The organism is Streptomyces sp. NPDC006476 (assembly GCF_040612015.1).
GTDB classification, from domain to species: Bacteria; Actinomycetota; Actinomycetes; order Streptomycetales; family Streptomycetaceae; genus Streptomyces; species Streptomyces griseorubiginosus_B.
Window position 1 is genome coordinate 55,241 of sequence record NZ_JBEXPK010000032.1, and the last position, 53,511, is coordinate 108,751.

Annotated in this window: 53 protein-coding genes and 1 tRNA gene (1 of these 54 running past the window's edge); 38 read left to right on the top strand and 16 right to left on the bottom strand. The window is 69.8% G+C overall.

Annotation, left to right across the window (positions count from 1 at the left end):
- The 4 genes from ABZZ74_RS31415 to ABZZ74_RS31430 form a co-directional block, all read left to right on the top strand.
- Positions 1-808 carry the 3' portion of a hypothetical protein gene (locus tag ABZZ74_RS31415; protein ID WP_356770666.1) on the top strand. The gene continues 71 nt to the left of window position 1, outside the view, so only the last 808 of its 879 coding nucleotides appear in the window; the start codon falls outside the window, past its left edge; the stop codon is at positions 806-808.
- Between the two features lie 231 nt (positions 809-1,039).
- A complete protein-coding gene (locus ABZZ74_RS31420; RefSeq protein WP_356770668.1) occupies positions 1,040-1,615 on the top strand; it encodes an FABP family protein in 576 nt (191 codons plus the stop codon).
- 16 nt (positions 1,616-1,631) lie between these two features.
- Positions 1,632-2,069 (top strand): transcriptional repressor, encoded by a 438-nt coding sequence (locus tag ABZZ74_RS31425; RefSeq protein ID WP_356770670.1) that lies wholly within the window; start codon positions 1,632-1,634, stop codon positions 2,067-2,069.
- Between the two features lie 9 nt (positions 2,070-2,078).
- Positions 2,079-3,044, top strand: coding sequence for a folate-binding protein (locus tag ABZZ74_RS31430; protein ID WP_356770672.1), 966 nt, complete (start codon positions 2,079-2,081; stop codon positions 3,042-3,044).
- Between the two features lie 71 nt (positions 3,045-3,115).
- On the opposite strand, the gene dtd is transcribed toward ABZZ74_RS31430, so the two are convergent.
- Entirely contained in the window at positions 3,116-3,541 is a 426-nt protein-coding gene (dtd, locus tag ABZZ74_RS31435) for a D-aminoacyl-tRNA deacylase (protein ID WP_356770674.1), read from the bottom strand.
- 159 nt (positions 3,542-3,700) lie between these two features.
- On the opposite strand from dtd, the gene ABZZ74_RS31440 reads away from it, so the two are divergent.
- The 3 genes from ABZZ74_RS31440 (at position 3,701) to ABZZ74_RS31450 (ending at position 6,710) form a co-directional block, all read left to right on the top strand.
- The gene (locus ABZZ74_RS31440; protein WP_356770676.1) at positions 3,701-4,330 is read left to right on the top strand and encodes an aerial mycelium formation protein; all 630 of its coding nucleotides are present in this window, start codon (positions 3,701-3,703) and stop codon (positions 4,328-4,330) included.
- A 22-nt stretch (positions 4,331-4,352) separates the two neighbouring features.
- On the top strand, positions 4,353-5,351 hold the full coding sequence (locus tag ABZZ74_RS31445) for an asparaginase (RefSeq protein ID WP_356770678.1): 999 nt from the start codon (positions 4,353-4,355) through the stop codon (positions 5,349-5,351).
- Between the two features lie 105 nt (positions 5,352-5,456).
- Entirely contained in the window at positions 5,457-6,710 is a 1,254-nt protein-coding gene (locus ABZZ74_RS31450; protein WP_356770680.1) for a GNAT family N-acetyltransferase, read from the top strand.
- Positions 6,711-6,947: 237 nt separating this feature from the next.
- On the opposite strand, the gene ABZZ74_RS31455 is transcribed toward ABZZ74_RS31450, so the two are convergent.
- Positions 6,948-7,133, bottom strand: coding sequence for a hypothetical protein (locus tag ABZZ74_RS31455; protein ID WP_208785886.1), 186 nt, complete (start codon positions 7,131-7,133; stop codon positions 6,948-6,950).
- 188 nt (positions 7,134-7,321) lie between these two features.
- Between ABZZ74_RS31455 and ABZZ74_RS31460 the strand changes: the two genes are divergently transcribed.
- A complete protein-coding gene (locus tag ABZZ74_RS31460) occupies positions 7,322-8,236 on the top strand; it encodes a GntR family transcriptional regulator (RefSeq protein ID WP_356770682.1) in 915 nt (304 codons plus the stop codon).
- Positions 8,237-8,281: 45 nt separating this feature from the next.
- On the opposite strand, the gene ABZZ74_RS31465 is transcribed toward ABZZ74_RS31460, so the two are convergent.
- Positions 8,282-8,470: a hypothetical protein gene (locus ABZZ74_RS31465; RefSeq protein ID WP_133045728.1), complete on the bottom strand. Its 189-nt coding sequence runs from the start codon at positions 8,468-8,470 to the stop codon at positions 8,282-8,284.
- 233 nt (positions 8,471-8,703) lie between these two features.
- Here ABZZ74_RS31465 and ABZZ74_RS31470 point away from each other — a divergent pair, with 233 nt between their 5' ends.
- From ABZZ74_RS31470 to ABZZ74_RS31500, 7 genes are all read left to right on the top strand, one after another.
- Positions 8,704-9,579, top strand: coding sequence for a winged helix-turn-helix domain-containing protein (locus ABZZ74_RS31470; RefSeq protein ID WP_356770684.1), 876 nt, complete (start codon positions 8,704-8,706; stop codon positions 9,577-9,579).
- A gap of 29 nt (positions 9,580-9,608) precedes the next feature.
- On the top strand, positions 9,609-10,316 hold the full coding sequence (locus ABZZ74_RS31475; protein WP_356770686.1) for an HAD family hydrolase: 708 nt from the start codon (positions 9,609-9,611) through the stop codon (positions 10,314-10,316).
- 344 nt (positions 10,317-10,660) lie between these two features.
- Positions 10,661-11,533, top strand: a complete 873-nt coding sequence (locus ABZZ74_RS31480) for a winged helix-turn-helix domain-containing protein (RefSeq protein ID WP_356770688.1) — start codon at positions 10,661-10,663, stop codon at positions 11,531-11,533.
- A gap of 280 nt (positions 11,534-11,813) precedes the next feature.
- Positions 11,814-14,009: an aminoglycoside phosphotransferase family protein gene (locus tag ABZZ74_RS31485; RefSeq protein WP_356770690.1), complete on the top strand. Its 2,196-nt coding sequence runs from the start codon at positions 11,814-11,816 to the stop codon at positions 14,007-14,009.
- A gap of 83 nt (positions 14,010-14,092) precedes the next feature.
- Complete coding sequence (locus ABZZ74_RS31490) at positions 14,093-14,923, top strand: hypothetical protein (RefSeq protein ID WP_356770692.1); 831 nt, start codon at positions 14,093-14,095, stop codon at positions 14,921-14,923.
- A gap of 42 nt (positions 14,924-14,965) precedes the next feature.
- Positions 14,966-15,571 carry a TetR/AcrR family transcriptional regulator gene (locus tag ABZZ74_RS31495; protein ID WP_356770694.1) on the top strand — a complete coding sequence of 202 codons (606 nt, stop codon included), beginning with the start codon at positions 14,966-14,968 and terminating at the stop codon, positions 15,569-15,571.
- 69 nt (positions 15,572-15,640) lie between these two features.
- Positions 15,641-17,674, top strand: coding sequence for an AAA family ATPase (locus tag ABZZ74_RS31500; RefSeq protein ID WP_356770696.1), 2,034 nt, complete (start codon positions 15,641-15,643; stop codon positions 17,672-17,674).
- A 50-nt stretch (positions 17,675-17,724) separates the two neighbouring features.
- Here the strand turns inward: ABZZ74_RS31500 and ABZZ74_RS31505 are convergent, their stop codons facing one another.
- A complete protein-coding gene (locus ABZZ74_RS31505; RefSeq protein WP_356770698.1) occupies positions 17,725-18,567 on the bottom strand; it encodes a nitroreductase/quinone reductase family protein in 843 nt (280 codons plus the stop codon).
- Positions 18,568-18,724: 157 nt separating this feature from the next.
- On the opposite strand from ABZZ74_RS31505, the gene ABZZ74_RS31510 reads away from it, so the two are divergent.
- From ABZZ74_RS31510 to ABZZ74_RS31530, 5 genes are all read left to right on the top strand, one after another.
- A complete protein-coding gene (locus ABZZ74_RS31510) occupies positions 18,725-19,354 on the top strand; it encodes an RraA family protein (RefSeq protein ID WP_356770700.1) in 630 nt (209 codons plus the stop codon).
- 11 nt (positions 19,355-19,365) lie between these two features.
- The gene (locus ABZZ74_RS31515; protein ID WP_356770702.1) at positions 19,366-19,878 is read left to right on the top strand and encodes an HAD domain-containing protein; all 513 of its coding nucleotides are present in this window, start codon (positions 19,366-19,368) and stop codon (positions 19,876-19,878) included.
- 219 nt (positions 19,879-20,097) lie between these two features.
- On the top strand, positions 20,098-20,691 hold the full coding sequence (locus ABZZ74_RS31520) for a helix-turn-helix transcriptional regulator (RefSeq protein ID WP_356770704.1): 594 nt from the start codon (positions 20,098-20,100) through the stop codon (positions 20,689-20,691).
- A 59-nt stretch (positions 20,692-20,750) separates the two neighbouring features.
- Complete coding sequence (locus ABZZ74_RS31525) at positions 20,751-21,419, top strand: hypothetical protein (protein ID WP_356770706.1); 669 nt, start codon at positions 20,751-20,753, stop codon at positions 21,417-21,419.
- Between the two features lie 125 nt (positions 21,420-21,544).
- The gene (locus ABZZ74_RS31530) at positions 21,545-21,889 is read left to right on the top strand and encodes a DUF2516 family protein (protein WP_208784864.1); all 345 of its coding nucleotides are present in this window, start codon (positions 21,545-21,547) and stop codon (positions 21,887-21,889) included.
- A gap of 87 nt (positions 21,890-21,976) precedes the next feature.
- Here the strand turns inward: ABZZ74_RS31530 and ABZZ74_RS31535 are convergent, their stop codons facing one another.
- The 3 genes from ABZZ74_RS31535 to ABZZ74_RS31545 all read right to left on the bottom strand — a co-directional run bounded on the left by ABZZ74_RS31535 (position 21,977) and on the right by ABZZ74_RS31545 (position 25,506).
- Positions 21,977-23,272 carry a SpoIIE family protein phosphatase gene (locus tag ABZZ74_RS31535; protein ID WP_356770708.1) on the bottom strand — a complete coding sequence of 432 codons (1,296 nt, stop codon included), beginning with the start codon at positions 23,270-23,272 and terminating at the stop codon, positions 21,977-21,979.
- 250 nt (positions 23,273-23,522) lie between these two features.
- Positions 23,523-24,569 (bottom strand): NlpC/P60 family protein, encoded by a 1,047-nt coding sequence (locus ABZZ74_RS31540; protein ID WP_356770710.1) that lies wholly within the window; start codon positions 24,567-24,569, stop codon positions 23,523-23,525.
- 142 nt (positions 24,570-24,711) lie between these two features.
- Positions 24,712-25,506 (bottom strand): class I SAM-dependent methyltransferase, encoded by a 795-nt coding sequence (locus ABZZ74_RS31545; RefSeq protein ID WP_356770712.1) that lies wholly within the window; start codon positions 25,504-25,506, stop codon positions 24,712-24,714.
- Positions 25,507-25,895: 389 nt separating this feature from the next.
- Here ABZZ74_RS31545 and mshA point away from each other — a divergent pair, with 389 nt between their 5' ends.
- The 3 genes from mshA (at position 25,896) to ABZZ74_RS31560 (ending at position 29,617) form a co-directional block, all read left to right on the top strand.
- Positions 25,896-27,233, top strand: coding sequence for a D-inositol-3-phosphate glycosyltransferase (gene mshA, locus ABZZ74_RS31550; protein WP_356770714.1), 1,338 nt, complete (start codon positions 25,896-25,898; stop codon positions 27,231-27,233).
- The gene (locus ABZZ74_RS31555; protein WP_356770716.1) at positions 27,226-27,786 is read left to right on the top strand and encodes a YbjN domain-containing protein; all 561 of its coding nucleotides are present in this window, start codon (positions 27,226-27,228) and stop codon (positions 27,784-27,786) included. Before mshA ends, ABZZ74_RS31555 begins: the two co-directional genes overlap by 8 nt.
- A 142-nt stretch (positions 27,787-27,928) precedes the next feature.
- Positions 27,929-29,617 carry a glycosyl hydrolase family 28-related protein gene (locus ABZZ74_RS31560; RefSeq protein WP_356770718.1) on the top strand — a complete coding sequence of 563 codons (1,689 nt, stop codon included), beginning with the start codon at positions 27,929-27,931 and terminating at the stop codon, positions 29,615-29,617.
- Here ABZZ74_RS31560 and ABZZ74_RS31565 read toward each other — a convergent pair.
- Positions 29,596-30,402 carry an AraC family transcriptional regulator gene (locus tag ABZZ74_RS31565; protein WP_356770720.1) on the bottom strand — a complete coding sequence of 269 codons (807 nt, stop codon included), beginning with the start codon at positions 30,400-30,402 and terminating at the stop codon, positions 29,596-29,598. The two genes, ABZZ74_RS31560 and ABZZ74_RS31565, sit on opposite strands and share 22 nt — an antisense overlap.
- Before the next feature lie 49 nt (positions 30,403-30,451).
- Between ABZZ74_RS31565 and ABZZ74_RS31570 the strand changes: the two genes are divergently transcribed.
- Together ABZZ74_RS31570 and ABZZ74_RS31575 are read left to right on the top strand one after the other, a co-directional pair.
- Positions 30,452-30,877 (top strand): DUF2000 domain-containing protein, encoded by a 426-nt coding sequence (locus ABZZ74_RS31570; protein ID WP_208782073.1) that lies wholly within the window; start codon positions 30,452-30,454, stop codon positions 30,875-30,877.
- Positions 30,878-31,199: 322 nt separating this feature from the next.
- Entirely contained in the window at positions 31,200-31,424 is a 225-nt protein-coding gene (locus ABZZ74_RS31575) for a hypothetical protein (RefSeq protein WP_356770722.1), read from the top strand.
- A 120-nt stretch (positions 31,425-31,544) separates the two neighbouring features.
- On the opposite strand, the gene ABZZ74_RS31580 is transcribed toward ABZZ74_RS31575, so the two are convergent.
- Positions 31,545-32,816 (bottom strand): MFS transporter, encoded by a 1,272-nt coding sequence (locus tag ABZZ74_RS31580; RefSeq protein ID WP_356770724.1) that lies wholly within the window; start codon positions 32,814-32,816, stop codon positions 31,545-31,547.
- Between the two features lie 152 nt (positions 32,817-32,968).
- Here ABZZ74_RS31580 and ABZZ74_RS31585 point away from each other — a divergent pair, with 152 nt between their 5' ends.
- The gene (locus tag ABZZ74_RS31585) at positions 32,969-33,730 is read left to right on the top strand and encodes a phosphoglyceromutase (protein ID WP_133045704.1); all 762 of its coding nucleotides are present in this window, start codon (positions 32,969-32,971) and stop codon (positions 33,728-33,730) included.
- 110 nt (positions 33,731-33,840) lie between these two features.
- Here ABZZ74_RS31585 and ABZZ74_RS31590 read toward each other — a convergent pair whose 3' ends face one another.
- The 3 genes from ABZZ74_RS31590 to phoU all read right to left on the bottom strand — a co-directional run bounded on the left by ABZZ74_RS31590 (position 33,841) and on the right by phoU (position 35,566).
- A complete protein-coding gene (locus ABZZ74_RS31590; protein ID WP_208782077.1) occupies positions 33,841-34,089 on the bottom strand; it encodes an SCO4226 family nickel-binding protein in 249 nt (82 codons plus the stop codon).
- A 230-nt stretch (positions 34,090-34,319) separates the two neighbouring features.
- The gene (locus ABZZ74_RS31595; RefSeq protein ID WP_356770727.1) at positions 34,320-34,472 is read right to left on the bottom strand and encodes a hypothetical protein; all 153 of its coding nucleotides are present in this window, start codon (positions 34,470-34,472) and stop codon (positions 34,320-34,322) included.
- Positions 34,473-34,864: 392 nt separating this feature from the next.
- Entirely contained in the window at positions 34,865-35,566 is a 702-nt protein-coding gene (gene phoU / locus ABZZ74_RS31600) for a phosphate signaling complex protein PhoU (protein WP_356770729.1), read from the bottom strand.
- A 223-nt stretch (positions 35,567-35,789) separates the two neighbouring features.
- Here phoU and ABZZ74_RS31605 point away from each other — a divergent pair, with 223 nt between their 5' ends.
- Together ABZZ74_RS31605 and ABZZ74_RS31610 are read left to right on the top strand one after the other, a co-directional pair.
- On the top strand, positions 35,790-37,055 hold the full coding sequence (locus ABZZ74_RS31605; protein ID WP_133045701.1) for an ATP-binding protein: 1,266 nt from the start codon (positions 35,790-35,792) through the stop codon (positions 37,053-37,055).
- Entirely contained in the window at positions 37,052-37,732 is a 681-nt protein-coding gene (locus ABZZ74_RS31610) for a response regulator transcription factor (RefSeq protein WP_007382946.1), read from the top strand. The genes ABZZ74_RS31605 and ABZZ74_RS31610 overlap by 4 nt, the downstream gene beginning before the upstream one ends.
- Before the next feature lie 141 nt (positions 37,733-37,873).
- Here ABZZ74_RS31610 and ABZZ74_RS31615 read toward each other — a convergent pair whose 3' ends face one another.
- A complete protein-coding gene (locus ABZZ74_RS31615) occupies positions 37,874-38,533 on the bottom strand; it encodes a DUF461 domain-containing protein (RefSeq protein WP_356770731.1) in 660 nt (219 codons plus the stop codon).
- Between the two features lie 580 nt (positions 38,534-39,113).
- Between ABZZ74_RS31615 and ABZZ74_RS31620 the strand changes: the two genes are divergently transcribed.
- The 6 genes from ABZZ74_RS31620 to ABZZ74_RS31645 all read left to right on the top strand — a co-directional run bounded on the left by ABZZ74_RS31620 (position 39,114) and on the right by ABZZ74_RS31645 (position 45,458).
- The gene (locus tag ABZZ74_RS31620) at positions 39,114-39,596 is read left to right on the top strand and encodes a CarD family transcriptional regulator (protein ID WP_003953493.1); all 483 of its coding nucleotides are present in this window, start codon (positions 39,114-39,116) and stop codon (positions 39,594-39,596) included.
- Positions 39,597-39,869: 273 nt separating this feature from the next.
- Positions 39,870-40,622, top strand: coding sequence for a 2-C-methyl-D-erythritol 4-phosphate cytidylyltransferase (gene ispD, locus ABZZ74_RS31625; RefSeq protein ID WP_356770733.1), 753 nt, complete (start codon positions 39,870-39,872; stop codon positions 40,620-40,622).
- On the top strand, positions 40,612-41,109 hold the full coding sequence (gene ispF / locus ABZZ74_RS31630; protein WP_356770735.1) for a 2-C-methyl-D-erythritol 2,4-cyclodiphosphate synthase: 498 nt from the start codon (positions 40,612-40,614) through the stop codon (positions 41,107-41,109). Before ispD ends, ispF begins: the two co-directional genes overlap by 11 nt.
- 69 nt (positions 41,110-41,178) lie before the next feature.
- Positions 41,179-42,576, top strand: coding sequence for a cysteine--tRNA ligase (gene cysS / locus ABZZ74_RS31635; RefSeq protein WP_356770737.1), 1,398 nt, complete (start codon positions 41,179-41,181; stop codon positions 42,574-42,576).
- Positions 42,577-42,674: 98 nt separating this feature from the next.
- Complete coding sequence (rlmB, locus tag ABZZ74_RS31640; protein WP_356770739.1) at positions 42,675-43,616, top strand: 23S rRNA (guanosine(2251)-2'-O)-methyltransferase RlmB; 942 nt, start codon at positions 42,675-42,677, stop codon at positions 43,614-43,616.
- Positions 43,617-43,847: 231 nt separating this feature from the next.
- A complete protein-coding gene (locus tag ABZZ74_RS31645) occupies positions 43,848-45,458 on the top strand; it encodes a DoxX family protein (RefSeq protein WP_356770741.1) in 1,611 nt (536 codons plus the stop codon).
- 150 nt (positions 45,459-45,608) lie between these two features.
- On the opposite strand, the gene ABZZ74_RS31650 is transcribed toward ABZZ74_RS31645, so the two are convergent.
- The 3 genes from ABZZ74_RS31650 to ugpC all read right to left on the bottom strand — a co-directional run bounded on the left by ABZZ74_RS31650 (position 45,609) and on the right by ugpC (position 49,152).
- The gene (locus ABZZ74_RS31650) at positions 45,609-46,340 is read right to left on the bottom strand and encodes a nucleotidyltransferase family protein (protein ID WP_356770743.1); all 732 of its coding nucleotides are present in this window, start codon (positions 46,338-46,340) and stop codon (positions 45,609-45,611) included.
- Between the two features lie 968 nt (positions 46,341-47,308).
- Positions 47,309-47,764, bottom strand: coding sequence for a hypothetical protein (locus ABZZ74_RS31655; protein WP_356770745.1), 456 nt, complete (start codon positions 47,762-47,764; stop codon positions 47,309-47,311).
- A 251-nt stretch (positions 47,765-48,015) separates the two neighbouring features.
- Positions 48,016-49,152, bottom strand: a complete 1,137-nt coding sequence (gene ugpC / locus ABZZ74_RS31660) for a sn-glycerol-3-phosphate ABC transporter ATP-binding protein UgpC (protein ID WP_356770747.1) — start codon at positions 49,150-49,152, stop codon at positions 48,016-48,018.
- A 217-nt stretch (positions 49,153-49,369) separates the two neighbouring features.
- Here ugpC and ABZZ74_RS31665 point away from each other — a divergent pair.
- From ABZZ74_RS31665 to ABZZ74_RS31680, 4 genes are all read left to right on the top strand, one after another.
- Positions 49,370-49,443, top strand: a tRNA-Thr gene (locus tag ABZZ74_RS31665).
- A 564-nt stretch (positions 49,444-50,007) separates the two neighbouring features.
- Complete coding sequence (locus tag ABZZ74_RS31670; protein WP_356770749.1) at positions 50,008-51,315, top strand: ice-binding family protein; 1,308 nt, start codon at positions 50,008-50,010, stop codon at positions 51,313-51,315.
- A 288-nt stretch (positions 51,316-51,603) separates the two neighbouring features.
- The gene (locus tag ABZZ74_RS31675) at positions 51,604-52,158 is read left to right on the top strand and encodes a DUF5819 family protein (protein ID WP_356770751.1); all 555 of its coding nucleotides are present in this window, start codon (positions 51,604-51,606) and stop codon (positions 52,156-52,158) included.
- The gene (locus ABZZ74_RS31680) at positions 52,148-53,311 is read left to right on the top strand and encodes an HTTM domain-containing protein (RefSeq protein ID WP_356770753.1); all 1,164 of its coding nucleotides are present in this window, start codon (positions 52,148-52,150) and stop codon (positions 53,309-53,311) included. The genes ABZZ74_RS31675 and ABZZ74_RS31680 overlap by 11 nt, the downstream gene beginning before the upstream one ends.
- Positions 53,312-53,511: the final 200 nt, after the last annotated feature.

Genomic DNA, 53,511 nt, shown 5'->3' on the forward strand with positions numbered 1-53,511 from the left:
CCCACCCACCGCCCACCAAGATCCCGGGGCCGCCTCCGCGGGGAAGGAACGACGAGTGCTCCGCGCCGCGCTCCGCTGGACCGCCGCCGTGGTCGTCTTCGCGGTGGTCGGGGCCGGGACGGCGTACGGGATCGCCGGGATGAAGCGGTCGGACGTGCCCGGACTCGGGACCGCGTCGGACGGACGGTGGGACTACCCCACGCTCAGCAGGCCGCCGCTGCCTGCGGGCAGTCCGGGACCGTTCGCCGAGGAGAACAAGGCGGAGTCCCACTTCGCGGACCTGCGTGCGCTCGTGTTGCCCGCGCCGAAGGGCGCCGTCGACGACAAGGCGCTCGACGGGACGGACGGATGGCTGGCCACCAAGGGCTTCCTGGCCGAGTTCTCGTCCAAGGACGACCGGGACGAACTCGCGCAGAAGCTGACCGACGACGGCCTGCGGCACATCGCCGCGCGCGGCTGGACCACCCCGGACGGCTCCCGCACCCGGATCTACCTGCTCCAGTTCGACACGGCGACCGTCGCCGACGACCTGGTCGCGAAGAACCTGGGCGGATACGCGGCGCCCACCCGCCCGGTGGGTGGCGCCGACAGCTATGAGGAGGACGCGGACTTCCCGGACGCGGCCAAGGTCACGAACATCTCGCTGCTCGCGTACGTCGAGAAGAAGCCGTACGGCGCCGAACAGGTCAGGCAGGCGTTCCTCACGGCCGGCGACACCGTCGCGATGATCGTGCAGTCCAGGAAGGGCACCGCGAAGGCCGTCCCGTTCCAGCAGACGGTCACCTTGCAGGGCCAGCTGCTCGGCTGAGCGCGCAGGAGCGGACCTGGCCAAGAGGGCCGGGCCCCGGCCGACTAAGCTGGGGCCCGGCTCTTGTGTACTCACCCCGCTCAACCCGCTCAACAAGGAGCACCCCGTGCTTGAGGCATTCTTCGAAGCCCTGCTGGTCCTGGTCTGCGTCGGCGTCCTGGGCTTCGCCTACCTGACCGTGAAGAAGCTGTACCAGGGCCAGCGCTGACCCCCGTCTAGGAACCCCACCTCATGATCGAGATCCCGTCCGACCTCCACAAGGACCTCGTCCCCCTCGCCTTCCTGCTCGGCGACTGGGCGGGCGCGGGCGTCCACGACTTCCCCGGCGACGAGAAGTGCAACTTCGGGCAGGAGGTCAGCTTCACCCACGACGGCCGCGACTTCCTGGAGTACCGGTCCCACACCTGGGTCCTGGACAACGACGGGAACAAGGTCCGCCCGCTGGAGTCGGAGTCCGGCTTCTGGCGCGTCGACGCCGAGCGCAAGGTCGAGGTGACGATGACCCGCGACGACGGCGTCATCGAGATCTGGTACGGCGAGCTCGCCGCCCAGAAGCCGCAGATCGACCTGGTCACCGACGCGGTGGCCCGCACGGCCGCCTCCCGCCCCTACAGCGGCGGCAAGCGCCTGTACGGCTACGTCAAGAGCGACCTGATGTGGGTCGGCGAGAAGCAGACCCCGGACGTCGAGCTGCGCCCGTACATGTCGGCCCACCTGAAGAAGGTCGTCACCCCCGAGGACGTCGAGCGCTGGGCCAAGGCCCTCCCGGACGACCTGCCGGACGACGGGATCGCGTTCTTCAAGTAGGCCTAGACTCGTCGGTGTGGTGAGCACCGACTGGAAGAGCGACCTCAGGCAGCGCGGCTACCGGCTGACGCCGCAGCGCCAGCTTGTCCTCGAAGCAGTGGACACCCTGGAGCACGCGACCCCCGACGCCATCCTCACGGAAGTGAAGAAGACGGCGTCGGGGGTCAACATTTCCACCGTGTACCGGACCCTGGAGCTCCTGGAGGAGCTCGGGCTGGTCAGCCACGCCCATCTCGGGCACGGCGCGCCCACGTACCACCTCGCCGACCGCCACCACCACATCCACCTGGTCTGCCGGGACTGCGAGAACGTGATCGAGGCGGACGTCTCGGTGGCCGCGGAGTTCACCGCGAAGCTGCGCCGGGAATTCGGCTTCGAGACGGACATGAAGCACTTCGCGATCTTCGGCCGGTGCCGGAACTGTTCCCTGCAGGGTTCAACTACCGAGTCGTAGGCTTGTCCCATGAAGAGCCCCCTGCTGTCCCTGCCCGGCGCCGTCCCCGCCGAGGGCCCGGACGAAGGCGTAGCCGCCCACTACGGCGACCTGTTCCGTGAGCAGCGCGCCCTCGCCGACGGCACCGGCTTCGTCGACCTCTCGCACCGCGGCGTGATCACCGTCACCGGCGAGGACCGGCTGAGCTGGCTGCACCTGCTCCTCACCCAGCACGTGAGCGAGCTGCCGACCGGCCAGGCCACCGAAGCCCTCGTCCTGTCCGCCCACGGCCACATCGAGCACGCGCTCTACCTGGTCGACGACGGTTCGACGGTCTGGGCCCATGTGGAACCCGGCACCCAGGACGCGCTGATCGCGTACCTGGAGTCGATGAAGTTCTTCTACAAGGTCGACGTCGCCGACCGGACGGACGAGTTCGCGGTCGTCCACCTGCCGGCCGGTTCGATCGCGGAGGTCCCCGAGGGGGTCGTCGTACGCGAGACGCCGTACGGCCGTGACCTGTTCCTGCCGCGCGCGGACCTGGAGTCCTTCGCCGAGAAGGCCGGTCCGCCCGTCGGGATCCTCGCCCTCGAGGCCTTCCGCGTCGAACAGCACCGGCCCCGCCTCGGCTTCGAGACCGACCACCGCACCATCCCGCACGAACTGGGCTGGATCGGCACCGCGGTCCACCTCCAGAAGGGCTGCTACCGCGGCCAGGAGACGGTCGCCCGGGTCCAGAACCTGGGCAAGCCCCCGCGCCGCCTGGTCTTCCTGCACCTGGACGGCAGCGAGGTCCATCTGCCCACCCCGGGCACCGAGATCCGGCTCGCCGACGAGGACGCCGACGGCCGCAAGATCGGCTTCATCACGACGTCCGTACGCCACCACGAGCTGGGCCCGGTCGCCCTGGCCCTGGTGAAGCGGAACGTCCCGGTGGACGCCCGGCTGGTGGCGGGGGAGACGGCGGCGGCACAGGAGACGGTCGTCGAGCCGTAGGGCCCCGGCGGAGTCGAGTCCTGGATTGCCACCGGTACTAGATCTCCACCGGTACTAGATCTCCACCGGTACTAGATCTCCACCAGCACGGTGAACGGGCCGTCGTTCGTCAGGGACACCCGCATACGTGCCCCGAAGCGGCCCGTGGCCACCGTCGCGCCCAGCGAGCGCAGCTGGGCGACGACCTCGTCGACGAGGGGCTCGGCGACATCGCCGGGGGCGGCGGCGTTCCAGGTGGGGCGGCGGCCCTTCCTGGCGTCGCCGTACAGGGTGAACTGGCTGACGACGAGCAGCGGGGCGTCGACGTCGCTGCACGACCTCTCGTCCTGGAGCATGCGGATCGACCAGAGTTTGCGGGCCAGTTGGGCCGCCTTCTCCTTGGTGTCCTCGTGCGTGACCCCGACCAGGACGCACAGCCCCTCGCCGGTGATCTCCCCGACCGTCTCGCCGTCCACGACGACGCTCGCGCCGTCCACCCTCTGCACCACAGCTCGCATACGACCATCATGCCGGGCGGTCCGGAGCGGACCGTGCGCGGGTTTGTTTCTGATGCTTAACCGGCCATCTGGGGCTGTTCGGGGGCACTCGGTCACATAGCGGCCACTTGGGGTGGCACGATGCTTCCCACACGCCGGTCGAGGGGACGGTTGAGGCACATGAGCACACCGAGCACCGGGCAGCAGCCCGTCTCGTGCGCGGGAGAACGGACGGTGGCCCGTCCGCCCGCACAACGCACCGACAGCCCGTGCGACCGGGGCGGTGCGGCGGGCGGCACGGGCGGTCCGCAGCGGTCCGTCGACCCGCCCGAGCACGACCTGGCCGTGCTGAGCCTGGCGGAGCTGCGCACCCTGCGCCGGGACGCCCAGCGCGACGAGGCCGATCTCAGTTACGTACGGCGGCTGCTGCAGGGCCGTATCGACATCCTGCGCGCGGAACTGGCGCGCAGGTCACCGGCGGGCGCGGCGTCCGTGGTCGACCGGCTCCCGGAGATCCTGACCGACGCCCCGGCCCGGCACCGCTCCTCGGCCCGCCATGTCACGCTGGGCACACCGCACAACGAGGAGTACCGCCGTCTCGCCGCCGACATGCTCGCCGAGGTCGAGCTGTCCGACCTGGCGGCGCGCACGGACCTGGAGTTGAACACCGCGATGGGCCGACTCGTGCGGTACGAGCAGCAGGTCTCCCGGCGCCGGCAGCGGCTGCAGCGGACCACGGACGACTGCAGCGCGGAGATCACGCGCCGGTACCGTGAGGGGGAAGCGCAGGTCGACGACCTGCTCCTGTGACGACTCCGGAGGGCCAGTGCCGATGTCCGAGCCCGTCGTGCCTGCCGCCGCTCCGCCTGTCATACCGCCCCTTCCGCCTGTCGCACCGCCCGTTCTCGCCGAGGTCGTACGCTCCGGATTCGTCGAGGGCAGGCACCGCGGCAGCCTCGTGCTCCTGGCGGCGGACGGGACGGTGGACCTCGCGCTGGGCGATGTGACGTCCCCAGTCTTCCCCCGCTCCTCCAACAAGCCGATGCAGGCGGCGGGCGTCCTGCGCGCGGGCCTGGAGCTGTCGGGGGAGCGGCTGGCGCTGGCGGCGGCCAGTCACTCGGGCGAGCCGTTCCACCGCGAGCTGGTCGCCGCGATGCTGCGCGAACACGGCCTGACCGAAGCGGACTTGCAGTGCCCGCCCGACCTTCCCCTGGACGGGGAGGAGCGGGAGACCTACCTGGCCTCCGGCGCCGTACGCTCCCGGATCGCCATGAACTGCTCCGGCAAGCACACGGCGATGCTGGCCGCGTCGCTCCACCGCGGCTGGCCCCTGAAGACGTACCTCGACCCCTCCCACCCCCTCCAGCAACTCATCCACGGCGTCGTGGAAGAGGCGTCGGGCGAACGGGTCACGGCCACCGCCACGGACGGCTGCGGCGCCCCCCTCCTCTCGCTCAGCCTGACCGGCCTGGCCCGCGCCTACCGCACCTTCGTCCTGTCCCCGCCCACCACCCCGGAACGCCGCGTCGCGGACGCCATGCGCGCCCACCCCGAGTACGTCGCCGGCACCCACCGCCACGACACCTGGCTGATGCGCGATCTCCCGGGCGCCCTGTCGAAGATGGGCGCGGAGGCGGTCCAGGCGCTCGCCCTCCCCGACGGCCGAGCCCTGGCCTTCAAGATCGAGGACGGAGCGCCCAGGGCTCTGCGGCCGGTGCTGGGGCGGGCGTTGGGGCTGATGGGGGTGGACGGGGCGGTGGCGGAGCGGATCGGAGCCGTACCGGTGCTGGGAGGGGGGCGGGAGGTGGGGGAGATCCGAGCGGTGTTCTGAGCACGGCTGGTGCGCATGGGGCGCTGGCGCCTCATGCCCCCTGGCGCTCGCGCGCACCGTGAAATCCCCGCGACACCCTCCCCACCGTCCGCCTACCGTGATCCCATGAGCCGAGCCGCTGACATCGACGTCCGTCCGGTCACCGAAGGGGAGTTCCCCGAGTGGATACGGGCGGTGAACACCGGTTTCCTGCGTCCGCCGACCCCGTCGGAGGCCGAGCTCGAGGCCCGGCGCGGGCAGTTCGAGGCCGGTCGCTATCTCGGGGCCTTCGACGGGGACCGCTGCGTCGCGACGTTCCGGTCCTTCGCCCAGGAGGTCACCGCGGTCGGCGGCGCGTCCGTGCAGGCCAACGCGGTCTCCGGCGTCACCGTCACCGCCACCCACCGCCGCCGCGGACTGCTCACCCGCATGATGACCCAGGACCTCGCGACCGCCAAGGAGCGGGGCGACGTCGTGGCGACGCTCATCGCCGCGGAATACCGGATCTACGGCCGCTACGGCTTCGGCCCCGCCACCACCTCCACCGAGTGGATCGTCGACGTCCCCCGCACCGGCCTCGACCCCCGCTGGTCCGGCCCGGCCGACGGCGCCCGCGTCGACCTCGTGGACGGCGACGACGTACGGAAGATCGGCCCCGAACTCCACGACCGCTTCCGCCGCGTCACCCCGGGCGCCGTCAGCCGCGGCGACTGGTGGTGGCAGCTCAACACCGGCGCCGTCCGTGTCGACCCGAAGTGGACCGAGCCGTTCTTCGCCGCGTACCGGGCGCCGGACGGCACGCTGGAGGGCCTGGTCGCCTACGAGGTGGACGACAAGTGGGGCGACGCGGGGCAGCCGCTGGACACGGCGACCGTACGGGGCATGATCGCGACCACCCCGGCCGCCGAGCGGGCCCTGTGGTACCACCTCTGCTCGATCGACTGGGTGACGCAGGTGAAGACCGGCCAGCGCGCCCCGGACGACCTGCTCACCGACCTGCTCCCCGACCCGAGGGCCGCCCGCGTCGTCTCGCAGGCGGACTGGCTGTGGGTGCGGATCCTGGACGTCGTACGGGCCATGGAGGCGCGGACGTACGAGGGTACGGGCTCGCTGGTGCTGGAGATCACCGACCGCGCCGGTCATGCGGGCGGCCGCTACCGGCTGGAGGCGTCACCGCAGGGCGCGTCCTGTACGCCGACGCGGCAGAGCGCGGAACTCTCCCTGGACGTCTCTGAGTTGGCGGCGCTGTGGCTCGGCGACCAGTCGGCGGTACGGCTGGTGTCGCTCGGGCGGGTCCAGGAAGAACGAGCGGGCGCCGGCCGGTCGGCCGACGCCCTGCTGCGTACGTCCAGGCGCCCTTGGTGCCCGGACATGTTCTGAACCTCCTGACCCTCGACGGCAGTTGATCTCTGATCTCTCATCCGTAGCTGTGCTGTTCAGTTGTGACTGTGCTGATGGAGCTGTTCAGTTGTGGCTGTGCCGGTGCGGCTGTTGAGCCGCCGATGTTGAGTTGTCGATGTTGAGTTGTGACAGTGCGCTTGGTGCAGACTGACCGGGCTCCCGGCTCCCCTCCGGAAGGGAGCCCGGTCAGCCGAACCGGGTTCGGCCGACGCGAGGTCAGCCCGACTGGGCCAGCAGCATCACGAGGATGACCGCTCCCAGTCCGCTGATGACGGTGTTCTTGGCCTTGAGCCCGATGGACAGCGCGAGGAACGCGATGATGCCCATCGGCCCGTACTTCCACTGGACGAGCTGCTCGAATCCGAAAGCGAGGGCGGCGACGGCGAGGGCTACGAGCGGCATGACGGTCCCTCCTTCGGGACGGGAGGAGGACCCCTGTGGCCAAGCCTCCGGATGTTCCGACCATGTTGTTCAACGTTGCTGAAGCTTGCTCAAGTTGGTGACCAACTTCACTGTACTTATCTCCGCTTGGAAGCGGCTTATAACCACCTTCTCTGGAACTGCCGAAAGATGGCGGGAAGTTGTAGTGTTTGGTCGTGGACCCCCAACACGCCGCCGTCAATGGGCGGAAGAGGTCACAGCGGTCACAGAAGTCCCACAGAGAGGTGGCCGACGAGCTGCGTGCCCGGATCAGGTCGGGCGAGCTCCGTCCTGGCCAGCGCATGCCCACGCAGGCCAGGCTGGCCGACGAGTTCGGCGTCGAGCGCGGTGCCGTACGCCAGGCGCTGCGCATCCTGCAGTCTGAGCACCTGCTCACCAACGTCTCCAAGGGCGCGCCCGCCACCGTGGCCCCCGACCTGGGCCTGGGCGCCACACCGACCGGCCCCGGAGCCCCGCCGTTGCCCACCATGGTGGCGCTGGCCCCGCGCATAGCGGCCGCGTTCGCGGAGCCCCACGTCGAGATAGACGCCCTGTGTCTCACCTCGGTGTCCCTGACCCTCGCGATCGGCGAACCGCTGCGCCAGATCCACGCCGGACAGCTGAAACCGGCCAAGGTCGACGTCCGCGTCCTGCTGCCCAGCAGCGACATCGAGCTGGCCTTCCCGACGCCCGTGGACGCGGCGATGGACGGCCGGCTGCAACGCCGCTGGGTGTCCCACCGCAACGCCCAGGTCCAGGTCCTGCGGCACAACCTGCTGGCCCTGCGCGCCACGCACGGCATCGATGTCGAGGTCACTTTCCGCTCGCTGCCCTTCACCCCGCCGGTGAAGCTGTACCTGCTCAACGGGGTGGAGTCCCTCTTCGCGTACTACACGGTCACTCGCCGCGAGGAGGAGATCGACCACGAACCCTTGGAGATGTACGACGCGGAGGGCACCCAGTCCATGCTGTTCGCCTTCGAGCAGGGGGCCGACCTGCGGGACACGACCTTCGTCGAGCAGTCGTACCTGTGGTTCAACGCGCTGTGGGAGACGATCAGTTCGGAGCTGTTACTCACGAACTGACCGTCTCCCACAGCGATGGACACCGGCCGCCGGGACGGGCTCCGCTCATAGAGCGGGTCCGGCGACCAGCAGGGCCAGGACGACGGCGCCGACGGAGCTGACCGTCGGGTTCTTCGCCTTGATGCCTATGGTGAGCAGCGTCAGGCCGATGATCCCGGTGACGCCGTACTTCCACTGGACGGTCTGCTCGACGCCGACGACGAAGACGGCGGAGAGGAGGGCGAGGACGGGCATGGTGGTTCCCCCTTCAGGCTTCGCGGGCGGGACGGTGCGGCGGTGCGGTGGGGGGTGCGGAGGCGGGACGGGCGGAGTGGACGGAGTTGAGGGAGGCCGATTCGAACGAGGAGGCAAACCTTCCGCCAACTCTTCCAAGTTGGCAACCAACTCTGACTAAGTAATCCCCACTTGGTCCCTACTCATAAACAAGTCGCCAACAACTCCCAGCAGATGGATCCGAGTTGTAGCGTTTGGTCGTGACCCAGGAGAACGTGGCAGTGAACGGCAGCAGAAGGTCCCCCCAGGAGATCGCCGACATCCTCCGCGAACGCATCCGCACCGGCGACCTCAAGGCCGGCGACCGCCTGCCGACCCAGGCGGAACTGGCGGACGAGTTCGGCGTGGAACGGGGGGCGGTGCGCCAGGCCCTGCGGACGCTGCAGGAGAGCGGCTTGCTCACCAACGTGAGCAAGGGGAGCCCGCCCCGCATCGCCGAGTCCGTGCCGGTCATGGGCGGGCCGCAGCCGACGATGGTGGGTCTGGCGCCACGGCTGGCGGAGGCGTTCGCGGCGCCGCAAGTGCGCGTGGACGCCGCATGCCTGACTTCCGAGACCCTGATGCTGGCGCTCGGTGAACCCCTTCGGCGTATCCACGCGGGCGAGATACGCCCGAAGTCGATCGACGTCCGCCTCCTGTTGCCGTCGCGGGAGATCAACCTCGCCTTCCCGGTCCCGGTGGAGGGCCGCGGCGACGACGATCCCGTCCATCAGCGCTGGCTTTCCCAGCGCAACGCCCAGGGGCAGGTGCTCGAGCACAATCTCCGGGCGTTGCGGGCCACTCACGGCATCGACGTCCATGTCACGTTCCGGGCACTGCCGTTCACGCCGCCCATCAAGCTTTACCTGCTCAACGGCAGCGAGGCGCTGATCGCCTACTACATGATCACCAAGAGGGAGGAGGAGTGGGGCAGCGAGACCCTGGACATGTACGACGTCCTGGGCAGCGAGTCCCTCCTCTTCTCCTTCGAACAACGGACCGGTCAACGGGACGCCGCCTTCGTCGAGCAGTCCCAGAAGTGGTTCAACGCCCTCTGGGAAACCATCACCACGGACCTGACACTCTCCTAGTGACTTCTGATACGACGCAGACTGAACTGGTGGCTGCAGAAGCAGAGAACTTGCGGAACCTGATCGCTGAGGCGCGGGTCGTGCTCTGGGACTTCGACGGGCCCATCTGCCGCCTGTTCGCGAGGCACTCGGCGGAGGACGTCGCGGACGGTCTGGTGGAATGGCTGGAGGGCCAAGGGCTGCACAGCCTGCTGAGCGCCGAGGAGCGGGAGTCCCTGGACCCCCACGTCGTCCTGCGTGCTGTCGACCGTCGGCATCCCGGCAGCGACCTGGTGGCCGAGTTGGAGGAACGCCTAACCCAGGAAGAGCTTCGAGCGGCGTCGACGGCGATGCCGACCGCTCATGCCGATCCGCTCATCCAGACCTGGAAAGCGGTCGGCTCCCGCCTCGCGATCGCCACGAACAACTCGCCCCTGGTGGTCCGCAAATACCTGGCGGGCCGCGGGCTCATCTCATGCTTCGCCCCCCACATCTACGGCCGGACCCAGGAGCTCCAACACCTCAAGCCCGACCCCCACTGCCTCAACCAGGCCCTGCGGGCCATGGGAGTGGCGGCGTCGGCCGCACTGATGATCGGGGACACCCCTTCGGACTTCATCGCCGCGCGCACCGCGGGCATTCCGTTCCTGGGCTATGCGCGTAACTCACGCAAGGAGAAGTTGCTGCGCGAAGCCGGGGCCACGTCGATCGTGGCTTCCCTGGCACCGGTCCTGACAGCGGTCCGGAATCAGGCTTGAACCATTAGCACCGTGAACATGAGCGCGGCACCTACGGCCAAGCCGGTGTGCTTGGCCCGCACGCCGACACCGACCATGGCCAGAAGCAGTACACCGAGCAAACCGAGCCTCGCCTGCGCTGTCATTCCCAGAGCCAGAGCGAGGAGTTCTTGAAGGATCGGCCCTCGGAGCATGGCCCACCTCCCCTCCATCTGCGGCACATTTTCGCAAGTGCCGGTCCAATTGGACTGCTTGCCTGAAGGTGGTCTCCCCTGGGTGGGTGATCGTCTAACCAATCTGCCACAATGGCGGACCAGTTGGCTGGATCTGGTTTGGCGTTGGACTGGCAGCGGTACGGTGGGACCGTGGACGAACAGCAGGCCAGTGAGGGCGGCGGGCGGGAGTTCCAGCGAGTTGCCGACGAACTCCGCTTCCGGATGACGAATGGAACGTATCCGGAGAAATCTTTCCTTCCTTCGCAACGCGACCTCGCAGAGGAGTTGGGCGTCTCCCGGGACACCGTGCAGCGCGCTTTGCGCGAACTGGTCGACGAGGGCTGGATCGAGTCCAAGCAAGGCAGCGGGTCGCGAGTGATCAAGACCCAGCGCATACAGTCCTCGGCCCCCAAGGCCACCAGATCGCGCCGGGGTATGACGCTCGAATTTCTTGTCGGCGAGGCCTTCGAGCAGTCCGAAGTGACGCTGGACGTCTATACGCTGACGTCGGAGTCCCTGTACTGGCTCATCCAGCAGCAGGCGCATCGCATCCGCAGTCGTTACATCAGCCCGCAGCGCATAACCCTGCGCATGCTCCTGCCCGCGGAACAGCAGACTCTGCCCTACCCGCGAGTCAAGGGCGATCCGCAGGACACGCGCCTTCGCGAGCGGCTGCACGACATCACGGAGCGCCACACCAGGTCCCTGCGTGAGTCCCTGGGTGCGTTGAAGACCGAGGGATGGGTGCCGACCGTCGAAGTGGAGATCCGACGGGCGCCTCTGACCCCGACCTTCAAGCTCTACATGTTCAACGGCATGGAAGCGCTGCATGGGCCGTATGAGGTGATCGAGCGGAACATCGCCCTCGACTCGGGGGAGGAGATCACTGCGCTCGATGTGCTGGGGCTCGGTGCGACCCTGACGCATCACATCAAGGACGAGGACCCCGACTCGGCCGGCAGCATCTTCGTAGACAGTATGCAGAAATGGTTCAATTCGGTCTGGGCACTGTTGTCCGAGTAGACCTAGAGATGCATAGACGTTACAAGCTGTCCCACGGAAGGCAATGCGAAGTCCTGTAGTATCCCCGCACCGAGCACTGAATAAACCGTGCCGTGAACAAGCTCCGGCTTTGGTGCGTATGGGATGGCTACAAGCCGAACCTCGACGGGCTCGCACACCTGTGCTGCAGAAGGGTGGCAAACCACTCTCGTGGCCGCTCTTGCCTCGGTCTGAAGTGCGATGAGGCAGGCTTCTGTTTACCTTTTGCCCTAAATGTCCCATCTCTTCTCCGGAGCGGCCCGTGGGCGCACCACCTGTTCCCCGGCACTTTGTCAGGGAACATGCCGACGGCGACCGGCTTGGTGCCGCCTACCGATCCTTCGTGCAAGCCGCTGAAGCAGGGCAGGCGGCCAGCGGCCACCACAACCGGAACTACGTAGTACCGCTGCCGGAGAACCTGGCCCGCCTGGTCGGACGTGAGCCGGGCACCGCTGTGACCGTCCGAATTCGACGCTCCGACGCCCTGCCTGTGGTGATCAGAACCTGGCGAGACGAGGCCGCCATCCTGCGTGCGATTCGTGGCGTCCTGCCTAACGTGCCCGAGTGCTTGGTCAAAGGGGACGGGTTCGCCATTCACAGTTATGTCGAGGGGGTGCCGCTCTCAAGCGTCTGTGGGAACAGCAAGCCCGTCGACACGCTCCTGATAGGGGCTCTGACCGGGTTGCTCGCCCAGATGGCGCAAGTGCGCCGCACAGCACTCCCGGCGCTGCCCGACGCGTGGCCGGCCAACCTCACGGACAGTCAAGGCTTCCTGCGGACGCTCGCCCACTTGGCCGACAGGCAAATCCGTCAGCCCAATTGGTCGGTGTTCGGTGGTCTGTTCGCGGCGCTAGGCATTCCCGAAGATGCTCTGCTCAGGATGGCCGAGCGCGTGCCTGCCATGTCTCGGCGGCCGTACAGCTTGCTGCACGCCGACCTCCACCGCGACAACGTGATCATTTCATACGGAGCTCCTGACCCGCTCATCTGTGTCGACTGGGAACTCGCGACCTATGGTGACCCGCTGCACGATCTGGCGACGCATCTGGTCCGAATGCAATACCCCCTCCATCAATGGGACGAGGTCATCCATGCGTGGGCGCAGGCCATGCAGCGGATCCGCCCCGCCGCGGTCAACGGCCTGGGCAAGGACCTCGACCGGTATCTGGCCTTCGAACGCGCGCAGTCCGTGTATCCGGATGTGATGAGGGCCGCACGGTCACTGGAAGAGTCGTTCACTCAGAAGAGGCTGGACGAGGCGACGGCAGAAGTGCGCAGGGCGTTGGAAGCGGCAGCCGCGCCGCTCCGCTTGGCGAGCGTACCGAGTGAGCGTGAGATCGAACGAGCCCTATTCCGCTGGTTGGCGTCGCGCGGTGACAACGGCATCAGCGGTGGGGACTGGATCTCGAGGGCATTCGATTGGAGACAGGACCGGCGCGTTCATGAGCACGGCGCCTTTCCGGTGTCCGCCGTACGGGAGGCGCTGCGGGCGGAAGGAGCCGCACCGGCGGGCCGGGTGTTCAAGGGAACGGCGCATCTCAACACGGTCGTCTGCGTGCCGGGTGTGAACTTTCCCGTGGTGGTGCGCCGCAAACTGCCCGGGGTCTGCCGGAGAGAACGCAGCTTCCTCAGTGAGCATGCTGTACTCCGCGCGATCGAGAGCACAAACGGCAAAGTTGCCGCGCCGAAAGTGCTCGCGCTCGGTGAGAGCTACCCCAACGACACCTTTGCCATCCATACGTACGTCGGACCGCATGACGTCGACCGGCCTCCCAACCACCCTGTGCACGGTCTGCTGCCCCATGAGGCGGACGGTCTCGTGGACCAGTTGTGCGCCTTGACAGAGGTTGACTACACGGCGGTTGACCCGACAGCAGGCGAGGGCGGGTTCTTCTCCTGGCTCAGGGAGCAACTCGTCACGATCGTTGCCGGGCTCCCGAAAGAGTCACGGCAACTGGCCCGCCTGCTTGGTCTGCCCGACGCGATCCGCCTGAAGCAGATCCTGTCCAGGCACCAGGTGAGTGATCGCAAACCGACCCTGCTGCACGGTGATCTCAACCCGTGGAACCTGGTTCGCCGCGACGACAGTCTGGCATTGACCATCATCGACTGGGAGATGGCGCTTGTCGGCGACCCGCTCTACGACTTGGTGCGGCACATGCACCTGACGCCGACACGGCCCGAGATCCGCAGCCGGATGTTCAGTCGCTGGGAACGCCGACTGTCTTCCGAGTACACCGTCGACTGGAGAACGGACTGGCGGGTCTATCGATGGATGGAAGTCGTCCGGTCCGCATATGTCGACCTGGACCGCCTGGTGACCGGGGCCGGTCTGGACGCCCCCAATGTCAGGCGTGCGGTCGACTCCTACGCGATGACGCTGGCGGCGGCCACGGCATCGCTGGGTCTGCCAGTGCGCCAGACGGCCAACCCGTATCTTGCCCGTGCCCTCGCCTGAGAGGACCATGACTACACCGAAAAGCGCTCGACTCGCATGCCGGAGCGGCCATGGCAACGAAGCCTCGCTTGGGGCGTTGGTTGATGCGACATCGACAGCGCTGGGAGCGCCCGGTCACTCGAACACTGTTGCTCGGCATCTTCGTCACCGGCCTCGTGGCCCAGTTCGTTCAGCCGGTTGGCGATGCCTTGGAAGGCACGGGATATCTGGGTGGCGCGTTGCTGAGCCTGGTCGGATACATCCTGTACGACCAGATAAGAGAGCTGAATGCGTCTGTCACGGCTCCTGTTCGCGCTCTCGTCAACTCCAGCGACCTCGGCACCTTCGTCAGTGAGGCCTTCCAGGCCCGGGAGGTCGAGATCAACTTCCTTGGTTACACCGGCGAGACACTGATCAACGCCCTCTACCACCGGCTGGAGGATCTCTTCGACAGTCAGGGACCCACCCGACGGGTCTCGATCCGGATGATGGTCCCGGACTTCGAGCTGCCGATGATCGTGCCGTCCAAGGTCGGCGACGACAACGCGCCCGAGGACGACGAGGCCTTCCGGCAGCGGATAGAGCAGCGCTGCAGTGAGTACGACGACGTGCTGTCGGACCTGGCCGCCAGGCTCACGGCCACGGGCCGCCTGAGGGTCACGTGCGAATACCGCCTCTACCCTGGCATCCCCCGCGACAAGATCTGCATCTTCAACCGCAAGCAGGTGCTCCACGGCCTGTACGACCTGTCCGCACGGATGCACTACATGGGGACCGAGTACTACGACCCCAAGGGCTTCAGAACCGACCTCAACGTGTGGTCCCTTGACGGCACGACCGCCGCGTCGACGGCCGTCGCCACATGGAACAAGCACTTCGACGACCTGTGGACGCTGGCGGCCGTACCGAGGTGGGGACGCCGGGCGGCGGCCTGACGGCAGGCGGCCGTCCGGGGCGCAATGCGTACCCTCGACGCCATGAGCGAGCCCGGCCTGCGTGAGCGCAAGAAGCAGCGGATGTTCCACGACCTCTCCGAGACGGCCATCCGGCTGTTCCTGGAGAAGGGCTTCGACGCCGTGTCCGTCGCCGAGGTCGCGGCCGCCGCCGAGGTCTCGAAGCCGACGCTGTTCCGGTACTTCCCGACCAAGGAGGACCTGGTTCTGCATCGGATCGCCGATCACGAGCAGGAGGCCGCCCGCATCGCCGTCCAGGGGCCCACGCCGCTCGCCGCCCTGCGCCGGCACTTCCTCGACGGGCTCGAGCGGTCCGACCCCGTCACCGGGCTCAACGATCACCCTGCCGTCCTCGCCTTCCACTCCCTCCTCTACGGCACCCCCTCCCTCGTCGCCCGTGTCCACACCTACCAGGAGCGGTCCGAGGCCGCGCTCGCCGAGGCGCTCGGGGGAGGGCTGGAGGCTCGGCTCGCCGCCGGGCAGATCGTCGCCGTGCAGCGGATCCTCGCGCTGGAGAACTGGCGGCGGATCGCGGCCGGGGAGTCCGTCGAGGAGGTGCGGTCGGATGCCACGCGGGCCGCCGAGCGGGCGTTCGACATGCTGGCCGCGGGTTTGCCCCGGTTCGCCTGAGCGGTTCACGCGCGCGAGATTCGGTAAGAAATTTAACTCGGTCACGTTTTCTCGCGTACCCTCGTCCCCATGACGTCAGCCGACCCCGCCCTGAAAGAGTCCCTCCACCACGAGCGCGCCCATCACGACCGCTGCCGTACCGCCCTCGGCGCCATGGTCGACGGCGCACAGGAACACGTCGTCACCGGCGAGGACGTCTCCGCCTCCGGTGCCGACGCCGAGGTGCTCGGGTACCGGCTGAGGAGTCAGGCCAAGGCGATGCGCGAGCTGCCCGAAGGGCCCCTCTTCTTCGGGCGGTTGGACTTCTCGGCCGACGCCGGTGACCACTCCGGGCAGAGCTACCACATCGGGCGGCTGCGGATCACCGAGGCGCCAGCCGCCCCGCCGCTCGTCGTGGACTGGCGTGCGCCCGTCAGCAGGGCCTTCTATCAGGCGAGTGCCCGGGATCCGCAGGGCGTCGCGGTCCGGCGGCGGTTCGGGTGGGCGGCCGGCAGCCGGGGCGACTCCGCCGATCTCACCGGGCTGGAGGACGAGCATCTGGGGAAGGGGGAGTCGCAGGTCAGCGGGATCGTGGCGCGTGAGATCGAGCGGCCCCGGGTCGGGCCCATGCGGGACATCGCGGCCACCATCCAGCCCGAGCAGGACGATCTCGTACGGGGCGGGATCGGTCTGTCGGTGTGCGTGCAGGGGGCTCCCGGCACCGGCAAGACCGCCGTAGGGCTGCACCGCGCCGCCTACCTCCTCTACACCCACCCGCAGCGCATCCGACGCGGTGGACTCCTCATCCTCGGACCCAACCGCACCTTCCTGACGTACATCGGCGAAGTGCTGCCCGCCCTGGGCGAGACCGGCGTCCGGCAGTCCACCCTTCAGGAGGAGATCGGCCGGCATCCGGTCACCGGGACGGACGGGGAGGAGGCCGCCCTCGTCAAGCACCAAGCGAGCATGGCCGAGGTGCTGCGCCGGGCGCTGTACGCCCACGTGTCCAGCCGGGACGTCAACTCCCTCGCGATCAAGGACGGTTCGTACCAGTGGAGGGTCGGTGCCGGCGAACTCGTCCGGATCGTCGAGGACGTGCTCGCCGAGCAGCCGCCGTACGCCGTCGGACGGGAGCGGGTACGGACCCGGGCCGTGCGGGCCCTGCAGCTGCGGGCCGAGCGGCGGGCCGGGCCGCAGACGAACGCCTGGGTGCAGAAGATCTCGCGGGCACGGGCGGTCGGCGCGTACGTCGACGCGGTGTGGCCGCGGGTGCGGCCGGAGGAGGTCGTCAGCCGACTGCTGTCCGACGCCGGTGTGTTGAGGAAGGCCGCCGACGGGCTGCTGGACGACGACGAACAGCGGGCGCTGCTGTGGGCCAAGCCGCCGCGCTCGTGGAAGTCGGCGCGCTGGTCCGCCGCCGATCTCGTCCTCCTCGACGAGGTCGCGGGACTGATCGAACACCCCGAGGGGTACGGCCATCTCGTCGTCGACGAGGCGCAGGACCTCTCCCCGATGGAGTGCCGGGCGATCGCGCGCCGGGCGCGTTTCGGTTCGCTGACCGTCCTCGGCGATCTCGCGCAGGGGACCACGCCGTGGGCCGCGCGGTCGTGGGGGACCGTCCTGCGTCATCTGGGGAAGCCGGACGCGGCGGTCGTGCCGCTGACGACCGGGTTCCGGGTGCCCGAGGCCGTCGTAGGACTCGCCAACCGGCTGCTGGAGCGGCTCGATGTGGACGTTCCGGCCGGGCGGTCCCTGCGCACGGACGGGGAGTTGAGGGTGCGGGAGGCGGCGGGGGACGTGGGCGGGGTCGTAGTGGAGGCGGTGCGTGACGCGCTCGGGCGGGAGGGGTCCGTGGGGGTGGTCGCCGCCGACACGGACGTGGAGCGGGTGGGGGCGGCGCTCGTCGCGGCCGGGATCGAGGTCGCGGGGGCGGAGCAACTGCGGGCACGGGTGAGCCTCGTACCGGCCAGTCTGGTCAAGGGACTCGAGTACGACCATGTGGTCGCCGTCGAGCCGGCGGCGATCGCGGAGGCGGAGGCGCGCGGGCTGCACCGGCTGTACGTGGTGCTGACCCGGGCGGTCTCGCGGCTGGACGTGGTGCACGGGCGGCCACTGCCCTTCTAGCCGGGTCATGTCTTCTAGCCGGGTTACGAGGGACAGTGGCCGTCCGCCGGTCACGCGGGGGCGTCGAGGAGAGGGATCAACTGCTCTTCCTCGTACGTGAGATGCGCCTCCAGATCCAGCGTCAGGCGCTCGACTTCGGCGCGGGCGGCGGCGGGGTCGCCGGCGGGGGCGGTGACGGCTCGGCGGAGTTCGGCGACGAGGGTGGCGATGCGGTCGTGCTCCTCGCGCAGGCGACGCAGCGCCGGGCCTGCCGACGGGTGGCGGTCCTCGACGAACGGGAACAGGGCCAGGTCCTCGCCGGAGTGATGGTGGTGCAGCCCCTGGCAGAACGTGAGGCAGTTGACGCGCAGTTGGGCGCCGAGAGTACCTCCGTCGGCGCTCATTTCCGCCCTGATCAGGGCGAGTTCGCGGCGGAAGACGTCGTGCACCACCTTGATCGCCTCGCCGGGGGAGGAGGCGTTGACGTTCGGAGGGCCCTCGCCCGCGATCTGGTGCAGCGCGACCACCGGGATGACCCGCGTGGTCTTCCTCTGGCACGCCGCCCAGCCGTCGTCGGCCTCCACCGCCCGCGCCCAGGCCTGCTCGCGCTCCCCGCCGGTCAGGACGACGGCCCGGGCCGGGTAGGTGAAAGCGCCGCTCTCCACGGTGACTTGGGGGTCGGCGCGGAGGTTGACGTACCAGTCGGGGTGTTTGTCGGCGCCACCCGCGGAGGCGATGACCAGGACGCGGTCGCCACCGTCGGGGAGGTAGCCGACGGGGGTGGTGTGCGGGCTGCCGGTACGGGCGCCGGTGGTGGTGAGCAGGAGCAGCCGGGCCTGTGCGAAGGGGCCATTCAGCCGGCCCTTGTTGGCGCGGAACTCGTCGATGATCTGTTGGTTGAAATCGTTGGGCACTCTGGCTTCTCTTCTCTCTCGTTTCCGGTGGGGAAGGCGGAGAGAAAGACGGCGGGTTCCTGGCCCGCCCTGGCCTCACTCAGAGGCCGGGCACCCAACTCGCTCACGGCACGAGGCCGACCCGGCAGTCATGGGAGGGGACGGTAGCGTCGGCCCCATGACTGACGCCAGCGAATTCCCGTTCCAGGACGTCCCCACCACCACCCTCGCCGACCTTCTCGGCCGTGACCAGGTCATGGACACCGGGATCCGTCCGCTGTGGGGGCCGGTCGGGCGGGTGGCCGGGACCGCGTTCACCGTGCGGTGCCCTCCCGGGGACAACCTCATGCTGCACGCGGCGATCCACCGAGCCGAGCCCGGTTCGGTCGTGGTCGTGGAGTCCGGCGACCTGGACTGGGCGCTGGCGGGCGGAAACGTCTGCGCGGTCGCCCAGCGGCGTGGCATAGCCGGGTTCGTGCTCGACGGTCTGATCCGCGACCTGGCGGAGGTCCGTGAGGCGGGGTTCCCGGTGTTCGCCCGGGGTGTCATCCCGATCCCGGGCACGAAGTCCGCGGTGGCGCCGCTGGGGGAGCCGGTGGTGTGCGGTGGGGTGCGGGTGTCGGCCGGGGACGTCGTGGTGGCGGACGAGGAGGGCGTGGTCGCCGTACCCGCGGCACGCGTCGACGAGATCCTCACGGCGGCCCGGGCGAAGCTCGCGAAGGAGGCCGCCGAGTCGCTGGACGAGTGGGAGTCGGCACACCGGTCCCGCATAGACAAGATCCTGGCGGAGCAGGGCTTCGAGGGCTGACGCGGGTCGCGATGCCGGTCTCGACGCTCCTCTTCCTCGATGTCGACGGCACACTGATCCCCTTCGGCGCGGCCGACCCGTACCCGTCATACACGTCCCGTCACACACGCCCGGAGACCGCCGACGCACACCCCCTGCTGAGCCGCGTGGATCCCGCCCTCGGGGCGCGGCTTACCGCCCTGGGCTGCGAGCTCGTCTGGGCGACGACCTGGCTGACCGACGCGAACACCTGCCTCGCACCGTGGCTCGGCCTGCCGCAGCTGCCCCTGGTGGACTGGCCGGACCAGGACGACACGACGGCGCCGCTGCACTGGAAGACCCGGCCGCTGGTGGCCTGGGCGGCGGGGCGTCCGTTCGTGTGGGTCGACGACGAGCTCACCGACGCCGACCGGGCGTGGGTGGCCGCACGGCACCCCGCGCCGGCGCTTCTGCATCGGGTCGACCATCGCTACGGCCTCACGGATGAGGACTTCGCAGTGCTGCAGGCATGGCTGGGACGGAGCCGGGGCGCACTCAGGGGTTGACTCACTCTGCGATCCCGTGGGCCGTCTTCGTGGGTGCGAGGCGGGTGGTGTCGATGACTCCGGTACCAGGACGGTGCCGTCGTCCTGCCCGTTCCGAGGCTGCCGTTGATGCATACGATCATGCGGCTCACCCTGGTGGCCGCACCCGCCCGAGTGGTGTGGCGCACTATTGCAAGCATGTGCTTGCAATAGTTAGCGACGGTGTTGCACAGTGGAGGCATGGCAACGCTCAACGTCGGCAATCTCGGCGAGTACCTGCGTGAACAGCGGCGCAACGCGCAGCTGTCGCTCAGGCAGCTCGCCGATGCCGCCGGGGTGTCCAATCCGTATCTGAGCCAGATCGAGCGCGGGCTGCGCAAGCCGAGCGCGGAGGTGTTGCAGCAAGTAGCCAAGGCGCTGCGGATCTCCGCCGAGACGCTGTACGTGCGGGCCGGAATCCTCGACGCGGAGCGCGACCGCGACGAGGTGGAGACGCGCGCGGTCATACTCGCCGACCCCACGCTCAACGAGCGGCAGAAGCAGGTCCTGCTGCAGATCTACGAGTCGTTCAGGAAAGAGAACGGCTTCGGGGCCGAGGACGGCGAGGCCGACGCGGTGGCCCAGACGAACGCCGCGGTCGCCGAGGCCGTGGCGTCCGGCGACGGCGCGGTGGACACCGAGGGCGACGACACCGTCGTACGACGCCCCGCCCGCAAGGGCACCGAGGCGGCCGAGAACCGCGCGGCCGGTGGACGTGAGTCCGCCGCGCGCCGCACCCGCACAGCCGGCGGCAGCGACGCCGCACCGCACGACCCGCAGCAGCCCGCCAGTTGAGCGAGCCCGCCGCGGCACCCAAAACCCTCAGCTGCACGTGATCCGGGAGGACCATCACCATGGCCATCACCGACGACCTCCGCAAGACCCTCAGCGACCCCACGCCGCTCTACTTCGCGGCCGGCACCGCCGACCTGGCCCTCCAGCAGGCCAAGAAGGTGCCCGGCCTGGTGGAGCAGTTGCGCGCCGAGGCCCCGGCCCGCATCGAGGCCGTACGCAACACCGACCCGAAGGCCGTCCAGGAGAAGGCCCAGGCCCGTGCCAAGGAGGCGCAGGCCCGCGTCAAGGAGACGCAGGAGTCCTTCCAGGCCAAGGTCACCGAGTTCATCGCCTCCCTCGACGGCGACATCAAGAAGCTCAGCTCCACCATCGACGCCGACCTGAAGAAGTTCGGCGAGTCCGCCCAGGACTTCGCGCTGCGCGGTGTCGGCGTGGCCGCCGAGTACGCCGTCAAGGCCCGCGAGACCTACGAGAAGGTCGCCGAGCACGGCGAGCAGGCCGTGCGGACCTGGCGCGGCGAGGCCGCCGAGGGCATCGAGTCCGTCGCCGAGGACGTCGAGGAACTGGCGATCGCCGTCGAGCCGAAGCCCGAGCCGGCCGCCGTCAATGAGGAGCCCGCCGCGGCCAAGCCCGCTCCCGCCGCCGCCAAGAAGACCGCCCCCGCCAAGAAGGCGCCGGTCCGCAAGCCCACCACCACCGCGAAGAAGACCACCCCGCCCGCCAAGTGACACGAACGGGTGACGAAGAACGGGCCGGGCACTCCTGGAGTGCCCGGCCCGTTCTCTGTGTAGCGGGAACGCCTGAACGGGTACGGTGACCGCGTAAGGACTAGCCGATTCGGGTGGTGGGCGTTGTGCTGATGTCGGGCTTCGCAGGGTTCATGTGGCTGCTCTACCTCGCCATGCTGGTCCTCGCCGTGGTGGCGCTCCTCATGGCGGCCCTCTTCCGCGACGACGCCTACCGCGCCGCCGACAAGCAGAACAAGGGCTTCTGGCTGATCATCCTGGGCATCGCGGTGGCGGTGAACCTGCTGATCCCGATGCTCTTCCTCCAGCTCGCCGGCCTGGTCGCCTCCATCGTCTTCTTCGTGGACGTCCGCCCCGCCCTCAAGCAGGTCTCGGGCGGCGGCTTCGGCCGCAGAAGGGGCGGCGGCAGCAGCAGCGACGGCCCGTACGGCCCCTGGAACGGCGGACGCTGAGAACTCCCCGGAGGGCAAGAAGCACTCCCCGGACGACGAGCGCGCCCCTCAGGGTCACGACAACCCTCAGGGGCCCGGCGACCGCGCTCAGCCCTCCCGGTCCAGCAGCAGCACCGCGACGTCGTCCGTCAACTCGCCCCCGTTGAGCTCGCGCACCTCGTTCACCGCGGCCCGCAGCAGCTCCTCGCCGCCCAGCCCCTCGGCGAGCAGCCGGCGCACGATCTCCACCATCCCGTCCTGCCCGAGCCGCTCCCGCCCCTGACCGACATGGCCCTCGATGAGCCCGTCGGTGTAGAGCATCAGGCTCCACTCCGGTCCCAGCTCCACCTGCATCCGCGGCCACCGGGCCCCGGGCAGCAGGCCGAGAGCCGGCCCGTTGTTGTCGTACGGCAGCAGCTTTGCGGCCCGTCCCGGCCGGGCGAGCAACGGCGAGGGATGCCCGGCGAGACACAGCCCGGCCCTCCGCCCGTCCGGTGCGATGTCCACCGTGCACAGGGTCGCGAAGATCTCGTCGTCGGACCGCTCGTGTTCGAGCACCTGCTGGAGTGTGTTCAGCAACTGGTCCCCGCACAGCCCCGCGAGCGTCAGCGCCCGCCAGGCGATCCGCAGCTCCACCCCGAGCGCGGCCTCGTCCGGGCCGTGCCCGCAGACGTCACCGATCATGGCGTGCACGGTCCCGTCCGGGGTCCGTACGACGTCGTAGAAGTCCCCGCCGAGCAGCGCACGCGAGCGCCCCGGCCGGTAGCGCGCGGCGAACCGCAGCGACGATCCGTCCAGCAGCGGGGTCGGCAACAGCCCGCGCTCCAGACGCCGGTTCTCCTGAGCCCGTACCCGCCCCTCGGCCAGCCGCCGCTCGGCGGTGTCGGAACGTTTCCGCTCCACGGCGTACCGCACCGCCCGGCTCAGCAGCCGGCCGTCCAGCTCGTCCCGGAAGAGATAGTCCTGGGCGCCCACCCGCACGGCCTCGGCCCCGCGCACGGCGTCACCGGACGGGGCCAGGGCGAGCACGGCGTGCCGGGGGGCGAGCCGCAGTACGTGCTTGAGCACGGCGAGCTCGTCCTCGTCGTCGCCACGCCCCGGCAGTGCGAGGTCCAGCAGGATGCAGTGGACGTCGTCGGTCAGCAGCCGCTCCGCCTCGGTGAGGTTGCGGGCGTGCCGGACGCGGATCGGCTTGTCGGCCGGGTCCTGCGGTTCGGGCAGGACCGCGGAGCCGCCGGGATCGTTCTCGATCAGCAGCAGCGTGAGGTGGGTGGTGGCGTTGTTGTCGACCGTGGCTTCCTTGTACGGGGACCGGTGCGTGGAGGGACCGCCGTGGGGCGCGGGCTGCGCCTGACCGCTTTCCGCGGCCGGGATCGCTCGCTGCCGCGGTATGGGTACGGGCATCGTCCTGACTTCCTTCCCTCCCCCCGAGGGCGCGGTGGGGCGAGGGACCTCGATCCACCGACGGGGACCATAGCGGTAGTCGGCGGCTGAGCGGAATGGTGTGAGCCACGTCGCCGTACACCGGCCACCGTCATATGCCGCGTTCCGTACCGCAGTTGGACAGCACACCCCACCAGGGGGAATGACGAAGGTCACGTCCACCCGAAGTTTGAACTCAACACGGCGTGCCCTGCGTCACGTGAGCCCGGTCTCAGGCGTCCGGCCGCACCACGCCCAGGATCGGCATGGACCCGGCCCCCGCGATCGTCACCGTCCGCCCCGGCCGCGGCGCGTGCACGATGGCGCCGTCACCGATGTACAGGGCGACATGGCTGGCGTCGTCGAAGTAGATGATGAGATCCCCCGGACGCATGTCCTTGATGTCCACGTGCTCGAGCTGCTTCCACTGCTCCTGCGAGGTCCGCGGAATGGGATGCCCGGCATCCAGCCAGGCCTGGGAGGTGAGCCCTGAGCAGTCGTACGACTTGGGCCCCTCGGCACCCCACTCATAGGGCTTCCCGATCTGCTGGGTGGCGAAGGCAACGGCCTTCTTCCCCGCCTCGGAAGCGGATCCCTTGATCTCATCCAGCACCCCGGTGCCGAGCCAGGCGCTCTGCGCCTTGTAAGCGGCTTCCCGCTCCAACTCGGCGAGCCGCTCCTTCTCCTTCTCCTCCAGCCGGGACTCGAGCTTCTCGGCAGCCGCGATCTGCGTCTTGATCTCCTTGCGGGCGGACTCCTTCGCCTTCCGATCGGCTTCCAGCTTCTGCCACTGCGCGGAGGCGTCCGTCGCGTACTGCTGCAAGTCCTCCTGCGTACGGGTCAGTTCCCCGATGAGCCCCTTGGCAGCCCGTTCGCCCTGCAGCACCCGCCCGGCCCCGTCCAGGAACTGTTGCGGATTGTTGCTGAGCAGCAACTGCGCCTCATCGGGCAGCCCCCCGCTCCGGTACTGCGCGGCAGCCGCGGCCCCCGCTCGCTTCTTCAACTCGTCGAGCTTCTTCTGCCCTTCGACGATCTTCTTCGCCAGATCGACGATCGCGGCGGACTGCTTCCGTGCCCGCTCCTCGGCGGCGTTGTAGGAGTCCGTGGCGACGGCGGCGTCGTGGTACAGCCCATCGAGCTTCTCCCGGACGGCCTCAAGGTCCTTGGCGGAGGCCGAAGGAGTCGGCTCCGGACTCGCGAACGCCACCCCGGGGACGGCCAGTACGGCAACCACACACGCCACGGCGGTGACCAGCAACCGACGCTTGGCCGCACCCATACCGCTCCCCCAACCTGATTTACCGTCAGTAACTTACGGGCCTGGGGGATCGTGCCACGATCAAGCGCAAAACGACAGACCCGGACCCCCGACGATCTCCCCGCCCTGTGACGAACCACCCACCCAGATCGTTCCCCCCAGGTCAGCGGCCCGGCGCCAACGCCTCCCAGGCCACCGTCACTTCACCCTGCCGCCACCGCCCGACCCCGCCCACGAGCGGCCAATCAGCGGCCAGATACCGCACCGCCTGGATCCACCGCTGCCGAGCGCCGTAAGAAGCCAGAGGGGCGGCGGTCGCCCAGGCCTGATCGAAGTCCCGCAAAAAGGCATAAACGGCCTGTCCTGGCACATTGCGGTGGATGAGCACCTTCGGCAACCGCGCCGCAAGCTCGGACGGACGCTCCAACGACCCCAGATGAGCCGCGAAGGTGACGCTCCGCGGCCCCTCCACCCCCAGAGCGACCCACACATGCCGCCGCCCGACCTCGTCACAGGTCCCCTCGACGACCAGCCCACCGGGAGCAAGCCGCCCACACAACCGCTCCCAGACGCCGGCCACCTCGTCCTCGTCGTACTGCCGCAGAACGTTGGCGGCACGAATCAGCGACACCCGACCACTCACCGGGATCTCGAACCCCCCATGCAGAAACACGAGCCCGTCCCGCTCATACCGCTTGGCACCAGCAACCCGAGCGGGCTCGATCTCGACCCCCACCACCCGTACGCCCGGCGCCACGGCCCGCAGCCGCTCCAGCAACTCCACGGCGGTCCACGGAGAGGCCCCGTACCCGAGATCAATGGCAACCGGATCACCCACGCGCCGCAGCTCCCCACCCTGCGTATGCGCGATCCACCGATCCATCCGCCGCAGCCGGTTGGGATTGGTCGTCCCGCGAGTGACGCTGCCCACAGGACGGGACACGGCGCGGCTACTCATACCGAGAGGGTATGCGCCCGCACCGGCGCAACGGCGAGAAGGGGACGTGGCAGGGGGTGTCCGCCCGCAGCGTCGGGCGTCCGACGCCGCGCACCGCCAAACAAACGGCACCGCCCGACCGAGGACGGACACCCCCCGCCGCGGCACCGACCCCCCACGGCGAGCAGTGCGCAACGCAAGCCCCCACGCAACCCGCGCAGGCCGCCGCAGGCATCACCGCCCAGGCCGACCACACGCACCGAACGCCCGAACGGTTGAGCGACCACCGGTAATGTCCAGGCAAAATTCGCCACCCCAGGAATGGGAACCCGCCCCTCCGCTGTTGCACCCCCTTGGAGGGAACCGCACACCCTCCGCCCCGGCATGCCCGCTGCAAGGAGGACCGCCAAGTGAGCCAGTACGTCAGTAGGCTCGGGCGACGCTCCCCGGCCCCGCCCACCCGCCTGAGGCTCCACCGCCGACCCCGCCGCGTAGCCATGCTCTCGGTCCACACCTCCCCGCTCCACCAGCCCGGCACCGGCGACGCGGGCGGCATGAACGTCTACATCGTGGAACTCGCCCAGCGCCTCGCGGCCATCAACATCGAGGTGGAGATCTTCACCCGCGCCACGTCGGCCGCCCTGCCCCCCACCGTCGAGCTGGCCCCCGGCGTCCTGGTCCGCCACGTCGACGCCGGCCCCTACGAGGGCCTGGCCAAGGAGGACCTCCCCGCCCAGCTCTGCGCCTTCACCCACGGCGTGATGCAGGCATGGGCCGGCCACCGCCCCGGTCACTACGACCTCGTCCACTCCCACTACTGGCTCTCCGGCCACGTCGGCTGGCTCGCGGCCCAGCGCTGGGGCGTCCCCCTCGTGCACGCCATGCACACCATGGCCAAGGTCAAGAACGCCAACCTTGCCGACGGAGACACCCCCGAACCCGCGGCCAGGGTCATCGGCGAGACCCAGATCGTGGACGCCGCCGACCGCCTGATCGCGAACACCGCCGAAGAGGCGACCGAGCTGATCCACCACTACAGCGCCGACCCCGCCAAGGTCGCGGTGGTCCACCCCGGCGTCAACCTCGACCGTTTCCGCCCGGCTGACGGCCGAGCCGCGGCCCGGGCCCGCCTCGACCTCCCCCAGGACGCCCTGATCCCGCTCTTCGCCGGCCGCATCCAGCCCCTCAAGGCGCCGGACATCCTCCTCCGCGCGGTGGCGGTGCTCCTCGACGAGCGCCCCGGCCTCCGCTCCCGCATCGTCGTCCCCGTCGTCGGCGGCCCCAGCGGCAGCGGCCTCGCCAAACCGGAGGGCCTGCAGAAGCTCGCCGCCCGCCTGGGCATCGCGGACGTCGTACGGTTCCACCCGCCGGTCGGCCAGGAGCAGCTGGCGGACTGGTTCAGGGCCGCGTCCGTGCTCGTCATGCCGTCGTACAGCGAGTCCTTCGGCCTGGTGGCCATAGAGGCACAGGCGGCCGGCACCCCGGTGCTCGCGGCAGCGGTAGGCGGACTCCCGGTGGCCGTCCGGAACGAGCAGACCGGTTTCCTCGTACGAGGCCACAACCCCGCCGACTACGCGCGCGTGCTCCGCGCCTTCGCCGACGACCCCACGCTCACCCCCCGCCTGGGCGCGGCGGCGGCCGACCACGCCCAGTGCTTCGGCTGGGACACCGCGGCCGCCGCGACGGCGGACGTCTACACGGCCGCGATGCAGACGCACCGCCGTCGCGTACGCTCGCAGCATGGCTGACAAGGCGAAGGCGGACGGAGCGAAGCCGCACGAAGCGAAGCCGCACGAAGCGAAGCCGCACGAAGCGAAGACGGCGCAGATCGTCGAGGACGCGCTGAAGGACGCCGAGGTCGAGTGGGAGAGCCCCGCCCCCGGCACCTACGTGGCCCAACTCCCCGGCACCCGCAAGCTGAAGACCACGGTCTCCCTCCTCGTCGGCCGCCACTCCCTCTCCGTAAACGCCTTCGTCATCCGCCACCCCGACGAGAACGAGCCCGGAGTCCACCGCTGGCTCCTGGAACGCAACCTCAAGCTGTACGGCGTGAGTTACGCGGTGGACCACCTCGGTGACATCTACGTCACCGCGAAACTCCCCCTCTCCGCGGTCACTCCGGAGGAGATCGACCGTCTGCTCGGCCAGGTCCTGGAGGCGGCGGACGGCAGCTTCAACACGCTCCTGGAGCTCGGATTCGCCTCGGCGATCCGCAAGGAGTACGCCTGGCGGGTGTCCCGCGGCGAATCGACGCGCAATCTCGACGCGTTCACGCACCTGACCCAGCGCCCCGCTGACTGAATTTCAGGTCCGTACCTAATAACCCACCTAATAACCCTTGCACGCCCCTTCCGGGCCTACGGGGTGCCGTGGCATGCTCACGCCTGACGCAGATCTGAACGTCGTTCACATCCATGAAGAGCCGCATGGAAGGACGTACGGAATGAGCACCGCGCACCACGGCATGACCAGACGGAGTCTCCTCGCCGGAACCACGGCGGTGGCGGCCGCGGCGATCACCGCCACACCGGCGCTCGGGGCGCCCCGGACAACCGTCGGCCAAGTCCCCGGCGAAGTCCCCACCCTCTGGCGGGAGTTCGTCCGCACCCCCTTCACCCACCCGCAGATCCCGTACATCGGAAGGGCCGGATACCGAGGCGGGGCGCCGCGCTTCCCCCACCGCCCCCCTGTCCTCGACATCCGCCGTTACGGCGCCGTGGCGGACGGCACGACCGACTGCGCCCCCGCGATCAACCGTGCCATCGCCGCCGCCGGACGGGCCGGCGGTGGCACGGTCTCCATCCCGCCCGGCACCTTCCGCATCGACGGCCTGATCCACATCGGCCACGACAACGTCGTGCTGCGCGGCGCCGGAAGCGACCGCACCACCCTCTACGCCACCAAGAACCTCACCGAACTGATCGGCGTGTACGGCTCCCGCTACGGCGGCACCAAGTCGGCCTGGTCCTGGGCGGGCGGTCTCATCTGGCTGGCCCCGAAGGCCCGTTGGGACTCCCTGGTGGCCGCGATCAAGGCCCAGACCTGGCCCTTCGAGGGCTGGACCGGCAACAAAAGGGACGAGTGGCGGACCCTGACCCCCGTCGAACCCGCCCGCCAGGGCGACTGGACGGTCACCGTCGCCGACCCCTCACACCTTTGCCCCGGCGCCCTGGTCCTCCTGCGCATCTCCGACGACGCCACCCACACCCTGCTCCAGCACATGTCGGGCGGCGGCCCCGGCCCGGCGGCGTACTACTGGGAGGACAAGACCAAGCTCTTGTCGTACGTCCCCTACGAATGGCCGGTCCGCATCGCCCGCGTCCGAGGCCGCAGAGTCACCCTCGAACGCCCCCTGCCCCTCGACCTGCGCCCCGAATGGAACCCCCAGTTCACCACGCATGTAAGGGAGTTGACCGGCTCCGGCGTCGAGGGCCTGACCCTGGAGGTGATGGAGACACCCCAGTCGCCGCACCTCCTCGACAAGGGCTACAACGGGGTCGTCCTGCAGTGTGCGTACGACTGCTGGGCGGACGACGTCACCGTCCGCAACGTCGACAACGGCTTCGGCCTGGTCGCCGCCTCCTCCTGCACCCTGCGCCGCACGCGCGTGGGCGGCCGGGGCGAACACCACCCGTACTTCTGCCGTGAGGGTTCGCACGACAACCTGATCGAGGACTTCACCATCGAGCAGCGCACGGTCCCGGCCCGGGCCGACACCCAACTGCACGGCATCAACGTCGAGGGCCTGTCCTCCCACAACGTGTGGTCGCGCGGGGACATGCAGATGGGCACCTTCGACTCCCACCGCGGCCTGCCGTTCGCCAACGTCCGCACCGACATCACCGTCGACAACAACGGCCGCCACGGCGGCGACGCGAACGCGGGACCGCTCTTCGGCGCCCGGTTCACCCACTGGAACGTCCGGGTCACCAACGGCCGCGCGGGTCTGATGAAGCTCGACGGTCTGGCACCGTACTCCGCGACGGTCGGCCTCAACACCGTCACCGAGTTCGACCAGGTCGACGTCCCCGACTTCACCGGCGATCTGCACGCGCGGCTGGAGCTGTACCCCACGACGGACACCGTACGACCGCGCAACCTGCACGAAGCTCAGCGCGTGGCGATCCGGTAGCGCCCCGGCGTCACCCCCACCAACTTCCGGAAGTGGCGCGTCAGATGGGACTGGTCGAAGAACCCCGTAGCCGAGGCCACCTCGCCCGGCGCCCGCCCGTCCAGCAGGAGGCGGCGGGCCCGGTCGACGCGGCGGGAGGTGAGGTACTGGTGCGGGGCGATGCCGTACGCGGTGCTGAACGCCCGTACCAGATGGGCGGGATGGGCGTGCAGAAGCTCCGCGGCGGCGTCGAGGCCGAGCCCGTCGACGACGTGCTCGTCGAGGAGCTCCCGCAGCCGGCGGGCGAGGACGGGGTCGGGACGCGCGGATCGCGTCTGCTGCCCCGGCCGCAGCAGCTCCCGCAGCCGGTCGCCGATCAGCGTCAGCCGGCTCTCGGCCTCCAGCTCCTCGCCCGGCCGCCCGAGCGCGGTGTGCAGCTGCCCGACCCGCCGGCGCAGCATCGGATCGCGCAGGTCGGGACCGTCGACGGCGGCCCCGATGAGGTCGTCGCCGAGCCGGGTGCCGTCGAGGTAGACGACTCGCTTGCGGAAGCCGTGCGGGGTGGCCGGTGAACCGTTGTGCGGGACGTGCGGCGGCAGCAGGGTGACCGTGTCGTGCGGGGTGCCGTGCTCGTGCCGGTCGAGGTCGTACCGTACGGCCCCGTCGTCCACGATGAGCAGCGTCCACGCCTCATGGACGTGCATGGGGTAGGCGTACTCGGTGAAGTGCGCGTGGAAGACCTCCACCACGCCCCGCACCCGGGGGCGCCAGGCGGAGACCTCCGGTCGGGAGCGCTGAGCGGCCATGCAAAAAACGTACAAGACGGGGCCGTGAGCGGACCGGCAGTCTCGGAGTATGAGCGACACACCCATCCGGTTCGACACCAAGATCGCCGTCCTGCTGCGCGAGGACCTGGAGACCTGGCAGCGCCTGAACGTCACCGCGTTCCTGGTCAGCGGCCTCGGCAGCACGGTCCCCGAGGTGATCGGCGAACCGTACGAGGACGCGGACGACGTGCAGTACCTGCCGATGTTCCGCCAGCCCGTCCTGGTCTTCGAGGGCACGAAGGAGACCCTGACGGCGGCCCACGCGCGCGCCCTGTCGCGGGCGCTCCCGCGGGCGCTGTTCACCTCCGACCTCTTCGCGACCGGCCATGACGCGGACAACCGGGCGGCCGTACGGGCCGTCGGGACGGCGGAGCTGGATCTGGTCGGGCTCGCGGTGTACGGGCCGAAGAACGCGGTGGACAAGGTGCTGAAGGGGGCGCGGATGCATCCGTGAGGGAAGGTGGACCGAATCTGCACAGGGCATGCGCAACCAGCTCGGGACACGGGAGCGTTGGTACCGAGTTGTCCTGTTCGGCGCGGCCGTGACACCGTCCGCCGATGCCCTGTGCGGCCCTCCGCGTGGAGAACCCGGCCCCAATTCGTGTACATCCCCTCACGGTTCGGTCGCCGGCGCGTCCAACTGCCGCGCCCCGCACCTCGGTCGACTGGATGCCGGGCACGCTCCGTGATTTGATCCTGCGCACCGCGGCCCGTCGTCTGTCCCCCTCAGCCGGGCCGCTTCCCCCTGGTACATCCATGCGAAGGGCAGTCCCCTCATGAACTCCGCTCCCCAGGTCCAGACCCTCGAGATCTCCGACGCCGAGCTCGACGCCGTCTCCGGCGGCCTGAGCCCGCAGATCGGCGTCGCCGTCGGCTCGACCACCCTGAGCAGCGCGGGCATCCTGGCCGAGGTGGACTCGGCCAAGGCGACGGCCCTGGGCACCGTCGACGGCGCCCTCGGCGCGCTGCCCCACCAGGCCGGCGTGAACGTCAGCTTCTGACGGCCGCACACGACACGAGCCCCCTGCCGCAGGAGAAGTGCGGGCAGGGGGCTCGCTCGTGCACGCCCACCGAGGCCGAGGCGCCGAGGGCGCGTGTGTGCACCGGGGGCCGAGGGAAGGTCAGCGGGCGGTCGCCTCCACCGCGGCCGGCGCGGAAGTCTCCGTCACCGCCCGCATTTCCTCGTCCTCCTCCTCCGGCATCCGCCGCATGAGCACGCCGTACCCGACCCCCGCCGCCGTCCCGACGGCCGCGCACAGCCCCCACAGCCATTCAGCACCGAACCGGTCGATGACCAGGCCGGACATCAGCGGGGCGACGAGCGCGGCCAGCGACCAGGACAGGGTGTAGACGCCCTGGTAGCGGCCGCGCCCGTGCACGGGAGAGAGCCGCACCACGATCCCCGTCTGCGTCGGAGCGTTGATCATCTCGCCCAGGGTCCACACGCACACGGTCAGCGCGAAGACGCCGACCGACCCGGCGAAGGCGGTGAGCCCGAAGCCGTACCCGGCCAGGACCGACGAGACGACGAGCAGTCGGCGCGGGTCCCGGTCCTGGATGAACCGGGTGACCGGGATCTGCAGCGCGACGATCAGGATGCCGTTGACGGCGATCGCGAGGCCGTAGTCGGCGGGGGTGAACCCGGCCTCGCCCATGGCGACCGGCAGCCCGACCGAGCCCTGCTGGAAGACGAGGGCGACGAGGAAGGACAGCCCGACGACCCCCATGTACCGCCCGTCGCGCAGCACGGTCCCGAGACCGATCCCCTCCTCGGCCGCCTTCTGGGTCGCCGTCCGCTCGGGCCGTGACTCGGGCAGCTTCAGGAACACGACCACCGCGCACAGGGCCGTCATCCCGGCCTCGATCAGGAACCCGGCGAGGTAGCTGAACTCGGCGATGAAACCGGCGGCCATGGAGGAGACGGCGAAGCCGAGGTTGATGGCCCAGTAGTTCAGCGAGAAGGCCCGCACCCGGTCCTCGGGCCGCACGATGTCGGCCATCATCGCCTGCACGGCGGGCCGGGAGGCGTTGGAGGCCATGCCGACGAGGAAGGCGACGGCGGCGATGGCGACCGGGTCGTGCACGAAGCCGAGCAGTGCGACGGAGGCGGCGGTGGCGGACTGGGCGACGAGCAGGGTGGGCCGCCGCCCGAGCCGGTCGGCCATCACCCCGCCACCCAGCGACGAGACGACCCCGCCGAGTCCGTGCAGCGAGGCGACCAGGCCGGCGTAGGAGGCGGAGTACCCGCGGTCGAGCGTCAGGTACAGCGCCATGAAGGTGGCGACGAAGGCGCCGAGCCGGTTGACGAGGGTGCTGGTCCACAGCCACCAGAACTCGCGGGGGAGTCCCGAGACGGTCTCACGGGCGGCACGTCTCAGACTGGCGACTGGCATGGCGGATCCCCCCACGGATGTAAGTGCCTCTAGCGGTAATGACAACTTACGAACACGGGCGGACGTGGGCCACTCAATTAACAGATGCAGTCAACTGTCCGGCCTTCGGGCAGCCACACGGCGGGACGAACCCGTGGATTACGCTCTGACCCATGGCCGACGCACCGTACAAGCTGATCCTCCTCCGCCACGGCGAGAGCGAGTGGAACGCGAAGAACCTGTTCACCGGCTGGGTGGACGTCAACCTCAATGAGAAGGGCGAGAAGGAGGCAGTCCGCGGTGGCGAGCTCCTGAAGGACGCCGACCTTCTCCCCGACGTGGTGCACACGTCCCTCCAGAAGCGGGCGATCCGCACGGCACAGCTGGCCCTCGAGGCCGCCGACCGCCACTGGATCCCGGTCCACCGCAGCTGGCGCCTGAACGAGCGCCACTACGGCGCCCTCCAGGGCAAGGACAAGGCGCAGACTCTCGCCGAGTTCGGCGAGGAGCAGTTCATGCTGTGGCGCCGCTCCTACGACACCCCGCCGCCGCCGCTCGAGGACGGCGCGGAGTTCTCCCAGTCCGCCGACCCCCGTTACGCGACGATCCCGCCGGAGCTCCGCCCCCGCACGGAGTGCCTGAAGGACGTCGTCATCCGCATGCTCCCGTACTGGTACGACGGCATCGTCCCCGACCTCCTCGCCGGCCGCACGGTCCTCGTCGCCGCCCACGGCAACAGCCTCCGCGCCCTGGTCAAGCACCTGGACGGCATCTCGGACGCCGACATCGCGGGCCTGAACATCCCGACGGGCATCCCCCTCTCCTACGAACTCGACACCGACTTCAAGCCCCTGACCCCGGGCGGCACGTACCTCGACCCGGAGGCAGCGGCAGCGGCAATCGAGGCGGTCAAGAACCAGGGCAAGAAGAAGTAGCCTGTGTGATCATGCCTCCCACCTGCGCATCCGGCGCGGGAGGGAGGCGTTGTCACGGCCGGGGCCCACTGTGGGCCCTCAGTGCCGCCCGCGTCTCAGGATTCCCGGCGTCATACCGTCAGTGGTACGGGGACCACCTCGTCCGCCTTGTGGCCGGCGCGTTCGTGGATGCGTTGGACCGCTTCCGCGGAGGGGGCCTCGGAGAGGCAGTAGACCGTGCCGGACTCCGGGTCCGCCCAGGCCTGTTCGAAGTGGACGTCCTCGTCCTTCTCTATGGCGAGGTCCGCCCGGTGGGCCTCACGCAGTTGGTCCGCCGTGATGCCCTTCATCCCGTGGTGCACGTCCATGAACTTGGCCATGGCTCCGCACCTCCTTCCCACCTGTTCCTTCATCCATGCTGCGCCCGTACGGCGGGAGGGGCGACTGGGCGCACCCGGCGGGCCATGCGGGCCTGCGGAGGTGTGAAGCCCGTCCTGGAGCCCCCCGCGCTGATCGAGAAGGAGCTTGGGGTCGGTGACGGCGGCGGGAGGTCGGCCATGACGCCGGCCCCGGTGCGCCGGGGCACCGGGGCCTGCGTGGACGTGCGCTCTCAGCCGCACTGGCAGGGGCTGCCCGACTGGCACCCGCAGCCGCAGCCCGAGCCGCAGCCGCACGCGCCGACGAGCGGGAGGCTCTTGATGTCGGCGGGCTGCTCCGTCTCGCGCTCCTGCGTCGGGTCGGGCGTGGTAGGGGCTTCGGCCATGGGTCCTCCTGGAGGCTCGGGCCTGGGCAGGACTGCTGCCTCACCCATTGCATGCCCACCGCGGCGGTCGCATCAACGGCGCACGGAGGCGCCACCACGCCCCCCGAAGCCCCCGCACTCCGCCGAACACCGCCGCTTACGCCCCCTTGGCGCGACGGCTGACAGTGCGACGGCGGCTGACGGTGCGGCGGCTGACGGCGCGGCGGCTGACGGTGCGACGGCTGATGGTTGGGCTGCCGCACACCCCCAGCAGCGGCAGCATCCGCAGTCATCGCACAAGCCCGATGTCCATCGATGAAAAAACGGTTGGACGAGGCCCCACACACGGCGACCGCAGCCGGCGGCCGGGTTCCAGGGATCGGTTCCCGAGACCCGCCGCCGACCGGGTTCGACTACGCGCCCTCGACCCCCGCCACCGGCTGGATCTCCGGCTGGATGTCGGTCTGGAGTTCGTCGGCGTGTTCACCCGTGACCAGGAACACCACGCGCTTGGCGACCGCCACCGCGTGGTCGGCGAAGCGCTCGTAGTAGCGGCCGAGGAGGGTGACGTCCACCGCGGTCTCGATGCCGTGCTTCCAGCGGTCGTCCAGCAGGTGCTGGAAGAGCGTGCGGTGCAGGAGGTCCATCTCGTCGTCGTCCTGCTCCAGCTGCATCGCCAGGTCGACGTCCTTGGTGATGATCACCTCGGCCGCCTTCGCCATCAGCCGCTGCGCGAGCTGGCCCATCTCCAGGATGGTTGCGTGCAGGTCGTGCGGGATCGCCCGCTCCGGGAAGCGCAGCCGGGCGAGCTTCGCCACGTGCTGGGCCAGGTCGCCCGAGCGCTCGAGGTCCGCGGACATCCTCAGCGAGGTCACGACGATCCGCAGGTCAGTCGCCACCGGCTGCTGACGGGCGAGGAGGGCTATGGCCCGTGCCTCCAGATCGTGCTGCAGTTCGTCGATCTTCTGGTCGCCCTCGATCACGCTCTCGGCCAGCTTGAGATCGGTGTCGAGGATGGCGGTCGTGGCGCGCCCGATCGCCGACCCGACCAGCCGGGCCATGTCCACCAGACCGTCACCGATCGAGTCAAGTTCCTCGTGGTACGCGTCCCGCATCAGGGGTCCCTCTCTTACGTCTGCCTCGGGGATTCCGGGGATGAGAACCGGCCGCGAAACCGGTCCTGTGAACCCCACGCTCCCACGATCCGGCGTGAACGCGTCGGTTTCCGTCACCCCAAATGAACCATCCCTGGCTCCAAGGTGAACTCTGGGCGACGAGTGTTCGAGCTCGCACCTCGACGGCTGTGGGGATGTCGTACCCCCTGCTTAACCTGTTTGCATGGACGTGAACGCGGCGGTCGCCGCAGCGGCAGCGATCGCCGGGGTGCTCACCGGTGTCATCGCCATGCTGGCGTTCCGCTGGAGCGAGCGGGAGCAGAAGCGCCCCACCCGCACCTCCCTGCACACCGACCCGGTGCTTCCGCCGGGTGTGGACACGGTCCTGTCGGTGCTCCGGTCCTCGGCCGTCGTGCTGGACGAGGCGGACACCGTGGTCAAGGCCAGCTCGGCGGCGTACGCCCTGGGACTGGTGCGCGGCGGCCGGCTCTCCGTCGAGCCGATGCTGCGGATGGCCCGGGACACCCGCAGGGACGGGGAGATACGGCAGGTGGAGCTGGACCTGCCCCGGCGCGGCACCGGACGGGGCGAGGCGCTGGCGGTCTCCGCGCGCGTGGCGCCCCTGGGGTCGCGGCTGGTGCTGCTCCTGGTCGAGGACCTGACCGAGGCCCGGCGGATCGAGGCGGTGCGGCGGGACTTCGTCGCGAACGTCAGCCATGAGCTGAAGACGCCGGTCGGCGCGCTCTCCCTGCTGTCCGAGGCCGTCATGGACGCCTCCGACGACCCGGAGGCCGTCGAGCGCTTCGCCGGACGCATGCAGATAGAGGCCACCCGGCTGACCAACCTGGTGCAGGAGCTCATCGACCTGTCGAGAGTGCAGAACGACGACCCGCTCGAGGACGCCGAGCCGGTGCGGGTGGACGAACTGGTCGCCGAGGCCATCGACCGCTGCCGTCACCAGGCCGGCACCAAGCAGATCACCATGGCCGCGGGCGGCACCGCCGACCTGCATGTGTGGGGCAACCGCGGCCAGCTCGCGGCCGCGCTCGGCAACCTCGTCGAGAACGCCGTCAACTACTCGCCGGCCCGCACCCGCGTGGGCATAGCCGCCCGCCGGGTGACCGCGCCCGGCGGTGACCTGATCGAGGTCGCCGTGACCGACCAGGGAATCGGTATCTCCGAGAAGGACAAGGAGCGCGTCTTCGAGCGCTTCTACCGCGTGGACCCCGCTCGCTCCCGTGCCACCGGTGGTACGGGCCTGGGGCTCGCGATCGTCAAGCACGTGGCCGCCTCGCACGGCGGGGAGGTCACGGTGTGGAGCGCCGAAGGCCAGGGCTCCACGTTCACTCTGAGGCTGCCGGAGGCGGGTGCGGCCCGAGACCGCGCCCAGCAGCACCCCGATCTCGACGACCTCGATGACGAGGCCGGCGAATCCACCCCCCAGTCATCCCCGTACGAACCGCTTCCCGCCCCGGAGGTCCTTCCGTGACCCGAGTGCTTGTCGTCGAGGACGAGGAGTCCTTCTCCGACGCCCTGTCGTACATGCTCCGCAAGGAGGGCTTCGAGGTCGCCATTGCGGCCACGGGCCCCGACGGACTCGACGAGTTCGAGCGCAACGGCGCCGACCTCGTCCTCCTCGACCTGATGCTGCCGGGTCTGCCCGGCACGGAGGTGTGCCGCCAGTTGCGCGGCCGCTCCAACGTCCCGGTGATCATGGTGACCGCCAAGGACAGTGAGATCGACAAGGTCGTCGGCCTGGAAATAGGAGCCGATGACTATGTCACCAAGCCCTTCTCGTCGCGCGAGCTCGTCGCCCGTATCCGGGCCGTCCTGCGCCGCCGCGGCGAGCCCGAGGAGGTCACCCCGGCCGCCCTGGAGGCCGGTCCGGTCCGGATGGACGTGGACCGCCATGTGGTCACGGTCTCCGGCTCCAAGGTCGACCTGCCCCTCAAGGAGTTCGACCTGCTCGAGATGCTGCTGCGCAACGCCGGCCGCGTCCTGACCCGTATGCAGCTGATCGACCGTGTCTGGGGCGCCGACTACGTGGGCGACACCAAGACCCTCGACGTACACGTCAAGCGCCTGCGCGCCAAGATCGAGCCCGACCCGGGCGCGCCGCGGTATCTGGTGACGGTGCGGGGTCTCGGCTACAAGTTCGAGCCGTAAACCGCCGTACGCACGCCGAAGGGCGGGACCTCCCGGTGATTCCCGGTGAGGTCCCGCCCTTCGTCCGTATGGCTACTTCGTTCGTACGGCTGCTCGTACGACTGCTCGTACGGCTACTCGTACGACTGCTCGTACGACCGCTCAGTGCCCGGTGGCCGTCGCGCTCGCGGAGGCCGCGCTGGTGGGGTTGGTCGTGGGCGGCGTCGTCGACTTCGAGGCGGACGGGTTCGGGGACGCCGTCGTGCTCTTGGTCGGCTTCGGGCTGGCGGTCGGCGTGGCCGTCGGAACCGCGCTGGGGCCCCACTTGGTGAAGTAGCTCGCCGCCGGGACCACGAAGGCGCGCAGGCTCACGTCACCGGCCTTGCTGAAGGTGAAGGTGACCTTGCGGACGCTGCCGTCCTGGACGGCCTCGCGCCCGTTGGGCAGGGAGGCGCTGGCGTTGCCCTTGCCGCCGATCACCAGCGAGCCGTGCGCCGGGACGACGAGCTTGCCGCTGCCCTTGGCCGGCCTGACCTCGGCGGTCTGGTTGACGTTCGGGAGGGTGATGGAGTCCACGGTCTGCGCGGTGTCACCGTTGTTGAAGAGGGTCGCCGAGATCACGGCGGGACCGGTCGCCTGGATGTCGGGCTGGGTGATGACCAGGGCGTTCTGGATCTTGATGTCGCCGACCGTGACGGCCGCGTTGTCCGGCTTGACCTGCAGGGTCTGGGCATCGCTGCCCGCGGCGCACGCGGAGAGCGAGGCGATCGAGACTGCGATGGCGGCGGCGGCGAGAGCGCCGCGTCGAAGGCTGCTGCTCACGGCGGCGGCAACTCCTTGACTCGAGCGTGGCGACCATAAAGCCGCCCTAAGTGTCTGTCAGCGGCCTTAGGTTACCGAGCCGTTCCCACGCCACCGCACCCGACCCTCCCCCAAGCCCTCCGCTTCCCTCGGCAGGGGGTAGTCGCGGGAGCTCGTCCGGCATTCACATAACCCCGTCCGGCAAAGCCCAGGCACGGGCGCGCAAATTTTGCGTGAAGGAATGCGGAGCCGTTCCCGGAAATGGATCACCGGGCCGCCCCGCCGACCCCCTGTGATCAATTCCGGAATCGATACGGAAGCGACTCACGCCACCGAACGGAGTAGCGGAAGTCGCACATCCGGAACCGGACATATGTGGACGTTCGCCCGCTCGGAGGGGGCTCCGGATGTGTGTAACGTACGGGTTTCACCTCGGCCGGAGAGCCGCTCCGACCTGCGAATACCTTCTTCCACTGGGTGGGCGAAGCACGTTCCTGTTGCTGTTGTCAAGCCCCGAGATATGCCCTGACCTGCGAAAACGCCATTCAGAACCGCCGGTTTCCGTGTTACCCTGGATAGCCACGGAAGGGGTACCTGTCACATGACGTTCAAGGTTGGCGACACCGTGGTCTATCCCCATCACGGGGCCGCGCTGATCGAGGCCATCGAAACTCGCCAGATCAAAGGCGTGGACAAGACCTACTTGGTGCTGAAGGTCGCCCAGGGTGACCTGACGGTACGTGTGCCAGCGGACAATGCGGAGTTCGTCGGCGTACGTGATGTGGTCGGTCAGGACGGGCTGGACCGGGTCTTCGAGGTGCTGCGCGCGCCGTACGCCGAGGAGCCCACGAACTGGTCCCGTCGATACAAGGCAAACCTGGAGAAGCTCGCCTCCGGCGATGTCATCAAGGTCGCGGAAGTCGTGCGTGACCTGTGGCGTCGTGAGCGCGAGCGCGGACTCTCCGCCGGTGAGAAGCGCATGCTCGCCAAGGCCCGCCAGATCCTGGTGAGCGAGCTCGCCCTCGCGGAGAACACGAACGAGGACAAGGCCGAGGCCCTGCTCGACGAGGTCCTCGCGTCCTGAACGACTGACGCAGGCGCGCCGGCCCGCTTCAGCACTCAGTACATCGAAATGCCGCGGTGCCCGATGACATCTCCATTGTCGCCGGGCGCTGCGGCATGTTCGTACTCGGACGCCGTACGTACGTAAACCTCGGGGGATACCCCGATACTTGGCGTGCCGGGCCCGGGCAGCAGGCTCGACCAGTGTCACGGAAGGGTCCGGTCAAGGCGTCGCGCCCGGCACTTCCCAGGCCATACCCACCTAGGTCGAGCACACAAACCTTGACAGGAACCGATGTCTGACGAATCGCGCCCTTCGCCCACGGAGGCCCGCACCGCGGCCGTGATTCCGGCCGCCGGCCGGGGCGTACGCCTCGGTCCGGGCGCCCCCAAGGCGCTCCGTGCGCTGGGCGGCACACCCATGCTCATCCACGCGGTGCGGGCGATGGCCGCCTCCCGCGCGGTCTCCCTGGTCGTCGTCGTGGCCCCGCCCGACGGCGCCGCCGAGGTCAAGTCCCTCCTCGACGCGCACGCGCTGCCCGAGCGGACGGACTTCCTGGTGGTCCCCGGCGGTGACTCCCGCCAGGAGTCCGTGCGGCTCGGCCTCGACGCGCTCCCGCCGGAGTACGACATCGTGCTGGTCCACGACGCCGCCCGGCCGCTGGTGCCGGTCGACACGGTGGACGCGGTGATCGAGGCGGTACGGGACGGCGCCCCCGCCGTCGTGCCGGCGCTGCCGCTCGCCGACACCGTCAAGGAGGTCGAGCCCGCGCCCGTCGCCGGGGACCCGGAGCCCGTCGTGGCCACCCCGGTCCGCGCACGGCTGCGAGCCGTGCAGACACCGCAGGGCTTCGACCGGGCCACGCTGATCCGGGCCCACGAGGAGGTCACCGAGGACGTCACCGACGACGCGAGCATGGTCGAGCGGCTCGGGAACACGGTGCTCCTCGTCCCCGGGCACGAGGAGGCCTTCAAGGTCACCCGCCCCCTGGACCTGGTCCTCGCGGAGGCGGTCCTCGCCCGCAGGAGGCTCAACGATGGCTTCTGAGCCTTTTCCGCTGCTGCCCCAGGTCGGCATCGGCACCGACATCCACGCCTTCGAGGAGGGCCGCGAGCTGTGGTGCGCCGGCCTGAAGTGGGAGGGCGAGGGGACGGGCCTGGCCGGCCACTCCGACGCGGACGTCGTCGCACACGCCGCGTGCAACGCGCTGTTCTCCGCCGCCGGGCTCGGTGACCTGGGGCAGCACTTCGGCACCGGCCGCCCCGAGTGGTCGGGCGCGTCCGGGGTGACCCTGCTGACGGAGGCCGCCCGCATCGTGCGCGAGGCCGGCTTCCGCATCGGCAACATCGCCGTACAGGTCGTGGGCCCCCGCCCGAAGATCGGCAAGCGGCGCGACGAGGCGCAGAAGATCCTGTCGGAGGCGGCCGGAGCCCCGGTGTCGGTGTCGGGGGCGACGACGGACGGCCTCGGATTCCCCGGTCGGGGCGAAGGTCTCATGGCGGTGGCGACGGCTCTGGTGGTGCGGGAGGGGTAAACAAGGTGCGGGAGGGGTAAACAAAGGGACTGCTCCACGCACACCCTTCTGCCCACTACCCTAGGTCTCGTGACGATTCGCCTGTACGACACCAGCGCCCGGCAGATCCGTGACTTCGCCCCCCTCAAGCCGGGCTGTGTCTCGATCTACCTCTGTGGTGCCACCGTGCAGGCCGCACCGCACATCGGGCACATCCGCTCGGGCCTCAACTTCGACATCATGCGCCGCTGGTTCGAGTACCGCGGCTATGACGTGACGTTCATCAGGAACGTCACGGACATCGACGACAAGATCATCGCCAAGAGCCACGAGCAGAACCGCCCGTGGTGGTCGATCGGTTACGAGAACGAGCGGGCGTTCAACGACGGCTACACCGCGCTCGGCTGCCTGCCGCCCACGTACGAACCGCGGGCGACCGGACACGTGACCGAGATGGTCGAGATGATGCAGCGGCTCATCGAGCGCGGTCACGCCTACGAGGCGGACGGCAACGTCTACTTCGACGTGCGGTCCTTCCCGCAGTACCTGGAGCTGTCCCGGCAGGAGCTGGACAACCTGCTCCAGCCCGCGGGCGAGGGCGAGACCGGCAAGCGGGACCCGCGCGACTTCGCCATGTGGAAGACGGCGAAGCCGGGCGAGCCGACCTGGCCGACACCCTGGGGGCCGGGCCGTCCCGGCTGGCACCTGGAGTGCTCGGCGATGGCGCACAAGTACCTCGGCAGCGCCTTCGACATCCACGGCGGCGGCATCGACCTGATCTTCCCCCACCACGAGAACGAGATCGCCCAGGCCAAGGCCTACGGCGACGAGTTCGCGCGGTACTGGCTGCACAACGCCTGGGTGACCATCGCCGGCGAGAAGATGGCCAAGTCGCTCGGCAACTCCGTGCTGGTCTCCGAGATGACCAAGCGCTGGCGGCCCATCGTGCTGCGCTACTACCTCGGCACCCCGCACTACCGCTCGATGATCGAGTACAGCGAGGACGCGGTGCGCGAGGCCGAGTCGGCGTTCGCGCGGATCGAGGGCTTCATCCAGCGGGTGGTCGAGAAGACCGGTCCCGTCGAGCCGTCCGCCGAGGTCCCGCCCGCCTTCGCCGAGGCGATGGACGACGACCTGGGCGTCCCGCAGGCGCTCGCCGTGGTGCACACCACCGTCCGGCAGGGCAACTCCGCCCTCGCCGCCGACGACAAGGAAGCCGCCGTGGCCCGCCTCGCCGAGGTCCGCGCCATGCTCGGCGTCCTCGGTCTGGACCCGCTCGACCCGCACTGGGCCGGCGAGACCGACCGCGGCGCGGACCTGCACGGTGTCGTCGACACCCTGGTCCGTATGGTCCTCGACCAGCGTGAGGCCGCCCGGTCCCGCAAGGACTGGGCCACCGCGGACGCCATCCGCGACCAGCTCGGCCAGTCGGGACTGTCGATCGAGGACAGCCCGCAGGGCCCGCGCTGGAGCCTCGGCCCGCGCTGAGTCCGGGGCGCCGAGTAGAAGATCGATTGTGCCGTCCGGCCCTCCGGGCGGCACACTTCATAGACGTACGTACGACTTTCACGACAGACAGGTAGGTCATGGCCGCGAACAACCGCCGCATGTCCGGCAAGAAGGGCGCGCAGGTCGGCAGTGGCGGCCAGCGTCGCAGGGGCCTCGAGGGCAAGGGGCCGACCCCGCCCGCCGAGATGCGCAAGGGCCACAAGAAGAACCGCATCGCCACGGCCAAGGCGAAGCAGACCGCGCGCCGTCCCGCGCCGCGCGGCCGTGGCGGCAAGTCGTCCTCCGAGCTGGTCGTCGGCCGTAACCCGGTGGTCGAGGCGCTGCGCGAGGGCGTACCGGCCTCCACGCTCTACGTCCAGCAGTTCATCGACAACGACGAGCGTGTACGCGAGGCCCTGCAGCTCGCCGCCGAGCGCGGTGGCATCAACCTCATGGAGGCCCCGCGCCCGGAGCTCGACCGGATGACCAACGGGCTCAACCACCAAGGGCTCGTGCTGCAGGTCCCGCCCTACGAGTACGCGCACCCCGAGGACCTGGCGGAGGCCGCCTACGACGAGGGCGAGGACCCGCTGATCGTCGCGCTCGACGGGGTCACCGACCCGCGCAACCTCGGCGCCGTCGTCCGGTCCGTCTCCGCGTTCGGCGGCCACGGCGTCGTCGTACCCGAGCGGCGCGCGGCCGGGATGACCGCCGGCGCGTGGAAGACGTCGGCCGGTACGGCCGCCCGTACGCCCGTCGCCCGCGCCACGAACCTGACCCGCGCCCTGGAGGCGTACAAGAAGGCGGGCATCGTGATCGTCGGCCTCGCCGCCGACGGCGAGCACGAGATCGGCGAACTGGAGGCCCTCCAGGGCCCGGTCGTGATCGTGGTCGGCAGCGAGGGCAAGGGCCTGTCCCGACTGGTCGGCGAGACCTGCGACTTCCGGGTGCGGATTCCGATGCCGGGTGGGGCGGAGTCGTTGAACGCGGGTGTGGCGGCGGGGATCGTCTTGTACGAGGTGGCGCGTCAGCGGGCTTGAGCGCGATCGGCGTAGGCGGGCGGAGCTCGCCGGTCGGAGGCCGGCGGACAGTGGGGGTCCTGCGACTTCCGGGTGCGGATCCCGCTGTACGAGGCGGCACGCCGACGGGACTGAACATGCGTGCCCGTCCTCACCCGTGCGGGTCAATCTGGGCGTCTGGGACAAGCTTGACGGGGTCCGGACACATCCGGCGGGTCAAAGCAGTGTCCTAAGCACACGTCACTCGGTTAGATGAGTGTGGACACCAGAACACCCCGCACACCCACGGGGGACCGCTCGTCGGGATTCGATTCCGGATTCGACGACGCTCCCGCGCTGAGCATGGTGAAGGTGCCGAGCGATCCGGCGCAGATCATCGTCAATCACGCCAGCTTCCGCGTGCAGCTCGGCGTGTCGACGCGCGCCCAATCTCCGCGGATCGCACGGCACTTGAGCGCCGGCGAGGACATGACCCGGATGCCCGCGGGCGGCACGCCGGCGGCCCGCCGCCGGCCGGTCGTGTGGAGCGGCAGGTCCGCTCCCGACGACACCGGCGCCCACCGCCTGCTCCAGGCCGTGCGGGCGGGCGTCCGGCGCGGCGAGGACCCCTCCGCCGACGCCGGCGCCACCCAGGTCATCCCGCGCGTCGAGACCGGCCCCACGTACGACGAGATCTACGACGAGCTGGACCAGACCGTCGAGACCCCGATGGTCGGCGCCCAGCGCAGCTACGAGGACACGGGCGGCACGCGCCTGCTGCCCCACATGCGCACGGTGGGCAGCGCCTACGACGAGGAACCCCCGTACGGCGACGCGGACTTCGAGCCGGACGAGGCCGAGGAGCAGCGTTCTCCGCGGCACGGCGACGACCCGGCCCGGCACGCGTACTACCCGGGCCGCCGCATGAATCTCGGCGTGGTCCTGCTCCCGCTGCGCATCTTCCTCGGCTTCATCTCGATCTACGCCGGCATGGGCAAGCTGTGCGACCCCGTCTACTTCGACGGCGGCAAGCGCGGCTCCATGGTGAAGTGGCTCAACACCCTGCACCCGTGGGAAGTCGCCGAGCCCCTGCGCCAGTTCGCCCTGCACCACCCCGTCGGCTCGGGCCTGGTCATCGCCTTCGCGCAGGTGATCGTCGGCGTGCTGACGGTCCTCGGCTGCTGGCAGCGGGTGGCCGCCGTCCTCGGCGCCCTGCTCTCCGCCGCGCTCATCGTCACCGTCAGCTGGAAGACCGTCCCCGCCTACGACGCCCCCGACATCATCTACCTCGCCGCCTGGTCCCCGCTGATCATCGCCGGCGCCCCCGTCTACTCCGTCGACGGCCGCCTCGCCGGCAGCGCCTGGCGCCGTCTCGGACCCCGCTCCGACATCTGGGAGCTGCGCCGTTACGTCCTGCGCCGTGGCGCGCTCATCACGGCCATCACGGTCGGCCTCACGCTGCTCATCGGCAGCCTGCTCGGCGGCGCGGTCCGTGACGCCGGCCGGGTGGTCGTGCCGGGCCCCGGCGAGGCGCCGCGCAACCAGCTGCCGGGCTCCCCGCTCCCGCAGGAACCGGGTAAGCGACACCGGCAGTCGCCGTCCGCCTCCCACTCGCCCAGCCATGGCGCGACCAGCCGGTCCACGCCGTCGGGCGCGGCGACGACCCCGAGCAGCACCGCGACGGGCGGCGCCCCCAGCCAGACCCAGGGCACGGCGGGCCAGACCACGCCCCACCACTCCGCTCCCTCCGGCGGCGCCCCCAGCACCAGCTCCGGCCCCACGTCGGGCGGTTCGACGGGCGGCACCGGCTCCAGCAGCGGCACCGGCACCGGCTCCGGAGGCTCCTCCGGCCAACCGGGCCTGGTCGGCGGCCTGTTGGGGTAACCAGGCCGGTGGGCGACATTCTGGGCGGGCCCACCGGCTGAACCTCTTGGCCCACTACGAAGGGGTCCCGCACAGCTGACTGTGCGGGACCCCTCGGTTGCCCTGGGCCATACGGCAGCGGGAACTCTGAGTCGTACGACGGACGCGTTCTCAGCGTCCCAGGGCGGCCAGTTCCTTCGCCGCCTCCGTCAGGTCCTTCGCCGTGTCGATGGCCCGCCAGTAGGAGCCCTGGGGGATCGGGAAGCCCGCCAGACGCAGTTCCCGGGCCAGATGGGGGAAGGTCGTCCGCTCGTGGTCCCCGCGCTCCGGCAGCAGTTCGGCGAACTCCGGCGAGAAGACGTACACGCCCGCGTTGATCTCGAACGTGGAGGGTGGGGCCTCGATGAAGTCCGTGATGTGTCCGAAGCCGTCCGTCTGCACCGCGCCCCAGGGGATGCGCGGACGCGCCAGGGCCAGGGTGGCCACCGCGTCCCGCTCGGTGTGGAAGTCGGCCATGTCCCGCAGGGAGAAGCGGGTCCAGATGTCGCCGTTGGTGGCGTACCAGGGCTTGTCGGGGTGGGGGAGATGGGAGGCGGCGTACTTCAGGCCGCCGCCGCGGCCGAGCGGCTCGCTCTCCACGACCGTCGTCACCCGCACCGGCAGATCTGCCGACTTCAGCCAGTTCTGCAGCACCTCGGCGAGGTGCCCGCAGCTGACGACGACGTCCGTGACGCCCTCCTCGGCCAGCCAGACGAGCTGATGGCCGATGATCGGCGTCCCCGTGCCGGGGATCTCGACCATCGGCTTGGGCCGGTCGTCGGTGTACGGACGCAGCCGTGAGCCCTGGCCTCCGGCCAGGATGACGGCTTGAACGGGGCGGGAAGCGGCGTTCGGATGGGTCATGCCCGAACTGTACGGGGCCTGTCGGAGGCGACCGACGCCGGGAACCGTTCCTTAATCACCCGTTACCCTCCTCCGAACCCGACCGAGACGGGACTGGCCGACGCGTGCCCGGCGGGCGCGGGACCGGTTGGCTCGGTGGGCGCGAATCCGGGCGGGCGCGGGATCGGCTGGTGTGGGGTCGGGGGTCCGGAACGGCTCGACAGATTCCCGACCAGAACCGGCCAGTGCGGGATCGGTGAACCGGATCGGCTGGTGCGGGACCCCCCGATTAGCCCCCGGACCAGCTCCCCCGACCAGAGCCGGCGGGCGCGGGACCGGTGGGCGCGAATGCCGCGGGCGCTCGAACCCGGGCGGGCGTGGGATCGGCTGGTGCGGGGTCGGCGGACCGGGACCGGTTGGCGCTGTCCCGCGCTCCTGGGTCCGCCTGGACAGTCCCCTCGACCAGAAGTGGGCGGGCGCGAATGCCGCGGGTGGGAACCCAACAGGCGCGGGGTCCGCGGAGCTGGACCGGCGGACTGGAACCGCCCGACCAGTCCCGCGACCAGAACCGGCTAGCGCGGGGTCGGCGGGCGGGGGACCGGTTGGTGCGGTCCGCCTGGTGGGTGGCCGCCGCCCTCGCGGCGGTCCTCGCCGGCGTCTCCTGGAACGGCCAGACCAGTCCCGCGACCAGAACCGGTTGGCGCGGGGTCGGCGGGTGGGGGACCGGTTGGTGCGGTCCGCCTGGTGGGTGGCCGCCGCCCTCGCGGCGGTCCTCACCGGCGTCTCCTGGAACAGCCCGACCAGTCCCGCGACCGGAACTGGTCGGCGCGGGATCCGCGGGCCGGGGCCGCCCGGACAGTCCCTCCGACCAGAACCGGCGGGCGGGATGTCACGGGCACGGACCCGGCGGGCGCGGGTGCACCCGGCCAGCCCCCTGACAAGCCCCCACGACCAGAGCCGGCGGGCGCGGGAACCGGTGGGTGGGGGACTCAGCCCTGTGCTGCTGCTACGCCTGTCGCGAAGGACGTGTCGCAGACCGGGCGGGCATACGACTGGGCCCTCACCGGCCCGTACATCCGGGCCGCGGCGCGGCCCAGGGCGCGGGCGATGGAGTAGCAGTGCCCGGCGAGCGAGGGACGCCCGTTCACGGCCTCCTGGAGGTGCGTGAGGACAACGCCCGGGTTCCTGTCCTGCAGCTCGGCCAGGAGCTGGTCCCGCAGCACGTCCTGCGGGGCCCGGTGAACCGGTGCGGCGGCCTTGGCGTCGTCGATCGCGTCGGAGGCGGTGAGCACCGAGCCGGACGGGCTTCCCGTCCAGTTGACCCGGGTGACCGCGAGGGTCCCGGACAGCACCAGAAGGACGGGCAGGACGAGGGCGAGGGTGCGGCCGACCCGGCGGGCGGGGCCCTGGCCGCCTCGCGTCTGAGGGTTAGTGGAGTGCTTCACGCGAGTGAGGGTAGCGTTCGGTACTGATTTGGCGACATTTAGTCACCGGTTCGGGGGATGAACTGGTGGCTCGTTCCGGGTACGGCGTTGACGTACACCGCTCGAAATGACCGATCTGCCGGGGTATTTGTCGACAACGAAAAGGGCCCCGCAGCAGGTTGCGGGGCCCTTCGAGTCAACCTGGGCGAATTCACCCGGGCCGGTGGTTTTGCGAGGCGGCCGTCTCAGCCGCCTCAGCGGTGTCCGCCGTCTCAGTCGGAGAGGCGCTCGCCCGTGGAGGTCGAGAACACGTGGGTCTCGCCCGGCCGCGGCACGACGTGCAGCGTGGAGCCCTTCTCCGGCACCCGGCGGCCCTCGACGCGGACGACGAGGTCCTTGGTGGTGCCGCCGACCTCGGCGGAGCCGTAGACGTAGCCGTCGGCGCCGAGCTCCTCGACGACGTTCACGGAGACCGCGAGACCGGCCGGCTTGTCCTCGGTGTCCTTCGACAGGGCGTTGGCGGCGCCGCCGTTCTCCTCGACGATGTCGAAGTGCTCGGGGCGGACGCCGACGGTCACCGTCTTGTCACCCTTGTCGGTGGCGGCCTTGAGGGCGTCACGGTTGACCGGGACGACGCTGTTGCCGAACTTCACACCACCGTCGGTGATCGGGACCTCGACCAGGTTCATGGCCGGGGAGCCGATGAAGCCGGCGACGAAGAGGTTGGCCGGGCGGTCGTACATGTTGCGCGGCGAGTCGACCTGCTGGAGCAGACCGTCCTTGAGGACGGCCACGCGGTCGCCCATCGTCATGGCCTCGACCTGGTCGTGGGTGACGTAGACGGTGGTGATGCCGAGGCGGCGCTGCAGCGAGGCGATCTGCGTACGGGTCGACACACGGAGCTTGGCGTCGAGGTTGGACAGCGGCTCGTCCATGAGGAAGACCTGCGGCTCACGCACGATGGCACGGCCCATGGCGACACGCTGGCGCTGACCACCGGAGAGGGCCTTCGGCTTGCGGTCCAGGTACTCGGTGAGGTCGAGGATCTTCGCGGCCTCCTCGACCTTCTTGCGGATCTCCGCCTTGTTGACACCGGCGATCTTCAGGGCGAAGCCCATGTTGTCGGCGACGGTCATGTGCGGGTACAGCGCGTAGTTCTGGAACACCATGGCGATGTCCCGGTCCTTCGGCGGCAGGTGCGTGACGTCGCGGTCACCGATGCGGATGGCGCCGGCGTTCACGTCCTCGAGCCCCGCCAGCATGCGGAGCGAGGTGGACTTGCCGCAGCCGGACGGGCCGACCAGGACGAGGAACTCGCCGTCCTCGATCTCGATGTTGAGGCCGTCAACGGCGGGCTTCTCGGTGCCCGGGTAGATCCGGGTCGCCTTGTCGAACGAGACAGTGGCCATGGTGAATGGGCCCCCTTCTACCGGCAGGAACGTGCCGGACGATCCGTTGTAGGAAGGTGGTGGTGTAGTCCACGAGGGTGAACTGGCACAGGACGGTACCCGCCGTTCGCCCGGATGTCAGTACCCGGCGGCATGTGAACTTCGCGGAAATTTTCGACAGGGGGCGCCTGTGGCCTGGGTACACTGCACGGGCACGTCCGCGATCGCGCGGGCGCAGGCCTCCTTAGCTCAGCTGGCCAGAGCAACGCACTTGTAATGCGTAGGTCGTCGGTTCGAATCCGACAGGGGGCTCCCGCAGAGGCCAGGTCACGGAGTCCGTGACCTGGCCTTTTTCGCGTTGCTCCGGGCATGGTGCGTCACATGGCCGGGGAGCCGCGGGACGGCTTGCGTGCCTGGCCGAAGGAGTGCGGCTGGTTGCGGGAGAACGGGCCGTTCCGTCTCCTGGGTGCGGTGAATCGCAGCCGGGCCGACCTCGGAGGTCCACGAGCAGGCTGCCGCCCGACCCCGCTGTACCGCTGTTCCTGAGCCCACGGGTGTCAGGCCATCTCCTGCGGGGCAACGGACTGCGCACAGAGACTGCCCGCGCGCTGCTGACGGGAGTCGCCGCGCACGCGTGGGTGTGAGCCGGCCCCCGGAGCGGACCCTCGCATCCGGGTGAACGCGCCGGATAATCAGAAATATGTATTCCCTCATGCGTGCCCGGCATTCGAGGGTTTAGTGCTTGGAGATTACGAAATCCGCTCCTTTTCCGTGGGGCTTTGCGGATTCCTCCGTAATATGCACCAACAGATCAAGGCTCCCCGGGCGTTTGGTTAGGGCCCGGCATGCCAAGCCCCCACAGGAAATGGCCTCTTGATGAAGCTGAAGATCCCTGAAATGGCAAGTCGCCGTACTTTGCCCGGCTTGCTGGCCTCGGCCCTCGCCGCAACGGTCGCCGCCGCGCTGGTCGTCCTGTCCCCCGCCCAGGCCGTCGCCATCGCGACGCCCGTACCGCTGGCCACGGCGGCGAGCTTCTCCGTTCTCGCGGGTGCGGGAGTCACCAACACCGGCCCCACGGTGATCAGTCACGACCTCGGAACGCACCCCAACCCGGCCATCACCGGTTTCCCGCCGGGCCTGGTGCTCGGCGCCGTGCACGCCGCCGACGCCGTGGCGCTTCAGGCCAAGTCCGACCTGGTCACGGCGTACAACAATGCGGCAGGCCAGGCCCCGGACTTCGCCCTTGCGGCAGGAATCGGCAATGGCACCACGCTGCTTCCGGGCGTCTACAAAGCTGCCTCCGGTGTCGGGCTCACCGGCGACCTGATCCTGGACGCCGGGGGCAATCCGAATTCCGTCTGGGTGTTCCAGATTCCGGAAGCTCTGACGACCGCCTCCTCCAGTCGGGTGCTTCTGACGAACGGCGCTTCGCCGTGCAACGTGTTCTGGCAGGTCACGAGTTCGGCCACCCTCGGGACGAACTCCACCTTCGTGGGCACCATCATGGCGCTGACGGACATCCACGTGACCACGGGGACGAACATCGAGGGCCGGGCGCTGGCCCGTAACGGCGCCGTGACGCTCGACAACAACCGGATCTTCCTCAACTCGTGCTCGACGGGCACGACCGGTGGTACCACGACGGGCGGTACCACCACCGGAACGACCACCGGCACCACCGCTGGAACGACCACCGGCACCACCACGGGATCGACGACCGGCACCACCGCCGGCGTGATCGGTGGTGGCCTGGTCAGCGGTGGCCTCCTGGGCGGGCCCATCGTCAGCGTCACGGGCGGCGCCGGGGCCGGGAGCAGCTCGGGCAACACCGCCGGGAACAACGTCACTTCCGGGAACACGTCGGGCAACACGGCCGGGAACACGGCCGGCAACACGTCGGGCAACACGGCCGGGAACACCGCGGGCCAGCACGGCGGAAAGCCGGGTGAGCACGGCGGCAAGCCGGGCCAGCACGGCGGCAAGCCGGGTGAGCACGGGGGACCGGAGCACGGTGGCGGGCCCGGCTACAACGGCCGGCCGGGCGATGAACATCAGGGCCCCGGAAAGCCGGATCACGGCCACGGTGGGCACGACGAGAACAACGGCCATGACTACGGCGACTACGCCGACTACGGCTACGGCAACGCACCGAAATCCGACGGCCAGGAAGACCACGAAGGCTAGTCGGCAGGTTGCGAGAGGTCCGTACACCGGATGACGGCGCGCGGCGGAATCCCTTGATTCCGCCGCGCGCCGCCGATGCCGGTGCAAAGAAACCTCGAGGGCAGCGGACGCGAGAAAGCAAGGTGGGCGGTGTCGAGCGGAATTGATTCGGCGCACGTGAGGGAAGGCCGGCGGCCCGATGCCGGCCAACTGCCGGGGGAGCCGCGTGACGCGGACCCACCCGGCAGGCGACCCAGGGGTGCCAGGGCCCTGAGGGCGGGACTGCACACCGCGGTCCTGCTGTGTCTGGTGACGACCCTGGTCCATGTCGGTGCCGTGTTTCTCCATGTGGCGCCTCCCAACCCCGTCTCCCAGCGGTACAGCCGGCAGGTCGACGCATGGATGTACCCCCTGTTCGAACAGAACTGGCGGCTCTTCGCCCCCAACCCCGACTCCGTCAACCGACGGGTGTGGGCGCGCACCTCGCACACCGCTCCCGACGGGACCGCGCGGGTCAGCCCCTGGATCGACCTGACCGCCCTGGACCGTGCCGCGGTCGAACATGATCCGTTTCCCAGCCACACGGCTCAGAACCTCCTGCGCCGCGCCTGGACCTCCTACGTCGACACACACGGCGCGGACGACACGGCACGCTCGGCGCGGGCCGTGATGATGCAGAAGTATCTGAGCAACATCGCCGCGGAACGCGTCGCCGGTCACCGCGCAGGCAGGTTCGAGTTCATCCAGCTCCGGGTCGTCACCGCGCCCGTCGCCGCGCCCGGTACAGCGGCCGGGCGCCGATCGCCGACGCCGGTGGAGAGCCGGCTCCTGCCCTGGTGGAAGGTGACCCCCCATGGGAAATGAGCAGGTCCGCGAATTCCCGGTCCACCGTCTGCTCCTCGCCCGGGCCGATGCCTTCCGGGACACTCTCACCGGCCGGCCGGTGTCCTTGTACGCCACGTCGGTTCTGCGCATCGGGTACGGACTCCTCTACCTGGCCTTTCTCCTGCGGGAGTTCCCGCACCGGTACGAGATCTGGGGTCCCGACTCCCCGTGGACACCGGCACTGGCGGCGCAGCTCTTCGACCAGACGGGCTGGTACAGCTTCCTGATCCTGTCGGACAGCCGTACCTACTTCGAGCTCTGTTATGTGCTGGCCCTCGTGACGTCCGTGCTGTTCATGCTGGGTTGGCGCACCCGGGTCATGTCCGTGCTCTTCGCCGCCGTGGTGGCCTCCTTCCACGCCAGGGCGATCTTCATGACGGACGGGGGCGACAATCTCCTTCTGCTGATGGCCCTTTACCTCGTGCTCACCGCGTGCGGCCGACGCTGGTCGCTGGACGCCCGCAGGGAGCGGACCAGGACGGCGCGTTCGGATGGCGCACCGGTGCGGCGGAGCCTTGTCGCGCGGGAACTGCGGGCAGCCCGCACGACGTTGGCCACCGTGGTGCACAACTGCGGCGTCTTCGTGATCGCGGCGCAGGTCTGCTTCCTGTACGGATCGGCCGGTCTCTACAAGGTCCAGGGCTCTTTCTGGGACGACGGCACCGCACTCCACTACGTGCTGAACCTGGAGCTCTTCCAGCCGTGGCCCGCGCTCTCCCACGCCATGGACCAGTACCCGCTCGCGATGGCGGTCGTGGGTTACCTGACCGTTCTCACCCAGGTCGCCTTTCCGTTCGTGCTCTTCGGCCGGCTCAAGTACCCCGTCCTGACCCTGCTGCTGGGCATGCACGTCGCCATCGCGGTGGTCCTGGGGCTGCCTCTCTTCTCAGGCACGATGATCATCGCGGACGCCGTGTTCCTTCCCGACCGCTTCTACGCGTCCCTGCCTCGCCTCCTTCGGCGCGCCAAGCGACGCAGCGTGCGGGAGCCGGCGCCCGGGCAGGAAACAGGGCTTCGATCCGTCCCCCCGCAGGGCGGCCACCCCGACGGCCAGGAGGAACACAGGCCCGTGTCCCGCCCCGCGAGCGGTCGCGGTGGTCCGCCGCCGTCCGGCCCGACGGTGACGCAGTAGAAGCCGCGTACACCTGCTGAGCGGGCATCGGCTCCTCGTGCCGGGAGACGGCCCGGCCGGTACTCCACATCCATGCGGCCACTACTCCGCGCTGCGGCGGAGCGCGGAGTAGTGTGGGCAGTACCGAGAGCATTTCGCACACCGGCTTCCACGCCGGGTCGTTCTCGGCGCACCATGAAACCCGGGCCGCCGCAGCGGCG

Coding starts and splice junctions, on each gene's coding strand:
- ABZZ74_RS31420 (WP_356770668.1), top strand. CDS start 1,040: ATGATCGAGATCCCGTCCGACCTCCACAAGGACCTCGTCCCCCTCGCC.
- ABZZ74_RS31430 (WP_356770672.1), top strand. CDS start 2,079: ATGAAGAGCCCCCTGCTGTCCCTGCCCGGCGCCGTCCCCGCCGAGGGC.
- dtd (WP_356770674.1), bottom strand. CDS start 3,541: ATGCGAGCTGTGGTGCAGAGGGTGGACGGCGCGAGCGTCGTCGTGGAC.
- ABZZ74_RS31440 (WP_356770676.1), top strand. CDS start 3,701: ATGAGCACACCGAGCACCGGGCAGCAGCCCGTCTCGTGCGCGGGAGAA.
- ABZZ74_RS31445 (WP_356770678.1), top strand. CDS start 4,353: ATGTCCGAGCCCGTCGTGCCTGCCGCCGCTCCGCCTGTCATACCGCCC.
- ABZZ74_RS31450 (WP_356770680.1), top strand. CDS start 5,457: ATGAGCCGAGCCGCTGACATCGACGTCCGTCCGGTCACCGAAGGGGAG.
- ABZZ74_RS31455 (WP_208785886.1), bottom strand. CDS start 7,133: ATGCCGCTCGTAGCCCTCGCCGTCGCCGCCCTCGCTTTCGGATTCGAG.
- ABZZ74_RS31465 (WP_133045728.1), bottom strand. CDS start 8,470: ATGCCCGTCCTCGCCCTCCTCTCCGCCGTCTTCGTCGTCGGCGTCGAG.
- ABZZ74_RS31490 (WP_356770692.1), top strand. CDS start 14,093: ATGCGACATCGACAGCGCTGGGAGCGCCCGGTCACTCGAACACTGTTG.
- ABZZ74_RS31495 (WP_356770694.1), top strand. CDS start 14,966: ATGAGCGAGCCCGGCCTGCGTGAGCGCAAGAAGCAGCGGATGTTCCAC.
- ABZZ74_RS31500 (WP_356770696.1), top strand. CDS start 15,641: ATGACGTCAGCCGACCCCGCCCTGAAAGAGTCCCTCCACCACGAGCGC.
- ABZZ74_RS31510 (WP_356770700.1), top strand. CDS start 18,725: ATGACTGACGCCAGCGAATTCCCGTTCCAGGACGTCCCCACCACCACC.
- ABZZ74_RS31515 (WP_356770702.1), top strand. CDS start 19,366: ATGCCGGTCTCGACGCTCCTCTTCCTCGATGTCGACGGCACACTGATC.
- ABZZ74_RS31520 (WP_356770704.1), top strand. CDS start 20,098: ATGGCAACGCTCAACGTCGGCAATCTCGGCGAGTACCTGCGTGAACAG.
- ABZZ74_RS31525 (WP_356770706.1), top strand. CDS start 20,751: ATGGCCATCACCGACGACCTCCGCAAGACCCTCAGCGACCCCACGCCG.
- ABZZ74_RS31535 (WP_356770708.1), bottom strand. CDS start 23,272: ATGCCCGTACCCATACCGCGGCAGCGAGCGATCCCGGCCGCGGAAAGC.
- ABZZ74_RS31540 (WP_356770710.1), bottom strand. CDS start 24,569: ATGGGTGCGGCCAAGCGTCGGTTGCTGGTCACCGCCGTGGCGTGTGTG.
- ABZZ74_RS31545 (WP_356770712.1), bottom strand. CDS start 25,506: ATGAGTAGCCGCGCCGTGTCCCGTCCTGTGGGCAGCGTCACTCGCGGG.
- ABZZ74_RS31555 (WP_356770716.1), top strand. CDS start 27,226: ATGGCTGACAAGGCGAAGGCGGACGGAGCGAAGCCGCACGAAGCGAAG.
- ABZZ74_RS31560 (WP_356770718.1), top strand. CDS start 27,929: ATGAGCACCGCGCACCACGGCATGACCAGACGGAGTCTCCTCGCCGGA.
- ABZZ74_RS31565 (WP_356770720.1), bottom strand. CDS start 30,402: ATGGCCGCTCAGCGCTCCCGACCGGAGGTCTCCGCCTGGCGCCCCCGG.
- ABZZ74_RS31570 (WP_208782073.1), top strand. CDS start 30,452: ATGAGCGACACACCCATCCGGTTCGACACCAAGATCGCCGTCCTGCTG.
- ABZZ74_RS31575 (WP_356770722.1), top strand. CDS start 31,200: ATGAACTCCGCTCCCCAGGTCCAGACCCTCGAGATCTCCGACGCCGAG.
- ABZZ74_RS31580 (WP_356770724.1), bottom strand. CDS start 32,816: ATGCCAGTCGCCAGTCTGAGACGTGCCGCCCGTGAGACCGTCTCGGGA.
- ABZZ74_RS31585 (WP_133045704.1), top strand. CDS start 32,969: ATGGCCGACGCACCGTACAAGCTGATCCTCCTCCGCCACGGCGAGAGC.
- ABZZ74_RS31590 (WP_208782077.1), bottom strand. CDS start 34,089: ATGGCCAAGTTCATGGACGTGCACCACGGGATGAAGGGCATCACGGCG.
- ABZZ74_RS31595 (WP_356770727.1), bottom strand. CDS start 34,472: ATGGCCGAAGCCCCTACCACGCCCGACCCGACGCAGGAGCGCGAGACG.
- phoU (WP_356770729.1), bottom strand. CDS start 35,566: ATGCGGGACGCGTACCACGAGGAACTTGACTCGATCGGTGACGGTCTG.
- ABZZ74_RS31605 (WP_133045701.1), top strand. CDS start 35,790: ATGGACGTGAACGCGGCGGTCGCCGCAGCGGCAGCGATCGCCGGGGTG.
- ABZZ74_RS31620 (WP_003953493.1), top strand. CDS start 39,114: ATGACGTTCAAGGTTGGCGACACCGTGGTCTATCCCCATCACGGGGCC.
- ispD (WP_356770733.1), top strand. CDS start 39,870: ATGTCTGACGAATCGCGCCCTTCGCCCACGGAGGCCCGCACCGCGGCC.
- ispF (WP_356770735.1), top strand. CDS start 40,612: ATGGCTTCTGAGCCTTTTCCGCTGCTGCCCCAGGTCGGCATCGGCACC.
- rlmB (WP_356770739.1), top strand. CDS start 42,675: ATGGCCGCGAACAACCGCCGCATGTCCGGCAAGAAGGGCGCGCAGGTC.
- ABZZ74_RS31645 (WP_356770741.1), top strand. CDS start 43,848: ATGAGTGTGGACACCAGAACACCCCGCACACCCACGGGGGACCGCTCG.
- ABZZ74_RS31650 (WP_356770743.1), bottom strand. CDS start 46,340: ATGACCCATCCGAACGCCGCTTCCCGCCCCGTTCAAGCCGTCATCCTG.
- ugpC (WP_356770747.1), bottom strand. CDS start 49,152: ATGGCCACTGTCTCGTTCGACAAGGCGACCCGGATCTACCCGGGCACC.
- ABZZ74_RS31670 (WP_356770749.1), top strand. CDS start 50,008: ATGAAGCTGAAGATCCCTGAAATGGCAAGTCGCCGTACTTTGCCCGGC.
- ABZZ74_RS31680 (WP_356770753.1), top strand. CDS start 52,148: ATGGGAAATGAGCAGGTCCGCGAATTCCCGGTCCACCGTCTGCTCCTC.